The following is a 57,671-nucleotide window of genomic DNA, read 5'->3' on the forward strand; positions in this document are numbered from 1 at the left end:
CTAACCAACCTAAAACGTATCATTGAAAGCTCCTATCCTATTTCTGAGAAATCTTGGAAACTGATTGAAAATATAGCCGAATTTCAAACACTAAAAAAAGGAGAAACATTATTACAATACGGCGAAGTAGCTAAGAATCTTCATTTTATTGCAAAAGGAGTTCTTAGAACTTTTATTACAGATGAACAAGGGAATTTCTACAACAAAAATCTTTTCCTCGAAAATATATTGGCTGGTTCTAAAGTTTCATTGATGCTGCAGACACCTTCCAATTTTACTATTGAAGCTTTGGAAGACTCGATTATCATCAATTTGAATTATAAAAAATATATGGAGCTCGTTTACGAAAATGACGATCTCAAAAACTTTTATATCGCGCATTTAGAAAAGCATTGGATTATCGAAAAAGAGCAAAGAGAAGTCGCGCTCGTTATGCAGAATGCAACTGAGAGATATCTCAAACTCCTTGAAAAACATCCTGATATTGCAGAGCGCGTTCCGTTACTGCATATCGCTTCGCATTTGGGAATTACACCAACGCAGTTAAGCCGAATTAGAAAAAGTATCGAAAAAGATTTGTAAATCAACATATGTAAAGGTTTTTCAGGAAAGCTACTTTTATCTTTGTTTTAGATTTAATTTGATAATCAAAAATGAAAAATACAGCCCTTATAAAAGATAATATTGACAACCTTACCACACTTTGGAGAACGGTTGCCACTCCGCTCCTTTCTAACCATAAAATTGATTCTTTTGAATTTAGTCAGATAAAAAACTCAGGATGGCCAAATCGCTTATGGTTCCGAGAAGATATTACAGAAGAAAATCTACCGCAAATTCTTGAAATTATAGAAAAAAATCCAGGTTTGATCATTCCGTACTGGGATATTTTCGGGAGTAATTCGAATCAAATATTCGAGAAAAACGGATTTCAAATACGAATTCAGCTTGTCGCAATGGCTTTAAAATTGGGCGAAAAATTTCCAGTTGATAACAATCTTACATTCAAAAGAGTTTTAAATGAAGAAGATGCTAAAACTTGGTCCGATATTTATCCGCTGTCTTTTAGTTATATCATCAGTAAAGAAACGCTGGTTCATAATTATGAGAATGTAAAATTTTATTTGGTTCATTTTGACGAAAAACCAATCGGAACGCTTACTCTTTTTCAAACCGGAAAAACAATGGGAATTCACGGTGTCGGCGTTATTCCTGAAATGCGTAAAAGAGGTTTTGCCGAAGAAATCATGAAATTTGCTATCAACGAAGCGATAGACGCTGATTGTGAATATGCCCAATTGCAAGCTTCGGCTTTAGGAAAAGGCATTTATACGAGATTGGGTTTTGAGGATTTGTTTTTGATTACCAACTACTTTTTAAATTCCAATATTTAAAATTCCAAATTCCAATTAATAAAACTTTTAAATCTCTCGCAAAGTCGCAAAGTTTTTTAGCTCTCGCAGATTTGGCAGATTGAGCAGATTAGATTTTTAAGCACGAAATAAATAATCTGCTCAATCTGCCAAATCTGCGGGAAACAACTACTTTAATCTTTTTTTAATTTGTGGCTTAAAAATAAAACTTTGCGACTTCGCGTCTTTGCGAGAACTATTTTCAATCTAAAATCTACCCTCTAAAATCTAAAATCAAAATCTTGTCCCAAATGCCCCGAAAATAGTCGCAAATGTGTATTTCATTAAAAGGAAAACATTATTAGATTTGTAATACATTAACTAATAACCTTTTAAAAACAAATACCCAATGAAGACAACGAAAATCATTTTCTGGACAACTACAATCCTTATTTTTTTATTTGAAGGCCTAATGCCGGCTTTAACTTCTCAATCTGAAATGGCAAAAGAGGGAATTAGACATTTGGGCTATCCAGAGTATTTTGGAAACGCTTTAGTCGTGTTTAAAATCCTTGGCGTTTTAGCTTTGATAATTCCACAAGTGCCTGGACGTATCAAAGAATGGGCTTATGCCGGATTTGCTTTCGATTTTATTTTTGCATCCATTAGTCATTTTGCAGTTGACGGAATAGATTTTCAAGGTTTCTTCCCATTGATTGTTCTAGCAATTCTAATTGTTTCTTATGTAACATATCATAAAATACAGCGTTATAAAAACATAGCACTCTAAAAACCAAAACTTTATGATTGAAGTTTTTAAAACAAATGTTCAAGAAGAATCGCAGTGCAAAATAATCATTGCGAAACTTCTTGAGCATTTCCCAAATAGCTCGATCAACTTCGATTTAGAAGATTGCGATAAAATTCTGCGTATTCATTCCGTATCTATTTCAAACAAAAAAATAATTGAACTTCTAACTGCCCTTGGTTATTCTTGTGAAGTTTTAGATTAGGGATCCGTAACTTAAATATTTGATTTTTAAAGTTTTAAAAAATATCGTATATTTGAGTATCTATCTTTCTAAAAATCAAGACTATGAATTTACCAAGCGGACATCAAACCATCATGCCTTACTTGATTTTGCAAGGTGCAGCAAAGTTCATAGATTTTACTAAAAATGTTTTCGGCGCGTCTGAAACCAATACGAAATCGCTGCGAAAAGACGGCAGTATTATGCACGCTGAAATTACACTTAATGGAAGCACCATAATGGTAACCGATGAAATTACTGATTGGGCAAAACAGACTGCCAATTTATTTGTTTATGTTCCGAATGCTGATGAAACATATAAAAAAGCATTAGAAAATGGCGCTTCAAGTTTAATGGAATTAAGCAATCAGGATTATGGACGAACTTGCGGTATAACAGATCCTTTTGGAAATGTTTGGTGGATAACTTCTGTAATCACTTAATTCTTTGAAAATGAAAGACGCTGTTCAAAATATTATTTTAGAAACGTATACCAAATTGAGTGATATTCTTTCTTCAGCAACCGAGGAGGAAATTAATACGATTCCGTTTGCAGGAAGTTGGACTGCTGCACAAACTGCTCAGCATATCATATTAGCATGTTCTGGTTTACCGGCACTTTTTGCAGGAAAAACAACAAAAGCGACTCGTGAGCCTGATGAAAATTTTAAAAAACTTGATGAAATCTTTTTAAATTTTGAAACTAAATATCAATCTCCAGAAAATATAAAACCTGCTATAATTGATTATAGTAAAAACACTTTACTTGCTTCCGTAAAAAAAATACAAACCGATTTATTTCAAGATGCAGAAACTTACGATCTAACACTTATTTGCACAGATGCTCAAGTTCCTGGATTTGATAATTTTACCATTTACGAATGGATACATTTTGCTATCGTACACACACAAAGACATATACGCCAAATAGAAAATATCCTCGAAGCCGTTAGAAAACCCTAAATCAGAAATTAATTTTAAACTTAAAAACATATTTCTATGAGATCAAAAACTAGAACTGTTTTTTCATCTGGTTTAGTAGCAGGAACTTTAGATATTACTGCTGCCATTTTAGTTTATGCAGTAATACTCCATAAAACAACTGCCGAAAAAATTCTCCAGTCGATTGCAAGCGGTATTTTCAAAAAAGAAGCTTACACCGGCGGGTCAGAAATGGCTCTTATAGGCTTGGGACTGCATTTTTTAATTGCTTTTATTTTTGCTTGGTTTTACTTTAAGATTTTCCCCTATATTCCGTTTTTCAAAATAAACACTTTTTTATCTGGTGTCGCATACGGATTTTTTGTATGGGTTGTTATGAATCTTATTGTACTTCCAATTGTATTTCCTGTACTTCCAGAAAAAAAACTAGATTTCCCGCTTTTACTTTCTATTTTAATTATCATTTTCTGTATCGGAATGCCGATCGCTTTTATAACTAGAAAATACTATGCGAAATGGTATTGATTTTAAGGTGCAAAGAGGCTAAGGTTCAAAGAGGCAAAGTTTTTTCCTTGCAACTTATATTTATAAAATACGTAGAGAACACAACTAGAACTTTCATTTTAAATCTAAAAAAGGTCCAAAGATATAAACCTTTGAACCTCTAGTGTCTATGCCCCTTTGAGCCTTTAAAAAAAGGTTCAAAAATCAAACTGCTTACACAATCCAACCTTTGAACCTCTGCTCCTTTGAGCCTTTGAACCTTTAAAAAAATTATACTTTCGTTCTTCCTGTTATCAATGAAATAATGAATAACACTAGAAATATAAAGAATAGAACTTTTGCAATTCCTGCAGCTCCAGCGGCAATTCCACCGAAACCAAATATTCCGGCTACAATAGCTAGAATAATAAATATGACTGTCCAACGTAACATAATATTTAGATTTTAAGTTTGTAAAAATGATTTTCAAAGTCATGCTTTGTTTGTTATTCAAAATTATTTTATTCCTACAAATCTTGTTAACTCTAAAACGGCTTTTGATTAACTCAATAAACTAAAAATCAATTTCAAAGTGTTTTCTTTTACAATTTATTCCTACAGTTTATAGAATTACCATGTTTAAGCATTTGAGTTAATTTTTTGATCGATTGCGTTAATTGCCGCTTCATTCCCAAAGTAATTTAGATGAAAATTTAAAGCATGGAATTAGCGGCAACTAAAAACATAACTGCTACAAAACACGGTGTAATTCTAGAAAAAACAGAACGTGCTTTTGAAGAACTAGGTGTTTTAAATCCGGCAATTTATCAGGATGGGAATACAGTTCATATGTTTTACAGAGCGGCTAAAAAAGGTAATTTTTCGACAATTGGGTATTGCCGTTTTGAAGGTCCGATTACTTTAGTAGAAAGACTTGCTGAACCTTTTTTTGTTCCCGAATACATTTATGAAATTCATGGTGTAGAGGATCCGAGAGTTACCAAAATTGATGATGTTTTTTATATGACCTATGTCACTTACGATGGATTAAATGCCTGCGGAGCTGTGGCCACTTCGAAGAATTTAATGAGTTTTAAGAAAAAAGGAATTATAACGCCTAGATTCATTTTGCATGAGTTTAGCAATTTTATTAGAAAACATCTTCAAAATCCGAGTGTTGCTAAAATTTTAGCCTTTAATACGGCAAGAAACTATCCGCTGACGGAAACAATGAAAGAAAAATTGTTTGTCTGGGATAAAAATATAGTGTTGTTTCCGAAGAAAATCAACGGAAAATTTGTGGCTCTTCACAGATTATTTCCTTCAATTCAGATTTTTTCATTCGAAAAGAAAAAAGAATTAACGTCTGAATTCTGGAAAGAATACATGAAAAACCTTCCTGATCATATTGTGATGGAACCAAAATACGAGCACGAATCCAGTCATATTGGTCCAGGCGCACCGCCGATCGAAACAGCTGACGGATGGCTTTTAATTTACCATGCTGCAGAAAAAAGAGAAAAAGGTTTAGTTTATCATGCTTGTGCCGTTTTGCTTGATTTAGAAAATCCGGCAAAAGTAATTGCAAGACTGCCAAAACCAATTATCACGCCTGCAGAATATTACGAAAGACACGGTTATGTTAATTATGTGGTTTTCCCAACAGGGACTGCCTTATTTGACGGCCAATTATATATTTATTATGGTGCAGCTGATGATAAAATTGCTGTTGCATCGTTGAACCTTAACGAGTTATTAACCGAACTAAAACAGAATCCCAATGAAGACGATATCAAATAAATCAAAAATAGTATTTCTATCAACTTTTCCGCCGACTCAATGCGGCATTGCTACTTATACTCAAGACACAATCAAAGGAATTACAGATGTTTATGGTAAATCTATTTCGTGTGAAATCTGCGAATTGGTAAAAGAACCAAAAGCAGAACCAACACAAGCTTTTACACTAAACACAACAGTAAGAGAAGAATATGCAAAAGTTGCAGCAGAAATAAACGAAGATGAGAATGTAAAATTAGTACACATTCAGCATGAATTTGGTTTGTTTGCAGGAAACTATGGCGATCATCTTTTAGATTTTCTAAATGTGATCAAAAAGCCCGTAACGTTTACTTTTCACAGCGTGATTCAAAATCCGAACGATGAATTAAGAGAGTTTGTAAAACTACTTTTAAGTTACAGCAATTCGGCTTTTGTAATGACTAACCGATCAAAAGAAATTTTGGTTAATGATTATGGCATTGCAGAAGAAATTATTTCTTGTGTACCTCATGGCACTCACATCGTGATTTATGAAACACCAGAACAAGCTAAGAAAAAATTCAACTTTGAGGACCGAATCGTTTTATCTACTTTCGGACTTTTAGGAGAAGGAAAAAATATAGAAACAGGATTACAGGCACTTCCAAAAATTATAGAGAAAGCACCAAATGTATTGTATCTAGTTATTGGTTGTACGCATCCTAATCTTATAAAAGATGGCGTTGATGTTTATCGCGACAAATTGGAGGCGCTTGTAAAAGAGCTGAAAATTGAAAACAATGTTCGTTTTATCAATCAATATTTAGAAACAGAGGAGCTTTTAGATTATTTAAAAGCAACTGATATTTATATGTTTACTTCAAAAGATCCAAATCAGGCAGTAAGCGGCACTTTTGCGTATGCAATGAGCTGTGCTTGTCCGATTGTGGCATCAAAAATTCCGCATACAAAAGAAGTTTTAACTTCAGATTCAGGAATTTTAGTAGATATCGGAGACGTCGATCAATTTGCCGAAGCGGCAATTAAATTAATTGCAGATGAAAAACTAAGAAACGAAATGGGTATCAACGCTTTTACAAAAATGCGTGCTTCGTCTTGGGAAAATGCAGCAATTAATCATATGAGCACTTATAAAAGATTAATTGAAAACCCGACTGAAATTAAATTCAGCTATCCTTCGATTCAATTACATCATGTTAAAAAATTGACAACCGATCTTGGTATCATCCAATTCAGCAAAATTTCTATTCCGGATTTAGATTCAGGATATACTCTAGACGATAATGCGCGCGCTTTGATAGCATTTTGCATGCATTACAGATTAACACAGGACAAAGAGGATTTAGGTTATATTTTGATCTATTTGGACTTTATCCAGCGTTGTCAAAAACCAAAAGGAAGTTTTATCAATTATGTCGATCAAGAAAACAGAGAACATATTGAACAAAATGCCGAAGTAAACTTGGAGGATTCAAATGCAAGAGCGATTTGGGCTTTAGGAACGGTTGTTTCTTTGTCTGACATTTTGCCTGAAGCAATTATCAAAAAAGCATCAAAATGTTTGTTGAATTCTTTAAAATGGGCAGAAAACATTCAATCACCTCGTTCTATCGGTTTTGCAACAAAAGGATTGTATTTGTATCATTCAACAGTTCCAAACTTATATGTTGCGGCGATTATTAATAAATTGAACGCAAAACTGCTTGCTAATTATGAAGATCATGCTTCTGATGAATGGAAATGGTTCGAAAATTATTTAACTTACGGAAACGGAGTTTTACCAGAATCAATGCTTTATGCTTTTTTGGTTACCAATAAACCTGTTTACAAAAAAGTCGCAATGGATTCGCTGGATTTCTTATTATCAAAAATGTTTGTCAATAAAAAATTCAGAGTTATTTCTAACAACGGCTGGTTACATAAAGATTCAGAACCACATCCGTACGGAGAACAGCCAATTGATGTTTCGTATACTATACAAACATTAAATTCATTTTACAATGCTTTCGGTCTTCCAGAATACAAACATAAAATGAAAAAAGCATTTGATTGGTTTTTAGGTAAAAACCATTTAAACCAAATTATGTACAACCCTATAAGCGGTGGCGGTTATGACGGATTAGAAAAAGAAAATGTAAACTTGAACCAAGGTGCAGAATCAACAGTTTGTTATTTAACAGCAAGATTGATTATGGAAAATTTAAAAATGTCTGATACCAAAGTAATTCCGTTATTAAAAAGCAGAAGCGGCGTGGCCATCAACTCATAAACATATTATTCGAAAACTAGCCAAATACTTGTTTTTTAACCCGGAAAATCCCTTTCTTAATGAAAGGGATTTTTTGTTTAAAGTAAGCCCATAACGTGCTTTTGAAATTTTTATTGTGCTTGTGCAATGAAAATTATATAACGTTCCAAAAAAGTTGTGTAAGATTTTTAGTGTTTTATTTTGGTAACTTTCCTGTACAAAATCAGGATATGTGTTTAAATATTACGCCCTGATTTTCACCAAAATATCATTCACACTAAAACAAAAAACATTTTGATTCTCAGTATAAAAAATATATTCGCCGAAATTGGAGAAACTGCTTTGTTCGCCAAGAAGTTTTTTAAGGAGGTTTTCGTTCCGCCTTACGAGACCAAAGAGTTTTTAAAACAATGTTATATTATTGGCTACAAATCATTGCCTTTGGTCGCCATAACAGGATTTATTATGGGTTTGGTACTTACACTTCAGTCCCGCCCTACTTTGGTCAAATTTGGAGCGGAATCCTGGCTGCCTGGAATGGTGGCTTTATCATTAATCAGAGAAATTGCTCCTGTTATTACAGCATTAATCTGCGCAGGAAAAATTTCGTCAGGAATTGGAGCCGAATTAGGTTCTATGAAAGTAACCGAACAAATTGATGCTATGGAAGTTTCGGCTATCAATCCCTATAATTATTTGGTTGTTACACGCGTTTTGGCCTGTACTTTAATGGTTCCGGTTTTGGTCTTTTTTGCCGATGCGATCGGAATTATTGGAGGTTATGTTGGAATTAATATTCATGGCGATGTCAATTTTTACCGCTACTTAACTCAAATTATTCAATCGCTTGAATATCTGGATTTACTGCCTGCAACATTAAAAACTTTCTTCTTCGGATTTTTTATTGGGATGATTGGCTGTTTTAAAGGTTTTAATGCCTTAAACGGAACAGAAAGTGTAGGACGCGCAGCAAACTCAGCAGTAGTTACAGCTTCATTAAGCATCTTTATTATTGATATGGTCGCAGTACAAATAACCGATTTATTCTTTTAAAAATGATTAAAGAGAAAAAACATAGAGAGCCTAAAGTAAAAGAAATTGAACAGACTGCGATTATAGAAATCAAAGATCTGCACAAAACTTTTGGCAAAGACAATACCGTTTTAAAAGGTGTAAATCTAACATTGAACAAAGGAGAAGATCTTGTGGTTCTAGGGCGTTCTGGTTCTGGAAAATCGGTTACGATAAAATGTATCGTCGGACTGATTGAACCTGACAAAGGAGAAATAAAAGTTTTTGACGAAAATGTTCTTAATCTTCCAAAAAATGAGCTGAATGCCATAAGAGTCAAAATCGGCTTTTTGTTTCAAAGCGGTGCTTTGTATGATTCGATGTCGGTTCGCGAAAATCTGGCTTTTACTTTAACCAAACACAAACGTGATTTGAGTGCTGATGAAATTGAAAATGAAGTCATGGAAGCACTTGAAAATGTTGGTTTGGCTGATGCAATCGACAAAATGCCTTCTGAACTTTCGGGAGGGATGAAAAAGAGAATCGGTTTGGCACGAACATTAATCTTAAAACCTGAAATTATTCTCTATGATGAACCTACAACAGGTTTGGACACGATTACATCGAGAGAAATCAGCGAATTGATTTTGGATATTAAACATAAACAAAAAACTTCTTCGATCATTATTACACACGATATGGCTTGCGCGAAGTTAACCGCAGATCGAATTATTGTTTTAAAAGACGGTGTAATTCATGCCGAAGGAACTTACGAAGAATTAGAAGAAAACGAAGATGAATGGGTTCGCTCATTTTTTGAATAAGCAAAAGCAAAATAAATACTAGAAATCATGGAAAAGCAATCGGGATATACTTGGAAATTAGGAATGTTTGTAACAATTGGCTTACTGCTTTTTATAATGGCCGTATATTTTATAGGAAAACAAAAAAATCTATTTGGTTCTACCTTTCATATCACTTCGCAGTTTAAAACGGTAAGTGGTTTAGAAGTAGGAAATAATGTTCGTTTCTCGGGTATTAATGTTGGAACCGTAGAACAAATTAAACTAATCAACGATTCGTCTGTTGTAGTTGTTTTGGTAATGAAAGAAGAAGTTCGAGAATTTATAAAAACAGATGCCACTGCCAGTATTGGTTCTGACGGTTTAATGGGTGATAAAGTGCTTACAATTTCTCCTGGTGCAAAATCTCAAAAAGTGATAGAGGACAATGGTAAAATTGCTTCTATTGACGGAATCGAAATGAACGACCTTATGAAAAGCGTTAAGAAAAGCGTGGATAATGTTGGTATAATTTCAGACGAGCTTGCGATTTTCAGCCACAGTATGAACAACGGAAACGGTGCGCTTGCCCGATTAGTTAAAGACGATAAAATGGCCAACAGTGTTTCTAACACGCTTAATAATTTAGAATCTGGAACAAAAGGTTTCAGCGATAATATGGAAGCTGCAAAAAGTAATTTCCTTTTAAGAGGTTATTACAAGAAAAAAGCAAAAGAAAAAGCCAAAAAACAGGAAGAAATAAAAGAGAAAAAAGAAGAACAACAAGAGAAAGCTGCTAAAGAAAAAGAACAAAAAGAAAAGGAATTAAAAGAGCAGAAAGAGAAAGAAGAAAAACAGAAAGCAGAAGATGCAAAAAAAGCAGAAGCTGCTAAGAAAAATTAGGTTTTTTGAAATTCCAAATTCGAATTTATTGTTTTTGGAAAGAGTATAATAAAACATAACTCACGATTATAACTTACAACCAAAAAGATGCTGCAGTTACTTTTTTACTTCTAATCTTTAGCCTGTAGCTTTTCTTGTTTTAATAAAACAATAAAAACTTATATATATGCCTACTTCAATTAAACATACCGCCTTTAAAGTTTTAAAAATCACTGGAATATCAATTGCAGTGATTTTGTTTTTGTTATTTATTATTCCATTGCTTTTTCCTGGGAAAATTGCTTCGGAAGTAAAGAAGATTGCGAACGAACGTTTGGATACTAAACTCGATTTTACAAAATCAAAACTTTCTTTTTTTACCCATTTTCCGTCTCTAACTGTTTCGCTGGATAATTTGTCGCTTACAGGTTCTGCGCCTTTTAGCAACGATACTTTGTTAAGAGCTGATGAAGTGGCTTTCGGAATCAATTTAAAGCGATTGATTTTTGATAACGAAGTAAAAATCAACAAACTTTATGTTTCTGACGCATTAATAAATGTAATGGTTAATGAAAAAGGTCAAGCCAATTACAACATTTATATTGCTCCAGAAAATAGAAAAGACGAGAAAAAAGATGAAAACTCGCCAGAAGAAGGAACAGCAATTCGATTAGAACGAATTGATATCGAAAACTGTCATGTAAAATATAACGACCGTTCTGCCAAGATTTTGGTTGATGCCCAAGGATTTAATTATGTAGGAAAAGGAAATCTAAGCGAAGATATTTTTGACCTTGCGACAGATGCGAAAATTGATGTCCTGGATTTTTATTACGATCGTACAGGTTATTTAAGAAAGAAAAAAGTACAGGCCGATCTGATAACGCGTATCAATACAAATGCCCTTACATTTATTCTTCAAAAAAATGAATTACAGATTAACAAACTGCCTTTAAAATTTACGGGTATTTTTTCTATTTTAAAAGAAGGGTATAAAATCAATATCAAAGCAGCTTCAGAAAATACGACCGTAAAAGATTTACTTTCTGTAATGCCTCCCGAATATTTGACTTGGCTGGAAAGAACTGAAATTTCTGGAAGAAGCGATTTAACGCTTTCGTTTAAAGGCGATTATAATGTATCTAAAAAACTAAAACCAAATTTAGCATTCAATTTAAAAATAAAGGAAGGTGCTGTTAATTATCAAAACGCGCCGGTGCCGCTGACTGATTTCCAGATGGATTTAAATGCATTGCTTCCGTCTCTGGATACCGAAAAGTTATTGGTCAACCTCAGAACATTCAAATTTAAAGTTGGAGAAAAAGATTATTTTAATGCGTATCTGCACAGTAAAGGTTTAAGCGAAATGTCGATAAATGCAAGTGTAAAAGGTGCATTAGATCTTGCTGTTGTAGATGCTGCATTAGGTTTAAACAGTGTCGATGTAAAAGGAATTTTAAAAACCGATATTAAGGCGCGAGGTACATTTAGTACATCCAAAAAATTATTTCCAAAAACCATCGGCGGTATTTCACTGCGCGACGGCTGGCTTAAAACAAAATATTATCCAAACCCGATTACCAATATCACTTTTGTTGCCAATATGCTCAACAAAGCCGGAACCTATCAGGATTTGATTGTAGCAGTTTCTCCTGCTTCTTTCGTTTTTGAAGGAAATCCCGTTTACGTCAACGCAACTTTATCTGATTTTAGCGATTTGGCCTATAATGCCAAAGTAAAAGGCGAATTGAATGTTGGGCGAATTTATCAGGTTTTCTCTCAAAAAGGTCTCGATGTAACTGGTTACGCCAAAGCAGATCTTTCATTAAAAGGAAAACAAAGTTATGCGACAACAGGTCAATATAGCAAACTGGATAATCGAGGGACTTTATTATTAAAAAATATAAAAGCAACATCAGAATTATTTCCAAAATCTTTCTTTATTAAAGAGGGAAATTTCCGTTTTCAGAACGAAAAAATGTGGTTTGAAAAATTTAATGCTTCTTACGGAAAATCAGATTTTGATATTAATGGTTATCTTTTAAATACCATTAATTATTTCTTAGAATCGAATGGAACTTTGAGCGGCAATTTCAACTTAAAATCAAAACTGATTAATGTTGATGAATTTATGGCGCTCGAAAAAGGCGAAAATAAAGATAGAACCACAGCTGTAGAATATGCTAAAGAAGATCACCCAAAAATGAGCGGTGTGGTTATTATTCCTAAAAATTTAAATGTCAGTTTGAATGCTAATGCAGACAAAGTAGAATACAATGGATTGATAATCAATAAGCTTAACGGAAAAACTATTATAAAAAAAGAAGGATTTTACTTAGAAAACATTACCTTTAATATAATTGATTGTATTTTAGGAATTGATGCTTCATACAAAGACGAATCCCCTACGTCTGCACATTTTGATGCACACTTCCGTGCTAAAGATTTTGATGTACAACGCGCCTACAAAGAGATTCCGATGTTTCATGATATGGTTACGGCTGCCGAAAAAGCGCACGGAATCATTTCTGTAGATTACAAAATTAAAGGAGATTTAGACGGAAACATGAGTCCAATTTATGCATCTCTTGAAGGCGGCGGCACACTAAATCTGCGTGATGTAAAAATAAAAGGTTTAAAATTATTTGACGGAATCAGCTCTAAAACAGGACAAAGCGGTTTGGACAATCCGGATATGAAAGGAATTGAAATTAAATCAACAATTGATAATAATTTAATTCGAATAGAACCTTTTACGTTTACTGTTGCTGCTTTTAAACCTACTATAAAAGGCACAACGAGTTTTGATGGACTTCTGGATTTAAGAATGCGTCTTGGATTACCTCTATTTGGTATTATTGGTTTTCCGATCGTAGTTACTGGAACCCATGAAGCGCCAAAAATTAAAATTTTCAGTAAAACAGGTCAAGAAATTAATGAAGCTGTTTACGATGAAAAACATAATAAAGTGATCAAAAAAGAAAAAGTCAGCAAAAAAAGGAATAAAAACTAATGGGGGATAAAAAACAAAATAGCAGCGCCTTTGAAAAATTTGCTTCGAAAGTATCAAAAGCAGCCGGAAGCACTCCAGCTTTTATCGGCGCTTTTATAATCGTACTTGCGTGGGGAATTTCGGGGCCTATTTTTGATTATTCCGAAACTTGGCAATTAGTCATTAATACAGGAACTACCATTATTACTTTTTTAATGGTGTTCCTAATTCAGAAAGCGCAAAATAAAGATTCATTAGCGATTCAGTTAAAATTAAATGAATTGGTTGCTTCAAATGAATCTTCAAGCAATAGTTTGGTCGATATCGAAAGTATGACCGAAGAAGAAATGATTATCATTCAGAAATACTATCATCGATTAAGCGAACTGGCTAAAAAAGAACAAAGCATTAGAACTTCGCATTCTATCGCCGAAGCGCATGAATTACACGAAAGAAAACACAAAAACTTAAAACCTAAATCAAAAAAAACTACCACAAATACCACCAAAAACATCCCTAAAAACACAACCAAAAAATGAAATTACGTTCTATAGAAACTTTCTGGCCCATAAAAAATGCCATGAAACAAAGCTATCCTTCTCTTGAGTCTGATTTAAATACTTCGATTTTAATTATAGGAGGAGGAATTACAGGCGCATTGATAGCTTACAAATTAATTAATGAAGGAAAAAAAATTATCTTAGTTGATCGTCGTGATGTCGCCGGCGGCAGTACGGCAGGAAGCACCGCACTGCTTCAGTACGAGATCGATGTTCCTCTTCACGAACTTGTAAAACTACGCGGTACAAAATGTGCTGTTGATAGTTATAACAAAGGCAAAAAAGCCATTTTTGACTTGCGGGCTATAATTGATGACATTGAAAGTGACTGCGAATTTGAATTCAAAAAAAGCATTTATTTTACTTCTTATAAAAAAGATATACCGTTTCTAAAAAACGAATTTAAAGTTCGTAAACAGCATGGCTTTGATGTCAGCTGGCTTAATAAATACGATCTAGACAAATTAGGATTGAATGCTATGGCGGCACTTGAGTCTAAAACCGCAGCCGTTATGGATCCTTATAAACTCGCGCACGATCTTCTTGTTTATTGTCAAGAAAGAGGTATGCAGATTTTTGATCGCACAAACATTGCCTCTATTCAAAATCAAAAAGGTAAAAGCGTCGCTACGACCGATGAAAAGTGTAAGATCACAGCCGATCATATTATTCACTGCAGCGGTTACGAAAGCACCGAAACGCTTGATGAAAAAGTAGTTAATCTAAAAAGTACGTATGTGATTACTTCTGAAAGCGTACCCGATTTATCGCACTCATTCAAAAACGCCATTTTTTGGGATACTTCATCGCCGTACCACTATTACCGTGCAACGGCAGACAATCGCATCATTATGGGAGGCGGTGACGAAGATTTTAAAGATCCGAAAAAACGAGATAAATTATTACCCAAAAAAGAGCAGTATCTATTAAAACAGTTTGAAAAAAGATTTCCAGAGCTTGACTTTAAAATTGATTATTCCTGGGCCGGTACTTTTGGAGAAACCAAAGACGGACTTCCCTATTTCGGAAAACCAAATGCAAAGAAAAATGAACATTATGTACTAGGTTTCGGCGGTAACGGAATCACTTTCAGCGTGATCGGAATGAACTCTATTATGGATTCCATCAACAACAAAAAAAATATTGATTTAGATTATTATCGATTTGGAAGATAAGTTTGTCAAAGACGCAAAGGTGCATAGGTACAAAGCGACAAAGGTTTACTTTGAACCTATGCACCTTTGCCTCTTTGATCCTGCTAAAGAACCAACTCCATTTGAATATTACAACGTTTGTATGGAGTCGAAAGTCCAAAGACTTTTTCGAAACCTAATTTGTAATATAGATTTATTGCAGGCTTTAAGATCGTGTTGCTTTCCAGATAGATCTTTTTTGCTCCTGACTGTTTTGCAGCATTAACTATGGCATTTCCTAACAAATAACCAATATTTTTACCTTGTGCTTTTGGAGAAACTGCCATTTTAGCCATCTCAAAATCGTACTCAGAATCATTCATTTTAATGAGCGCACAAACACCAACAGGTTCATTATCATACAATGCCACAAGGATTTTTCCTCCTTTATTTAAAATATAATCTTCCGGATTATCCAGTGCTTTATAATCAGCTTCTTCCATTTCAAAGTATTTCGAAATCCATTCTACGTTCAAGGCTTTAAATGGTTCTTTGTATTGTGGTTTGTACTCTACAATTTCAACATTTTTACTTTCACGCTTTTTTTTCTGCTCACTTACCCTCTTCAACAATGATTTTTGGCTTAATAAGAACTCCCATTCTTCCAATGCTGCCCAAAGATTATGTTTAGACTGTAAAATCATTTCTTCAATAGCAAAATCAATATCCTGTAACTGATTTTTGAAGACCTGCGAAATAGCGGTTCCTTTTTGAGTTAAGATGATATTATTTTTACGTTTATCATCTGCTTTTTCAATTTCTTCTACTAATCCTGCTGCGATTAATTCCCGCATAATTTTACTTACTGAAGGTTGAGAATGACCAATCTCCGAAGCGATTTCAGTAATCGTGATTTCTCTTTCTTCTGCCAGCGTATAAAATACAGGAAACCATTTCGGGATAAACTCTACTCCATACAATTCGTATATTTTAGAAGCATCATCTGTAATCGCTGCAGTCATCAAACGAAGACGACTCCCTAGAGCAGCTTTTCCAACTTTATTAAAAAAATCCATAAAATAATTAATTATATAACCAGTTATGTAAATGTATGAAAAAAAAAATATTTTTGCAAAATTTTTTTTTTGATGCTAAGTTGCTAAGTTCAAAGATTCTGAGTTTTTCAGCTACTTTGCAGCTTAGTAGCTTAGAATCTTAAAAATAAAAGCTGCTAAGTTTTTCTTAGCAGCTTTCTATATATGTGGCTGTAATAGCTAACGTCTTTATTTTTTAATTGATTCCAGACAATGTTGAGAAACTTACCATCTCAAAATCTTAGAAGCTCAGTATCTTAGAAGCTTAGAAACTTAGCATCTCCCAAAAAAATCTACGCTGTCACTGCCATCGGAGTCAAATTAAATTTATACTCTTTTGGACTGCAGTTAAATTTTTGTTTGAAGATTTTAGAAAAATAGCTTCTGCTCGTAAAACCAATGCAATACACTATTTCTGAGATATTTAAATCAGAAGTTCTAATTAAAGTTTCGGCTTTTAATACACGCATGTGTGTAATATAATCGTTAACCGTTCTGTTATGAATCATTTTGAAACCTTCCTGAAGTTTATTTGGAGAAAGTCCCGATTTTTTGCTTAATGATTTGATCGTAAAAGCTTCTTCTGGATTCATTTTAATCAATTCAGAAAGCTCTTTAATTTCTTCCATTTCTCTCAGAGTCAATCCATTTGATTCATTAGCAAAAGCATGCAAATCGTCAGAATGCTGCTGAATTTCCATCGCCAAAATAATTCTTATAATACCTTCTTTTAAAAGATTTCGAACAATTCCACTTTGTGTAATCGAATTTAATTGCTCAATTTTTTCTGCAATCTGCAAATTATAAGAACCAACGTAAAAGAAATCCTGAACCATATTATTCTCAAAGAAAGTTTCTTTAACCTGCTGATTCAAAGAATGTCTTTGATTTACACTATCCAATTGAGTTCCCACAATAATCAGCGTTAATTTCGTGTTTTTTCCTTTTTCAAAAAACAAAACATTATCCTGGCTGTGTTTAGAAGTCACAATTGCAGTCTGAAAAGTTTTTAGGGTTCTTTCTTCAGTATTTCGTCCAAAACTATGTGTTAGATTTCCTTTTGAGCAATACGCAAAATAGATCGGAGATGATTTCAAATTTAAAATATCCAATCGCACATCTGTCGAAAAAACCATATCAAACTGTACGTATGATATATTATCATTAAAAGATGCACCAGAAATAGATCCTTCTGTAAAACTATTTTGTACCTCAAGAGTATATTCTTCTAAATCAAAAGTTACTTTTCCGCCAAAACTGGTTTGAAGTTCTTCAAATATATTTCGAGTTTTATCTGTGTTTATAGTAACTATTTTCATTGTGACTGGATTTTAAATTCTATAACTTGTGAAACAGATTTCAAGGAAGAATTACAAGAATGAATTTTCTAAAAATCTGAAAGTCAAAGTTCGTTTATACACCGTCCAAAAATGTTATATAATTTTCACGTTTTGTTTTATAATTACTTATAAATGATTATTTTAACATATACAAAATCATTCCTCTTAAAATGAAAAGTTTTTCCTTTGCCCCTATAACTTCTGATAAAGCTAAAATATTGATTTTAGGCACAATGCCTGGAACAAAATCGCTAGAACTCAACCAATATTACGGTCACAATCAAAACAATTTCTGGAAATTTATGTTTGCCATTTTGGGCGAAGAATTTTCTACCGATTATGATACAAGAAAAAAAATATTAATAAAGAACCATATTGCACTTTGGGATGTATTACAATATTGTGATCGTGTCGGAAGTTTAGACAGCGCTATTAAAAACGAAATCGCCAATGATTTCGAAAACTTTCTAAAACAGCATCCAAAAATCGAAACCATTTTTTTTAACGGACAAAAAGCTGCCGCGTTTTTTAAAAAGTACGTTCACTTACAAAAAGAATATAACCTCGTAACCCTGCCCTCTACGAGTCCAGCGAACGCTTCAAAGGCATTTCAATATAAATTGGACGAATGGAAAACGATAAAATCCTTTCTTTAAGACTTACATTTTATATATAAGAAAAAGACTAAATATTGGAATCATGTAACTTTTTCACTTTAAAGTATAACAAATCATAGCCGCTCTCAAAGTAATTTTACATCAAAGAAAAATAAGCCATAGTGAAAGATTGATTTAGCGAAATGGAAAGGCTTTATTCTTATAAACATTACTTAACAAACTGTAAAAAGTTTAGATTATAAAGAGAACATTGGTTATGTTAGTTTATTTTTGGGAAAAAGCTGCTCTATTAATTTAGGGCAGCTTTGTTTTTTTACAGTACATAAAAACAAAAAAACATGAAAATTCAGACCTATTATAATCACATTCGTTTTTACACACCACACCACTTTATATATTATCCAGTACTGATACTCTTTTTAGCCTTCAGTATTTATTTTGCCTTTACGACACCAGAAACATTAATCTGGGCATTTATAAGCGCTGCATTTGTATTTTTATTTGCCTTAGCATTTATGCTTCGCCAGCATTACGCACTCACTTTACAAAACCGAATCGTACGATTAGAAATGCGTTACCGCTACTTTACCCTAACCGGCAAAAGATTCGAAGAATTTGAATACAAACTTACAGACGATCAAATATTTGCTTTGCGTTTTGCACCAGACGACGAACTCATTCCGCTCCTAGAAGACGTTTTAAAAAACAACCTCAGCGGTAACGCCGTCAAAAAAGCAATAGTTCACTGGAAAGCCGATTATCAAAGGGTTTAATAATTTCAAAAATCAATATCAATGGCAATGGCAATAGCAATGAAAATTATTAATTTTTAAAATTGATATTTTTATTGATATTGAATTTTGAAATTGATATTGCCATTGTTCTGGGCGTGCCACCATTATAAAAAAGGGGCTAACAAGCAGAACCGCTTATTTGCCCCTTTTTTATAATGCTGTCGGGCTGTCCGAGCTGCTTCGGCAGCTTTCTCCCATCCCTCACGCAGTCACGTTTTCAATAAGAAATCAAGCAATAGAGTGACCTTTTAATTTTCAAAATATCCAATAAAGAAATTTCCGTAGAGACGCACCGCAAAAGCTTAGAATCTAAGAATCTTAGGATCTAAGTTTATTTAGTCAAATCAAATCCTTCTTTCACAATTTCGCTCTCAACCTTATCAATCAATTTATTTGTTTTTCCAGTTAATCTTTCCTTCTTCCAATCCCCTTTTACATACATAATTATAGTAATCAAAGCCGTAACAACCGAAGCGATCGGAAAAGCCCACCAAATCCCGACTTTTCCCAAAGAAGTATTATGAGACAAAATAAAAGCAAGCGGAAACTGAATCACCCATTGCGAAACCAAAGTCAAAATCATCGGTAATTTTGTATTTCCAACAGCGCGAAAAACGCCCGTAAGACAAAGTTGCAACCCAAGAAATCCCCAAGAAAGACAAGTAATTCGGAGTAATTCTGTTCCGCCTTCAATAACCGCCTGATCCCTTGGCACAAAAAATGCAATCAAATACGGAGCAAAAATAAAAGCGATAATTCCAAGTCCAGTCAATAATCCGAAACCTAGATACGCACCTAGTTTAGAAATCTCGGCAGCGCGATCTACATTTCCGGCACCAATATTTTGTCCGACCAAAGTCGCAATCGCCATCGATAAACCAAGAGCCGGAATCAAAATCAACTGAATCAAATTAGAACCTGCACCATAAGAAGCCACAGTAGTGGTTCCAAAACGCACAATCAAAAAAGTAATCGCCATCATTCCTAAAGCACGCATAGACTGCTCAATCGAAGACGGAAAACCAATTTGAAACGCTTTTTTAATATGTTTATAATCAGGTTTAAAATCTGAAACACGAAGATGAATTCCATGCTTTCCTCGAAACAAAATCACAAAACCAATTATAATCGCTAAAAGCTGTGTTGATAATGTCGCCAAAGCGGCGCCTTTTACTCCCATTGGCGGAATAAAATTCCATCCATAAATAAACAATGGATCTAAAGCAAAATTTAGAATAACAGTTCCTAAAACAATATAAACCGGAAGTGTCACACGTCCCACTCCACGCATAATCGATTGAAAAATCATAAATCCGAAACTAAAAACCAAGCCCACAAATGCGACCCGCATAAAACCCAAGGCATCGATATATACCTGCGGTTCTACCTTTAGCAGATATAAAAAATACGGACTTAAAATATAGCCAATAATCGACAGTACAACAGAAACTATAATTACCATTGATAAAGTCTGCGCTGCCACATGATTAACCATTATCTGGTTTCCAGCGCCAAAATACTGTGCAATTAAAATAGAACCTGCAATGGCAAGTCCAGTTCCTAAGGCAATAGTTAAAAATATTACAGGCGTACTTATCGAAACGGCTGCAACGGCATCTCCACCCAAACGTCCCACCCAAAAAGCATCAACCAATTGGTATGCAGCCTGAAGAAGATTAGCAATCATAATCGGAACCGCTAATTTTAATAGTGAAGAAAGGATCGGACCTTCTAATAATTCGTTTTTTTTCATTTACTTTTCAAATAAACATTACAAATAAGTTGATATATCAACTTTTAAAATTCAAAAAAAATTAAAGCGCTTCTAATTTATCTGCATAAGATCTCACAGCATGCAAAGCTTCTAATCTTTCATTTGGCGTAAAAACAGACATTACTTCATCTTCTGCTTTTTTCATCAAAGTTCTGATGTTTTTTGCCAGCGTAATTCCTTCATTAGTTAAGCTCACAATGTTTTTACGCTTATCCAATTTGTCTTTTACAACTTCAACCAGATTCTTTTTTTCAAGTGCTGTGATACTTCTCAAAATGGATGATTTATCACGCATGGTTTTGTCTGACAATTCACGCTGCGAAAGACTTTTGTGCTGCAAAATCATCAACAATGGCAATTGCTCGAGCTGTAATGTGATTCCAGCATCATTCATTAACGCATTTGTACGTCTGAAAATTGCTCGTTTAATACGATGAATCTGAAAGAAAAAACTATCTGCTATTTCTTCTTTCCAGAAATTCGAAAAATTTTCTTTATCGCTGTATTTTGTTTTCATAATGCAAAGCTACAAAAAAGAGTGACATGTCAACTAATTCAATTACAAAAATACATATTTTACTGATAATCAATATTTTCACACAAATAATTAAACTTAAAAAAGAAAAATGAACGATTATTTTTATTAACTTTAATTGCTAAAACACACCCATTCAACAATTTAAAAACAAATCTGATGAAAAAATTATTTATTTTTTTTGTTCTAACGCTTTTTTGGATTCCAGTAAAAGCGCAGACTGGCGCAGATATTATTTTGAGTGAAAGCTTATCAAATACGAAAACAAAAAGTGATGCTTTTCAGGATGGTTATGCTGATGATCTTCCTTGGCACGCCAGAAGATTTAAAGTTACTGCCGGCGCGTTTTTTCCGGTAAATAATACGGAAGTCCAAGTAGGCAGTAATAATGGTAATTTTGGAAATCTGATTGATTTTGAAAAAGATCTCGGATTTAACAAAAGTACCGTTTCTTTTTTCGGAACTTTTGAATGGAGAATTTCCCGAAGATCCAGACTTGGTGCCGAATATTACTATTTAAGCAGAAATTCTACCAAAACACTTCAAAAAGAAATCGAATTTCGCGATCATGTCTATCCTATAAATGCCACCGTTTCTGCATTTATGGATAACCATATCGGCAGGATTACTTACGGTTATGCTTTTATATCGAAACCCAAATATGAAATTGGAGCGCTCATAGGTGCGCATGTATTGTTTGGCGATGTCGGAATGCGATTAGAAGGCGCAACAATCGACGCCGAATACAGAGATAACTATGATTTTACAGCTCCCCTTCCTGACATTGGACTTTGGGGAGAAGTTGTATTAGGAAGAAAAGTCGGTTTGTATGCCAACGTTAATTATTTTGCAATTAAAGTCGATGATTTTGATGGACGACTTTTTAGTTACAACTTATCGATTCTATACAATGTCTACCAAAATTTCAGTTTACAAGCGGGATATACCGGATTAAATGTTAGAGTAGATATGGAAAGAGAAAGACTTAACGGTTTCTTTAAATGGGGTTACAACGGTCCAACCTTAACCGCAACTTACAGCTTCGGAAATCATGTGAAGCTTTATAAACATTGATCTAAGGTGCTAAGGTGCTGAGATGCTAAGGTTCTAAGGTTTCCAACTGGAACTTGTAATGGGTGATTTAACCGCAAGGCACGCAAAGATTTTCGCAAAGTTCGCAAAGTTTTTTTAAACAAAGCTTTGCGAACTTTGCGTTTTTTAATTCACAATCCATAAAAAAACCTTGCGAACTTTGCGTTTAAATTCCCCTCAAAGTCAAAACCTGAAACCTGAAACCTGAAACTTGAAACAATAAAAAAAACAAACCCAACAACTTCTCAGCTATCGGGTTCATTACCAAACTTAAACTTACTTAACTCAAAATAAAACTCAGCATCTAAGCAGCTTAGCATCTCAGAACCTCAGCAACTTAGAAGCTTAAAAAAAACTCATTTCTCGATTGGAGAAAATTTTATCGCTGTTCCTCCTCCAGCTGCTAATTTTAGATTTAATACGGTTTTGTTATTTACTTTTTGTTTAGAGATTGTAACTGGATACGGATTCGTTTTGTAATTTGCTCCAGCCCCATCGGCGTAAATTTCTGCATCGTACTCTTTGCCAGCATCTAAGAATGATAACGTCACTTTTAAATCTCTGGCATTTCTGTTAGTAATTGATCCTAAATACCAGTTTTTCTCGTCCCAGTCTTTACGCACAATTGTAGTATATTCTCCAATTTTTGAATCCAAAACTTTAGTGTCTGACCAAGTACATGGCACTTCTTTTACAAATTGAAATTCTGGCTTTCCTTCATAATTTTCAGGTAAATCAGATGCCATTTGCAACGGACTAAAAATTATGACATACAATGCCAATTGATTTGCCAAAGTCGTCTGTACTTTTGCTCCAGAAGGTGTTTTGTAATCAAAATTGAAGTTTCCAGGCGTATAATCAAATGGTCCAGAAAGCATTCTCGTAAATGGCAAAGTTGTCAAATGCTCTGGTGTGTTTCCTCCATCTGCAGACCATGCATTATACTCTTGCCCGCGTCCGCCTTCTTGCGACATGAAATTCGGATACGTACGCTGTAAACCTGTTCCTTTCATCGGCTCGTGGTTGTCTATCATGATGTGATATTTAGCTGCCGTTTCGATTACTTTTCTGTAATGACGTGCTCCGTATTGGCTGTCATGCCATTCTTTTTTGTCCAAAAATTTGTTTACATAACCCGTTTTTACCGAGTTAACTCCCATTTTTTGATACAATTTGAATGCGTCTTCCAATTGGCTTTCGTAATTTTTGGTTGCGCCAGCCGTTTCGTGATGCCCGATTAAACGAACATTTTTCATCGCTGCATATTTGGTAATTTCTTCCAAATTAAAATCTGGATAGGCTTTTGTAAAACTGAAAGCAGAACCATCAGCTGTCCAATCTCCATCCCAGCCTTCGTTCCAGCCTTCTACCAAAACTCCGTCAAAATTATTTTTAGCAGCAAAATCAATATATTCTTTAGTGTTTTTGGTTGTAGCGCCGTGTTTCGGGCCTTGTCCCCAAGTGAATTTTTCTAAATGCATTCCCCACCAGATTCCGATATATTTTGATGGCGTAATCCACGAAAGATCTTCAATTTTTGAAGGTTCATTAAGGTTCAGCATAATTGTTGAAGTCGCTACTTCGCCTGGAGTTGCACCGACAACAATAGTTCTCCAAGGCGTTACAAAAGGTGTTTCTGTATAAACTTTTACACCGTCTGCCCAAGGCACTAGATCGCTTTTGTATTGTTTATCTGTCGTTTTTAATAACGTCATTGAGGCAAAATCAGTTAAATTGGCTTCGTGAATCGCTACATACAATTTGTCTTTGGTTTCAAAAGTCGCAGGCGTGTTAATGGTATCGGTTTTACTCATCAATGTTTTACGATATTCACTTTCGTAATAGCTGTTTTCTCTGTGAACCGGAATCCACCAAACTTCATTATTATCCTTAAAAGTAAATTGTGTTACTTCATTTGAGATTTTAACTTTACCCAAATTAGCTTGTTTTGGGAAAGAATATCGAAACCCGACACCATCATCAAAAACCCTGAAAATAATATCCACCAGACGCTCCTCGCCTTTTGCTTCTTTTAAGTGAACAATCAATTCATTGTGGTGATCTCTCACTTTTTTAAATTCGCCCCAAGGCTGTTCCCAAGTTTCGTCTGCTGTCTTTTCTTCGGTAGAAACGACTTCAAAACCGTCGGTCATTTTTGCGATTCCCTGAAATTCAAATCCCATCAAAGAAGGCTCAATAACCGATTTTCCGCTTGACGAAAAACTATACTGCGGCTGCCCAGAAGGCGTTAATTCAAAAGTAAGTTCAGTGATTTTACCAGGCGAACTGATTTTATACGTTTTTTTAGTACTGCAGGCAAAAAACAGCATTGATGCCAGCGCTATCAGGCAGTATCTATATTTTATGTTTCTCATTATTTAATTGTATTAATTACGGCTCTCATTTTATTTCGCTTATCAACTGCTTTGCTTTTGCTGGCTGCATCGAAACACAATAATTAAAAGCTTGATCGAGTTTTTTCTGTGCATCGGCATTTCCTTTTTTCTGTACGCGTAAATCATACAATTTGCTGATATCTGGAAATATACTTTCGGTATTTTTTACTCCGGCAAAAGTTTTTATTTTTTCGATATAAGAATAACCAAATTCAACTGTTGGTTCGATCATAGTTCCTTCTCCGAAATCATTCCAAGTAATTAATTGGATGTAATTTACGTTGGCATTTTTTGCCAAAGAGAGTGTTTCGTCTAATGTTGCGCCGTTGTTATGTTCTATCGTCCAGCCAATTGCAGCTCCGCCTCCGCCTTCGGCATAAAAATCTTTAAAACCAGGATAAGCAGCTCCCATTGCAACATTTAATTTGGGTTTTGTATTGGTATAAAAATTAGTTAGATAAGTACTATTTTTATACACCCAGGCATATTCTCCAAACGCATTTTCGCCTGCCAATGAAGAATGATCCCAAAGTGTTAGGAAAGTTGGTTTTGTGGTTAAAGTATTAAAGACATTTGTCCATTCTGCTGGAGTCTTCAACACGATTGGCCCGAAATTCATTAACAGAGGTTTTCCATTAATTTTAATGTAATTAGCATCAGTAAAATAATTATTTTGTACATAAGCCAAATCTGTTTTTGCTGCACTGGTTACCGAGATTGCTTTTCCTGCATTGACCACATTGGTCAAAAATCGATCTTCGTAAACAATGGCATATTCTAAACCTACTTTTTCGAGCATCTCGATCAACTGGTCTGTATTTTCTTTGACCATTCTGTAATCATTAACATCATAAGTGCCGTACCAATCGATCAGAATTCCGTCTATTCCTGCATATTTCATCAATAATAAATGGTTCTCTATCACATTTTTATCTCCTGAGTGATAAGGTCCAATCAGCGGATAATAATACGATGCAATTTCTCTTCGGCCGTTTGCTCCAACGTTGTTCGGATTTTTGTTTGCCATTGTCCAGTGATATCCCCATTTTTTATCGGCGCTGCTTTCGTTGGTTTCAAACCACGGCATATAGTGCATATAAATTTTGGTGCTGTTGGTTTTCTCAATCGCAACAGGTGCTGTTTTTTCTGGTTCTGTTGGTTTGTCCGAACCTTTGTCGTCGCTGCTGCATCCGGCAACCATGACAATATTCATCAAACCAAAAACCAATGATGTGATATATCTTTTCATATTGAGATAATATTTATTTAGAACTCATGATTACTTTTTTTTCTGCCACAGATTAAAATGATTTTCACAGATTATTTTTTTGTAAAAAATCCTTTTTAATCCTTTTAATCTGTGGCAAAAAAACTTTAGTAAATTCGTAAAAACATATCAGCCTTCCACGACTAACCAACATGGAAGACTGACATTATATAACCTAATACCCAGGATTTTGTTTTAGGTTTTTATTTGTTGTTAAAACCGTACTCGGAATTGGAAATATTGCTCTATAAGCCGGTGTTGCTCCTTTTTCCCACCACTCTCCGAAGAATGTTCCGAATCGGATATTGTCTGTTCTTCTTCTTCCTTCGAAAGTAAATTCTTTAAGCAATTCCTGATCGATAAAAGCCAAGTCAATCGTTGTCGGCATTTCTTCTCCAGCACGTGATGTAACTTGTTGTAAAAATGGTCTTGCTAGTTCTGGCGAACCTATTCGTACGTAACATTCTGCCTGCATCATTAAGATTTCGGCGTAACGAATTAATACGAAATCGTGATCACGCTCCCATTGTTCTCCAGCTTTCATTTCGTATTTAGCCAAACGAACGCCTTCATTTTCTTTAGCATCAGTCAGACTCGTCAAATTCTCTGTATATGTAAGCGGTTCTCCGTTGTCCATCATAATTACAGAACCCGTTGCCAAATTGATCTGATCGCCTTGAAGCATGCATTTTTTTCTTTTGTCTGTATCTGCAAACGCTGAATAAACCCCTGGCTGTGCGCACATTCCGTTAGCGCTCCAAGGATAATTTCCTGTTGGAGAAATAGCTAATTTTTGATTGTAATGAGCAGACATAGAGTTCATATAATTCCCAACAGTTCCTGCTTTTGAATCGTAAGGAATTGCAAAAATGATTTCTGATGAAGTCTGATTTTCTGTCGCAAAATTGGTGAAGAAATCTGGTGTCAAAGTATATCCCGAAATTTTTTGACACATATCAATACAATCCTGCCAACGTGGTGTTCCTATAAATGCTTGTGAATTCAGATATAATCTTGCCAAAATAGAATAGGCAACATTTTTAGTCAATTTAGAATACACTACATTCGAACTAAGATACGGAATGGCGTCTGTCAATTCTTTTTCAACAAAATCATATACTTGTTTTCTAGTTGAATTTGACGGTAAGTCTGTATCTTCAAAATTGGTTACGATTGGCACATTTCCGAATAAATCTAGAAGATTATAATAGTAGTACGCTCTAAGCGCTTTTAATTCTGCAAAAATCGGCGCCTTAGCAGTGTCTGATAAAGACGATTTATTGATTTGATAAATGATCGCATTGATCTTTGCAATTCCGGTATAATTGTAACGCCAAGCCGAAAGAATCATTCTGTTATCGGCTTTCCAAGTATGTCTTTGCGCATCTTGATATTGTCCGCCGTCGTACCAGTTGGTTCCCCTTGTCGGAATCGTCGCTTCATCTGAAACAACTTCATTCAAAAAGAAAACATACTCGCAGGTTGGAAAATTATTTGATATTGCATCAGAGAATCCTCTTAACGAAGAGTAAGCACCTCCTACCAAAGCGTCAACTTCTTTTGGTGTGTTTCCAAAATTCCCGTCTTCTACCTGATCGTACAACTGTTCATCCAAATCAGTACATGATACCGTAAAAAGCATACTTAAAAGTATTGCTGCTGTTATTTTGATTTTCATTTTTAATATTTTATGGTTATCAATTCGCCTTAGTTATTCAGCGTAAAATTTAGTCCAACAGAAATTGTAGTTGGTCGAGGATAATTGTTGTATCTGTCAATTCCAGGAGCCGCTAAACCTGTTTGGTCCATAACTCCAGTTTGATTTATTCCGTCTTGAGCATTTAAACCAATCTCTGGATCTACACCCTTGTAATCAGTAATTACAAATAAGTTTTCTCCCATTACATAAAATCTAACTTTAGATTTTTTATATTTTAACGGTAAAGTATACCCTAGAGACAAAGTTTGAAGTCTAAAGAAAGAAGCATTTTCAATCCAGTAATCAGAATACTTTGGAGACGATGTTATACCGCTGCTCAAGAAATCGTCTGGCACATTAAAGGCTGTTAATCTGTTTGGATCGTTTAACATCATATTTGTAGCATTTAGAGCTTTTTGACCAAACATTCCGTATCCAGAAATTCCTAAATCAAAATTTCCGTATGTAAAATTCATTCCGATACCTAAAGTCAAATCAGGCTGGATGTTTCCTAAAGCTCTTTTGTCTGCATCTACCAAAGCACTTTCGGCAACAACTTCATTTGCTGCGTTGTAATATTGGATTTTTCCATCAGCATCTAAACCTGCATTTTTGAATCCCCAGAAAGTTCCAACTGGATAACCTTCTGCAATGATTTGAGAATATTGTCCAGACATACCTGCCAAACCATGAAGCGATCCGCTGTAGATAACATCTGTTTTATACGTTGGATTTGAAAGTTTTTCGATTTTTTGAACGTTATGTCCTAAAGTCAAATTAGCATTCCAGTTGAATTTATCACCTTTTACGATGTCAGCATTTAAAGTTAACTCCACACCTTTGTTCGACATTTCACCCACGTTTGCCAGCATTGTTCCTACTAAATATGGAGGCTGAGGCACTTCGTAAGTGTATAATAAATCTTTTGTTGTTTTAGAATAATATTCAAAAGAACCCGAAATTCTATTAAAAAGACCAAAATCAAAACCTACGTTAATCTGTTCTGTGGATTCCCATTTCAAATCAGGATTTGGATTTTGTTTTGGTGAATACGCCAAACTCCATGTTTTAGTAACCGGATCATAATAACTGTCGTTTCCAACTCCTAAAATAGAAAGTGATTTGTATTCTCCAATTCCGTCTTGGTTACCAGTAACACCGTAGCCTACTCTCAATTTTAAATTGTCTAACCAGCCTTTTGAAGATTCCATAAATCCTTCGTTAGAAATTCTCCATGCAGCAGAAGCAGAAGGGAAAGTTCCCCATTTATTGTTTTCTCCAAAACGGCTTGATCCGTCACGTCTTACAGTTGCTGTCAATAAATATCTACCATCGTAACCGTAATTGGCACGAGCATAAAAAGACACTAAATTTGATTTTCCTTTGTATGAATAAACATCACCTAAACGATAATTGTAACCTGCTCCTAAATTGTTATAACTAAAAGCATCTGTTACAAAACCACCTCTTTGCGCACCAAAACCTTCGTAAATATTTTCTAAATAAGAATATCCAGCTAAAGCACTAATGTTATGTTTGTCGATTACTTTACTATAATTTACATAAAGTTCTCCTTGTGCATTAGTAAATTCTGCATAACTTCTTTGTGCATAACCACCTTCTGTCTGCCCTTCCATAACTGCGTACGATGGCTTGTAACTTCCTCCTTTTACAGCATTATGTTCTAACGAAATGTTAGCTGTAGCTGTAAAATCTTTTAAGAATTTAACCTCCGTTTTAAAGTATCCTAAAAGTCTGTGTCTCTCATTATCAATAGTTCTGTTGGTTAAAATCTCAACTGGGTTTTGATAAATATTTCCTGTTACTGAAGAAAACGATCCGTCTGGATTGTAAACCGGAATAGTTGGATTTAAGTTGTAAGCTCTTTCAAAAATTCTATAATCAATTGGGTGCCATTTGTCGATATTGGCAAATAAACCCATATCAAATTTTACCTCTTTGTTGTCACCCAAATATTGGTAACCGCTTACGTTTCCGCTGATTCTTTCTAAACCCGATTTTTTAATAACCCCTTCATTATTTAAATAGGAAATAGAAGTTCTAAAACCGCTGTCGGCTTTACCTGAATTAATGCTTAAAGTATGGGACTGAGAAATTGCAGTCTGCTCAATTGCTTTCTGCCAATTCGTATTTCCACCGTAATCTACAGCATCCATATTATTAGTCTGGCGAACGTAACCACGCCATTGATTTGCCGAAAGAAGATCCAGGTTATCATTAACATAGCCAAAACTAGTCTGTCCATTGTAAACTACAGAAACGCCTTTTGTTCCCGATTTTGTGGTAATCATAATGACTCCGTTTGCTCCTCTAGATCCGTAGATTGCAGTTGCCGAAGCATCTTTAAGTACGTCAACCGATTTTATATCTGCCGGCTGTACCACATTAATATCTACTCCTGCAATTCCGTCAACCACAATAAGCGGACTGTTGCTTGCTGTTAAAGAAGTTCCTCCACGTAAACGAATAGTCGAACCAGCTGAAGGGTCTCCAGAAGGACGAATAATATTTAAACCCGCTACTTTTCCTTGTAAAACCTGCTCTGTAGAAGAAATGGTTCCTTTTACTAAATCATCTGCACCAACAGTCGAAATTGCTCCCGTTAAATCAGATTTTTTTACTTTTCCGTAACCCACAGAAACTACTTGAACTTCGGCCAATGCATAGCCATCATTTTGAAGACGAACTTCAATATTGCTGCTGTTTGTCGTTATCTGAACTTTCTGCGTCGTAGATCCTATAAATGACACCTCGATTGTACCTCCTACGGCTACCTGCAGACTAAATTTACCATCAAAATCTGTTGTTGTTCCGTTTTTTGTTCCCACTTCAATAATTGAAGCTCCCGGCAGAACACTGCCTGTATTATCATAAACGGTTCCTGATACCTGCTTTTTTCCCTGCGCGAATGATCCTGTAGAAAGAAAAAGCATAAAAATTATCAATACAACCGCTTTAGCAGTCCACATTAAATGCAGGACGCTTTTTGTATTTTTACTATTCATATGAAACTATTTATTGTTTTTTATCTGTCATATGTAATTCGCATATCAACTATTGGTTTTACGACCAACTTTTCATTTATGCTCATTTCATTAGAATTGGTGTTTTAATTTAATAGTGAATTATTTGTCTAAAGTCTTAAGCGGAATTGTAGTATCCGAGATAGTCTTGTCTTTGTTGTCTTTAACCAAAACATGAATCTCAGACAAATTTGGAACTCCGTTTAATTCTGAAACCAAATTGACAAATCCTTTAATTTCTGCAGTTCCTCCTGTAAATTCTCCAGAGATCACTTTAGCACCCGCTGTAATTGTATAAATTAATTTATTTACACCTGACTCATTATTTTTTCTGGACATTCCAAGAAAATCTTTCTGACTGATTTGCAGCGGGAAAAATGCAAACACGGGCGGTGGCGGCGGTACAAAAGCACCAGCATAAATAATCTGATCTCCAGAATTTGCTACCCAGTCTTTTGCCACCATTAAGAAAGTAATATTCTCCATTACAAAATCATCAGGAGCATTGTAGTATTGTTTTGGAATCAAATCCATTTTATAAAAACCATTTCCTAAATCTTTCAGTTTTGTTTTCTCAGAAACCTCTGGAAGCCAAGCTTGGTATTCTTGTAAAATTGCCCATTCATTTAAACCACTATGAAAATGTACACTCTCTACACCTGCAAAACCAGCTTTTAAATTAGAATTAAATAAAATACTCACCGGCTTATCAATAGTTGGTTTTGACGGATATGATCTAATCAACTCATTTGCTGTATAAAACGAAGAAAAATCGGTATACGCCATATTGGCTACGTCACTTTGTTTTGAACCGTTTTTATTTTTAAGTCGAAACCAGAATCCTGCACTTGCAGCAATTTCAGCTGGAGTTTTAGAAAAATAAACCGTTGGGGTCAAAGTAAAACTCCAGATTTTATTTCCTTCATATTTTAATTTGGCAAAATCAGATGAGTTTTCCCAGTTTCCAGCATCTGGCTCTGATGGAGACCAAATCCAGATGTACAAATCTTCTGTTTCGGCAAAAGTAGTTCCAGACATATCAAAGAACCAGGTTACTTTTTCATCATACTTATATACCGCAGGCGATGATGACATAGGCCCAACAGCTCCAGCATTTTCCTGAGCCGTAATAAAATTAGGCACCGTTAAAAAGGCTAGTAAAATTGTATATATAAACTTTTTCATATCACTCATTAGTTAATAGCAGTTAATTTGAATATGTAAGACACAAAAGGAGTTCCGCCAGAAGAACGCACCAATTGGAGCTGCATTTCTTCATTTTTACCAGGAACCGAAATCAATCTTAATTCGTCTGTTTTTTGTGTTTTTTGAGCATCGCTGTACAAATAGATTTTTGCAGCGGCACCGCTTGTCTGCTGGAAATCTGAGCTTAGTTCCCAATATCCTTTTGGAGCGAATAATGGCGGAACATTTCCAGTTACTTGATAACTTGTTGGTTTATTATTTTCGTCTACGCTTAAGTTGATTTTAAAATCTTCGTAGTTAAAATAAGTACTCAAGTTTTCTTCACTTGGTTCGATTTTATTTGCTTTCGCAACTTCATCAACCATTTTCAAATTTGTTAATCCCCAATTGCCATTTACTTTTTCATAAATAGTAATCGGATCTACGTAGCTTCCGTCTTCTGTGTTGTCGCAGCTAAGTGCAAAAAAACACATTAAAAAAGCTATCCAGTAAAAGCTTTTACATCTCATAAATTTTTGGTTTTTGTTAGTATGTTACCCTTTCAAAAGGATAGAGCGAAGCTAGAAGTTAAATAAATCTTAAAAAAAATATCTGAGAAAAATCAAGACGAAATACAAACATTTTTTAATTTAAATTATTGATTGTCAAATATTTAATTATATTTTTAAACTCAAAAAATCAAGATGGTGTTTAGATTAAAATCGACTGTTTTTTAATGGTAAAAATGACAATATGAAAAATAATCAATATATTTTTTCCACTATACGCATATATAACTTGTTTTTATTGTATAATTGCAAACAAATTACCTGCTTTTAACATTTTACGCTTGATTTTACACTAAAAATCGACTTTTAAAGCGATGTTTTTAAACTATTTAGAAGTTTCAAAAACAGAAATTTCAAAAAATCTCAAAACTTATTTTAATTTTAAAATGAATTAGACTAACTATATCAAAAAACCAATTTTATCTAAACCAAAAAAAATCATGCAAAGAATATTGATGCTTCTTTTCTTTCTAATTGGTTTGTCTTTAACTGCGAAAGAGACAAATCCGTATTTAGAAGAATTAGATCAGGTACTCTTAAAGAAAGACGTGTATCTGAAACAGAAATATCGCAAAATTGAAGCTTTAAAGAAAAATATATCCAAGTTTACACTTAATCAAAACAATGAAGAACTGTATAACTGTTACATGTCGCTGTTTGATGAATACAAATCTTTTAAATATGATTCGGCTTATTATTATTTGGAAGAAGCCAAAATCAAAGCTAAAGTTTTAAAAGACCCGAAATTTTTATCTAAAAGCCGTATCAAAGAAGGTTTTGTACTGCTTTCGTCAGGACTTTTTAAAGAAGCAATAGACACATTAGATGTTATTGATGATTCTAAACTAGATCTCAAAAACAAATTTGAATATTATAATATAAAAGCCCGTGCTTATTACGATTTAGCCGATTATAATCGAGATCAGCGTTTTAATATTCATTATGTACAACAAGGAAATCATTTCTTAAAAAAAGCCTTGGAGTTAATTGGAACCAATACCAACGAATATTGGGCAGCAGAAAGTTTAAAACGTTTAAAACAACAAGATTGGCGCGGTGCCGAATTTGCTTTCAGTTATTGGATTAACAACTATACTCTTCCACCCGATTATTACGGCATTGCAACGTCGAGTCTCGGTTATATTTATTCGGAAAGAGGTTATACAAAAAAAGCGATTCAATATCTGGCTCTCGCTGCAATTGCCGATGTTAAAAATGCAACGAAAGAAACCGTAGCGCTTCGAAATCTAGCCAACGAACTTTTTAAAATGGGTTATTTGGATAAAGCCAATGAATATATCAATATTGCGATGGACGACGCGACTTTTTACAACGCCAGACATCGTAAGATTGAGATTTCGTCTATTCTTCCTATTATAGAAAAAGCACAATTGAATAACGTAAAAGACAAAAATGATAAACTAGAAAAGATTATTATTCTATTGACTATTCTTACGGTAATCATTTTTGTTTTTCTCGGAATTATCTTCAAACAATTAAAAGAGAAAAATAAAGCTCGTAAAATAATGGCTTCGTCGTATCTCCAATTACAGGAAATGAATGTGAGTCTGAGTGAAGCCAATGCCATTAAAGAAGAATATATTACGTATTTTATAAAGGCGACTTCGGCTTTCATTAATAAAATAGATCATATCCAGAAAAGCACACTGCATAAAATCATTACCAAAAAAACCGATGAAGTTATTGCGAGTTTAAAACGCTATAATGTAAAGGAAGAACGTGAAAATTTGTTCCATCAATTTGATGAAATCTTCTTGAGATTGTTTCCAACTTTTGTAACGGAATTCAACAAACTTTTTCCGAATGATCATAAATGCATTGTAAAGAAAGGCGAACTTTTGAACACCGAATTACGCATTTTTGCTTTGTACCGATTAGGAATTCAAGACAGTAATCAAATGGCTGAGTTTCTGGAACTTTCTGTAGCTACCATTTATACATACAAAACCAGAATTAAAAGTAAATCTGATTTTAAAGATAGTTTTGAGCAGAAGATTATGGAGATTAAGACGATTTAAAAGTTGCTAAGGTTCTGAGATTCTAAGATGCTGAGTTTTTTTTAGTCGCTGGTATTTTTTGTGATGTAAAAAACAACAATCAAACAAAAGCTCCATAGGAGATTAATATTTATAGAAACAAACGACATATTAAGAAAAGAGCCCCAGCGGGGTGACATATCCTATTTACATGTCACCCCGCTGGGGCTCTTCTACGTCAAACAAATATCTTTTCTATAAATATTTCGTCCCTCTGGGACTATTTTTTAATCAGCATTTTCCAACTGCAGAATCGTATTCTGATAAATTTTACTCAGTGAAAACAACTGCTCCACAAAAATCATAATCGCAATTGGCACAAAGAAAAATATCATCAAATCTTCTTCATACAAAAAGTACGTTGTAATCATAAAAATTCGGGTATATTCCAAATAATAAATCCACTTTCGTTGTTCGAGAAGTGCCCCGCAATTGATCAAAGTGATGATTACTAAAGAAAGCACAAAAACTTTATCATACCATTCTAAATAATCAAAATAATAAGTAAAAACGGTTAAAATCAGTGTGCAGATTCCTAACTGAATATAAAGGTAATTTTTAAATCGAAGTCTTTGATTCGGACACGCTTTATCTTGTAGAAAACGTTTTTCTAGAATCGGACGAATATCCTGGTCCATATCGGCGGGGCTTCCAAATACAGCTTTCCATTTTGCTTTAAAACCTTTAGAGCGTTTCATTAATTCGTAGATTTCGAAATAATAATGAAAATGCTGCCATAAGAAGCTATAGCTTTTTAATGGATGCGTTAATCCATATTTTGGTTTTTCTTCTTCGGTTTGAAAAGTTCCAAACAATCGATCCCAAAACGTAAACATATCTCCGTAATTTTTGTCTAGGTATTTTTCATCAGAAGCGTGATGAACTCCGTGAACCGAAGGCGTTACAAAAACATACTCCAGCCATTTTATTTTACCAATAAGCTGTGTATGTGTAAAGAACGAATAAGCGCCGTGAACAATCAGCATTGTAATTACCATTGACGGATGAAAACCAATTAAGGGCAAAACGCACCAAAATCCCGTTCGAATAATTGCCTGAAAAGTGGTAATTCTAGCGGCAGCTGTAAAATTAAATTCTTCGCTATGATGATGTACAATATGGGCTGCCCAGAAAAAATTGACTTCATGTCCTAATCTATGGTACCAATACCACACAAAATCGGTTGCAAGAATTAAGGCAAACCAGATAAAAGCATTTTTAGGAATTTCGAATATTCTGTAATTATCATAAATCAAATAATATAACTGATAAAAACTGGCCGCGATAAATAAGTTAATCAAACGTTCTGCAATTCCGATACTAATATTCGAGACAGAACTTTCATAATTAAAAATTTCGGGCTTTTTTCTGCGTTGGGCAAGCTTATATTCTAAAAATAAAAAAAGAAAAAAGGCCGGCATGGCGAATGCTAGAAAATTAATATTCTTCATCTTTTCAATACTTTACGATTCTAAAATTTGTATTCATTTAATAAAACGAAAAGACATTTCCACCAATTACGTTTTTAAAGGGAGAAAAAAAACGTAATCAATGAAAATGATCTTAACTAACTAAACCTGATCTTAATTTTGTTTATATTGTGGTGCTTCTACTGCAAATTCTTTTACAGACTGCGTTTCGGCTACTTTTTTCAAAGCAATAATATAAGCCGCAATACGAGGCGTTACGTTGTGTTTTACTGCAACTCTAAAAACAGTATCAAAACCTTTTTCTAAAATATCCTCCAATCGTGTATTGATCTGATGGATTCTCCAAGACTCCAAAAGCGAATTCTGAAGCCATTCGAAATAAGAAACGGTAACACCGCCCGCATTGGCCAAAATATCAGGAACAACTAATATATTTTTATCATGCAGAATCTGATCTGCATCTGAAGAAACTGGACCATTCGCACCTTCAACAATAATCCTTGCTTGTATATCTCCAGCATTTTTCTGGGTAATAACATCTTCTTTTGCTGCCGGAATCAACAAATCGACTTCTAGAAGTAATAAATCTTCATGTTTAATCGCAACCGAATTCGGATATCCTTTTATTGTTCTGTTATTCAGATTGTAATACAAAATCAACTCCGGAATATTTAATCCGTCTGGATTGTAAAAAGCTTCAGAAACATCGCTTACGGCAACAATTTTCACTCCTTTTTCATAAAGAAATAAAGCCGAATGCAAACCAACATTTCCAAAACCTTGGATCGCCGCCGTAGCTCTCGCCGGTCTGATTTTTAGCTTTTGAAGCGCCAAAAGACTGATAATGCTTACGCCTCTTCCCGTTGCTTCTACTCTACCCAAAGACCCGCCAGAATGCAGATGTTTTCCAGTTACTACGGCGTGAATTGGTTTTCCATGCAATAATGAAAACTCATCCATCAGCCAGCCCATTTCGTCTGGACCAGTTCCCATATCCGGCGCAGGAACATCTTTTTCAGGTCCGAAAATATCTGATAACGCTTTGGTGTAAGCTCTTGTTATTTTTTCTAATTCGGTTTTAGAATGATTTCTAGGATCACAGATAATGCCGCCTTTTGCTCCTCCAAACGGAATTCCGGTTACAGCAGATTTCCAAGTCATCCAGGCGGCAAGTGCTTTAACTTCATCCAAGTTTACAGCAGTATCATAGCGAATTCCACCTTTTGATGGACCTAAAGCAGTATTGTGGATGACACGGTAACCTTCAAAGTTTTGAACGTTTCCGTTGTCCAAAACAATAGAAAAATTTACTGTGATTTGTTTCTCTGGGCGCTGTAGCTTTTGTTTAATAGATTCATCTAAATTTAAAATGTCTGCAGCGATATTAAAGCGATCAATCATCGATTGAAACGGATTCTGTTTTATAATTTCTGAACTCATAATATAGTTTTTAGGTTTGGGTTATCTTTTTATAGTTATTGAAAATTAACAGTTTTACAGGAATTCTTATTCTTGATTTATAAAACTGAAACAACACGGAATCTTTATTAAGCAGCGTCGCATCAAAATTTTCATGTTTCTATTGGTTCTCATATTTTCATTTTTTAATGATTCAAAAAAAAAGCCTTTCATGGTGCAATGAAAGGCTAAAAAAAAAAAATAACTAACAAGTACTTTCTCTATTAACGCCATTTCATAACGTGATTCATCATACAGCACATCGCAAGGCTGCAGGTCAAAAACGTCATCATATTTCGGCTATAGTTTTTCATTGTTGAAGCAAAGCTACAAATTATATTTATAAATTCTATAGAATTAGTAGAGTTAATTTTTATAAAAATAAAAACATCGTACTAAATCAACTGTAAATTAACCGATTATACTTTAAAAAAAATTATTGCAATTGCGAAAAAACAATGAAAACAATAGCAATTAAAGCCAAAAACAATCCCAAAATATTGGTTTTAGAAAGTTTTTCCTTGAAGAAAAAAGCGCCAACTAAGGTTCCTAAAATAATTACGCCCATATTCATTCCCGCAAAAACGGTTGAAGGATTTTCTGCAAAAGCTTTATGCGCTTTTAAATAAAATAGGATATTACTAAAGTTGAAGATTCCAACCAAAGCTCCGAAAAACAAATTTTTTACAGCAAGTTTCTCTTTTTCAACAACTACTTTATAAAGAACAATTAATACAGAAACCGCAAACGAAATAAAGAATACAAAAAATAATGATGTCGTGTAAGGAACAACAGTATATAAAGCGATTTTTTTGAAAAGAATGTCAATAATTCCGAAACCAAATAAAACCGCTGCAGGAAAAATCCATTTGTTTTCCTTGTTATCAGATTGTTTTCTTAAAATGAATAAAAGCGCAGTAAAACCAATTAAAATCCCGATGGTTTTATAGGTATTAAAATCTTCTCCAAACAATAACCACGCGGCTAAAATGGGAATAAAAAGCGATAATCGTTGTGCTGCATCGGTTTTGGCAATTCCCATGTATTTTATTGAGAAAGCCAAAAACAGGAAAACAATTGGAAGTAAAACTCCAACAGCTGCATAAATTCCCCAAGGAGCTTTGTCGTCTAATTCCTGAAGATTTGGACTAAAGGTAAAATAACAAAGTGCAATTGCAACAATATAATTAAAGGAAATAATCTGCGAAGGATTGGCATTATATTTTCTAGAAATTTTGAAAATCACACCGACAATAACACTGCAAAGAATACTTAATATAAGGAATAACATAATTTTATTTTTGGATTGTAAAAGTACAGTATTAGCAGAGAAAATGATTCAGCCGGTTTTAAAAAACTAAGTAGACCAGATTGAGTTTAATTTTTTAAACACATAGAATCATAGTTGATCGATCTCTGTAAAAGGCGTTTCACTTATTCAAACAAACATAGCAATCATTATTCTTCGGTTTTTCATCCTGACAAACAGCCATGCATCTATGTGTGAGAAACTAGTTTCTTTCAATTACCTTTTTATAAATCTAAAAAAAACTATGTTTCTATGTGTTAAAAAAAAATAAACCCAACAGACTTAAATATCTGTCGGGCTTAACTTTATGATGAAATATAGTTTTAAAACTTACTAATATAACTTCCGTAAATATCTCTAAACTGATTTCCTTTTGCGAATCGGTCTTTGCTTAATTTTCTATATTCTACCAATCCCCAAAGCACGAACTCTTTCATAAAATAGACATCTTCTTTTGCTAAATTCGGCTGGTATTTTTTCAATAACAAATCCAAAGGCGTTACTTCATCTAATATACTTTTGTATGCTGCATCCGAAGCGTCGTCTAGTAATTCGAAACCGCTTTCTGCGAAAAACCATTCTACAACATCAGAATAAGGCGTTTTCTCGTCTGGCTTTTCTAATTTTTCGATTTTAGGGAAATATTCTGGGAATAAAGTTTTGATTGCAGAACCAATTAAACTTTCGGCAACAACATCAGCTCCCTCCTGCTCTCCTTCGTAAACCAACTCTACTTTTCCTGTAATTGCGGGAATGATTCCGATAAAATCTGATAAACGTAAAGTCGTTTTATCTACGCCCGAAAGCAATGCACGACGTTCTGCAGTACTTATTAAGTTTTCAAAAGCTGTAATACTCATTCTGGCACTTACACCACTTTTGTTATCGATATATTCGCTTTCACGAGCTTCAAAACTAATTTGTTCTAAAATATCTCTCGCTAGACTTGGAACATAAACTAAATCGGCTTGATTTTGATCTAACCTAGATTCTTGTTCTGTAATGGTTCTCGCAATGGTAATACTTTCTGGATAATGTGTCAAAATCTGAGAGCCAATTCTATCTTTAAGAGGCGTAACAATACTTCCTCTATTAGTATAATCTTCTGGATTTGCAGTGAAAACAAACTGCATATCTAAAGGCATTCTCAATTTGAATCCACGAATTTGGATATCGCCTTCTTGTAAAATATTAAATAATGCAACCTGAATTCTTGCCTGCAAATCGGGTAATTCGTTGATTACAAAAATACAACGGTTCGCTCTCGGAATCATTCCGAAATGAATGACGCGATCGTCAGCATAAGACAATTTTAAATTTGCAGCTTTAATTGGGTCAACATCACCAATTAAATCGGCAACGGTTACATCTGGAGTTGCCAGTTTTTCAAAGAAACGTTCACTTCTGTGCAGCCAAGAAATCGGCGTTTGATAACCTCTTTCTGCAATTAAATCTTTCGCATAACGCGAAATAGGATTAAAAGGATCATCATTAATCTCAGAACCTTCCACAAACGGAATATATTCGTCTAATAATTCGATCATTTTTCGCGCTAAGCGTGTTTTTGCCTGTCCGCGAAGACCAAGTAAGTTTATATTATGACGAGAAAGAATCGCACGTTCTAATTCAGGAATTACGGTATTTTCGAATCCATGAACACCTTCAAAAACCGGTTTTCCAGATTTGATTTTTTCACGCAGATTCTCCCTTAATTCGTCTTTGATAGATTTGGTTTTATATCCAGCGTCTTGTAATTCGCCTAATGTTTTTATGTCAAGTATATTCATCGTATATTCAGATATCGGGTTATATTTTTTTTTTTAAGATGCTAAGGTTCTAAGTTGCAAAGGGACTAAGATTTTTATTTATCATCAAAGAAACCTTTGTTCCTTTGCACCTCAGGACCTTAGAACCTCAAAAACTTACTTAATTCTTTTTTTTCTATTTGTTTCATAATCTTCAAAAATCATTTCTCCAAGACCTTTTAGTCCTGTGTAAAATGCCTTTCCTTGGTTGGCTTCAGTAAACTGATTTACAAATCGCTGTAAATAGGGATCTTTGGCAATCATGAAAGTTGTAATCGGGATATGAAGTTTTCTTGCCTGTTGTGCCTGTGTGTAGCATTTATCGACAATATACTCATCAAGTCCGTTACTGTTCATATAATAGGAACCGTCGCGCTCGCGAACACAGCTCGGCTTTCCATCGGTAATCATAAAAATCTGTTTGTTGGTATTTCGTTTTCTGCGCAAAATATCCATTGCCAATTGCAAACCAGCAACTGTATTCGTATGATAAGGTCCAACTTGCAAATACGGCAAATCTTTGATTGGAATTGTCCAAGCATCATTTCCGAAAACCAAAATATCTAGTGTATCTTTTGGATAACGCGTCGTGATTAATTCGGCCAAAGCCATTGCTACTTTTTTCGCAGGCGTGATTCGATCTTCACCATATAAAATCATACTGTGGCTGATATCGATCATCAAAACCGTACTCATTTGGGCTTTATATTGCGTTTCTTCAACAACCAAATCATTTTCGGTCAATTTAAAACCTTCTACTCCATTATTGATCTGTGCGTTTCGAAGACTTTCTGTTAAAGAAATTCTTTCCAAGCTGTCTCCAAAATTAAACTCGCGGAATTCGCCTGTGTGCTCATCACCGTTTCCGGCATGTTTGGTTTTGTGACTTCCGTTTCCAGAACGTTTGAGATTTCCGAAAATCTGATCTAAAGCTTGTTGTCTAATTGCTCTTTCGGTTTTAGCTGTGATTCCTAAACCAGAACTTCCATCGCCTTTAACTTCATCTCTGATATATCCTTTTTTCTTAAGGTCTTCGATAAAATCATCAATAGTATAGTTTTCGTCGGTAAGTTTATATTCATTGTCCAGTTCCCGAAGCCAGTTTATTGCTTCATCAAAATCACCCGAAGTATGAGTGATCAACTCTTTAAATATGGTAAAAAGTTTGTCAAACGGAGACTGAAAAGGAGCTTCGTAGGTCTTAAAGTAAAAGCCTTTTTTAAATTCGTTTTTCATAATTCTAAAATTACACCTTTTTAGAATTATGAAAAAAGAATCGTTTATTAATTTTTAGTTAAAATATTCAACCAAAATCAATAGCTAACAGTGTTAGATATAATAATTATTCAAACTTTCCATCAACATAAAACCAAGCTCCATTTTCACATTTAAAAGTCGAAAATTCGTAGTGCACTTGCGGTTTATTGGCTGCGTCTAAAAAGTAAGCTTTGAATTCGACTGTATTATCAGTGAAACTCAAAATCTCTAATTGCTGCCATTTATTAGAAACTGCCCATCTTAAAATTTCAGCTTTAGAATAATATTTTCTTTCTGAAATATATGTGGTTTCGAAAAGATAATCTGCGTTATGCATAGCATATGCCGAATATCTGGAGCGCATTAAAGCTAATGCTGAAGGCGCTTTTTGTTTTCCGCTTAGATATAAATTACAGCAATTTTCAAAATCTAATCCTGTATCACAGCAGCATTTTTTATTCTCCATCAACTGGCTCTTCTCCGTTAATTTTTACATGAAGCTGATTCAGCAAAACTTGGTAACGAGTGATTTCTCTCACTTCTTCGTCTTCTTCAGCAAAATCAATCATTTCATCTAATTTTTCGCTTACTTCTAGTAATTTATTGTTGGCTTCTCTATCATTTTTAGCAGCGATTAGATCAATTATTTGCTGTACGTCTGCTTTTAGGGTTTCAAATTTCGTATTCATATGATTATTTTTTTAGCCACTAATTACACAAATTTTCACTAATTTTTTGTCTGCTATTAAACATATATTTTAAAATTGAATTTGTGCTAATTCTTGAAATTCGTGGCAACTATATTTACTCTTTGCTTTCGTTGAATTTTTTGATTATTTCTTTCAACTTTTCTTTTCTTGCAATTTCGGCTTGTTTGGCTTTTGCCTGGGCTTTGTGCAGCTTATCGTTGTGCTTTTTGATATTCTTTTCGTTATTGCGTCCCATTTATATTTCTCTTTTAATTTGTTCTAATGTTTCCTCCGTAAAAATCAATTCGCTGATGATTTCTTTTCGAAGTTCATCAATATCTTCATAATCAAAATGCTTAGCCCAATTGGTCAGCTGTTGTAGATTTCGAATTTGTTTTAATCTTTTGGTCGTTTCCAAACTTGTTCTTAAAACTGCTTTTCCATCATATTCTGGATTGTTTCTATGCTCGTAATTGGCCAAATTATTTTCGAAATCGGCTTTTATATAGTATAATTTTTCTTCAGCATTGTCAGGATAAAACTCTTCCCATTTTGCAAAACCTATTTTAGTTTTAGATTCTGTTTCGGGTTCACGAGCAACTAAACGCCATTTACTATTGGCCAATCTTCCCCAATGATTCGAAACGCGATACATTCCTTCTTCAGTATAATAATAGGTACTTCCGGCTTTACTTTCAAATTGTTTCTTCAAACCGATAATAGTATCTGGAAGTACTTCATTAAAAGCACAAAATGTATTTTTAAATGAATTTGGGTGTGGCTTGAAATTTTTCTGCATGTGCAAATATACTCAGATTGTATGGAACTCCCTAAAACAAACATTAAATGCTTACCTTTGCTTTTTAATTTTAAAACTAAAAATCATGTCTAAAGATACAGATCAAAAAATGCCGCAAAAAGGAGTTTTTACCGGCATTATAGAAAAAGATGAAAATAATAATTACTTCTGCGGTGAATATCTTTTAGACTATAAAATGGTTCAGGCAAAATTTAAAGAAGGTGATTGGATTACGATTAAATCAATAATCGAAAACCCAAGTGATATGAGCTATAAACAGTATCCAAAAAAATCAAGAAACTTCGACAAAGCGAACCACAAACCGGAATAACTTTTTGTTTCAGCTTTCAGGTTTTTGTTGGAATGCTTAATTTAACGCAAAGAACGCTAAGGTTCTCTTTATAGGACTGTATGCTAGACCTAAATATTAAGTTCGCAAAGCTTTGTCTACACATAGCTTTGCGAACTTTTTCATTTTAATTATTCTTAAATATAAAAAATTTGTGCCCTTTGCGTAATTCTTTGTGCTCTTTGTGGTTAAAAAGATGATTGGATTACGATTAAATCATAATCAAAAAACCAAGTGATATGAGCTATAAACAATATCCAAAAAAATCAAGAAACTTCGACAAAGCGAACCATAAACCGGAATAATTTTTTGTTTCAGGTTTATGGTTTCTGTTTTTTGTTGGAAAGCATAATTTAACGCAAAGAACGCTAAGGTTCTCTTTATAGGACTGTATGCTAGACCTAAATATTAAGTTCGCAAAGCTTTGTCTACACATAGCTTTGCGAACTTTTTTGATTTTAATTATTCTTAAATATAAAAACTTTGTGCGCTTTGCGTAAACCTTTGCGTGCTTTGCGGTTAAAAAACTCTCCTTAACGTTTTAATAAAACAACTTTCCTGAATATTTTTTCGATGAAAACTGAAAAGTTAAAAAAAAGTGTACCTTTGCAAAAAATTTGTCGATTTGAACTAATTAATATCGATTTCAAACTAATAGACAAGTAGTTACCTTTTATTTATGAAAAAAATAGTTGAATACCGCAAGTTACTGAACGTAGAAAAAACTGCAGAGTTAAAAGATTTAAAGACAATTTATCGTAATGCGATGAAAGAATCTCATCCAGATAAATTTGTAGGAGATGACGCTGGTTTAAAAGAAGCAGAAGAAAAAAGTAAAACAATTATCGAAGCTTACCACTTTTTAGTAAGTATTCACCCTGATACTATCAAACTTAATTTACCTGAGTACACAGAAACAATTTCAACTTGTTCTATTACAGATTACAAATTTGTTGAAGGTCGTTTAATTATCGATTTTTCTAACGGAAGCGTTTACGAATACATCAGTGTTCCTAAAGCAACTTACGTGAAAATGGTAAATGCAGATTCTCCAGCAAGATTTGCAAAAAGACATATCTTAAACTCTTTTACTTGGAGAAAGAAAACAAATCAAGAATAGTTTTACACCACTATATTTTCAAAAAAGCACTCTATTAAACGAGTGCTTTTTTTATGCGCAAAATTTAAAAAATTGAATAGAGAACCTGTAAATAAGTTTCTTGTTAAGAGTTTTAAGTCAAATAAAACCAACAAACATGCTGATTTCAGGCGTTTTATATCAAAAAAAACTATAACAAAATTTTAGGTTACAAAATTCTGTAAGTTTTATATTTTTAGATACTTTTGTTGCACAAATCAATTAACTAATTAATTTTTTATAATGAAAAAAATACTTTTTGTACTTACCGCATCTGCAGCGATCATTTCTTGCAGCAAAGTTAAAGACGGAGAATACCTTATTACAGGTACTGCAACTGGGGTTGAAAATGGAAAAACGATCATCTTACAAGGACAAGATCCTACTACAAGAATGACAGTTTCTCTTGATACAGTAAAAGTTGAAAACGGAAAATTCGAAATAAAAGGAAAAGTAACTGAACCAGCTTTTCATACCCTAATTCTTCAAGGTGCTAATGCTCCTTTCCCATTTATCTTAGAAACTGGAGAAATTAATGTTGCAATTGATAAAGACAGTATTCACAAATCTAAAGCTACTGGAACTTACAACAACGAAGAATATGTAAAATTCAACGAAGATCTAACTAAAACTCAAAAGAGTTTAATTGATTTTCAGAAAAACAATAACCAAAAGATGCAGCAAGCTCAAGAAGCTAAAGATACAGCAACTATCAATGGTTTGATGAAACAATACATGACAATTCAGACTGAAGTTCAAGAAAACAGTAAAAAGAAATATTTAGCTTACGCTGAAGGACATCCAAAATCTTATATTACAGTTTTAATCGTTCAAAGTATGTTGAATGATCCAAGTACTGATATTAAAAAAGCTGAAGCTCTTTACAATTCTTTAGATGAGTCTGTAAAAAATACTACTCCTGGAAAAGAAATTAAAACAAGATTAGGTCAAGCAAAAATGCCTGCAGTTGGTGCATCAGCAGCTCCTGTTGGCAGCGCTAAATGAAGAGCAGATTTTTCAGCTCCTAATCCAGAAGGAAAAGTAGTTTCGCTTAAAGAAAGTTTAGGCAAAGTTACTATCGTTGATTTCTGGGCTTCGTGGTGCGGACCATGCAGACAAGAAAATCCAAATGTTGTAGCGATTTATAAAGAACTACATTCAAAAGGATTAAATATCATTGGTGTATCTTTAGATAAAGATGCGGCAAAATGGAAAGAAGCAATTGCGAAAGATGGTTTAACTTGGACGCACGTTTCTAACCTAAAATTCTGGGATGAGCCAATCGCAAAACAATACAATGTTGAGTCTATTCCTGCGACTTTCATTCTTGATGCATCAGGAAAGGTAGTAGCTCAAGATTTAAGAGGTGCTGAACTAAAAGCTAAGATTCAAGAATTATTAGCAAAATAATCCTCTTATAAAAAACAATCAAAAATCTCCCTCGTGGAGATTTTTTTGTTTTATATCCTTTCAACTATAAAATGAAAATTCATCCAAAAGAAATAAAAACTCTTCATAAAAAGATTATTTAATTATTAATTAAACTTTTGCATCGATTTAAAAAAATTAGAAAAGCTAATTTCAAACAACATTAAAGTGTGTTTTTTTTTTAGTCAATTTTTGTTCAACATACCAACAAAAGCAATTACTGACGACTTTATTAAAGATTAAATCCTAAGCGAAATCAGTAAATTAACCGTAAAAATAACCTTACTTTTTAAAATAAATAAAAAAAAAGGTTTTTTTATTTTATTCAATTCCAACGAATTAAAAAATAACTTTAAAATAACTTAAAATTAAGTCATTTTTTTGTTTGGAAATCTAGAAAACGTTGCTATCTTTGCCACCGCTAAGAACAACTAAGCACAACAAGCTAGAGATCGGGGAGATACTCAAGCGGCCAACGAGGGCAGACTGTAAATCTGCTGTGTGAACTTCGCAGGTTCGAATCCTGCTCTCCCCACGGAAAGGCCGAAAAGGCGGAAAACATTAAGTTTTCAATCTTTTCAAAAAGCCGAAAAAAATGTCTGAAGACCTGCAAATTCAACGATTTGCGGGTCTTTTTCGTTTTAGGTCTGTTTTCAATATTTATAAAAGCTCACAAAATTAAAGGTGCAGAATCGGTGCACTTTCAGGCGTGCAGAAAAGTGCACCAGAAACAGCAAAAATCCCTTATATCACAGGGGTTAACGAGGTTAACGACTTGATTTTGCAGTAATATTATTCTACATTTATTAATTTAAAAAGTAGGATTATGTTGGAAAGCAGTTTTGGTTTGGGATTCTTTTTAAAAAGACCCAAAATAGAAAGTAAAGAATGGATCGTGTATTTCAGAATAACTGTTGACGGCATCCGCAAGGAAAGCTCAACAAAAAGAAAATGGGATTACACACGATGGGACCAAAGGTTTGAAAGAGCTGTCGGCTCAAAGGAAGATGCAAAGTCGATAAACTTCTTTTTGGATTCTCTGACTTTAAAAATCAATGAAATCAAAACCGAAATGATGTACAGCGGCAAACTCATAACCGCTGAGAAAATTATGGACGAAGTTCTGGGAAGGACTGCGCCGAAAATTAAGGTGCTTGAAGAATTTCAAAAGCATAATGATGAAATGCAGGCGCTTCTTGGAAAAGGCTATGCAAAAGGCACCCTTGACCGGTTTACAATCACTAAAAACCACTTGACAGCATTTATCAGATTCAAACTTAAAAAAGATGATCTTGATTTTGCTGATTTGAATCTTGAGTTTGTAAAAGACTTTGAGTTCTACCTCAGAACAGTTCGCGACTGCAGCAACAACACCACCCTTAAATACATTGCAAATTTCAAAAAGATTGTAATACGCGCAATTGATAAGGAATTGATCACAAAGGATCCATTTAAGAACTTTAAGGGCCGAAAAACAAAACTGGTAAAAAAACCTCTTACAGTTCAGGAATTGCACGAACTGGAAAGCCACTATTTCACAACTGACAGGCTGAATGTCGTAAGGGATGTGTTCGTCTTCCAATGCTACACCGGACTGGCGTACATAGACGCTTATCAATTAAAAAAAACTGATATAAAAAAGGGCATTGACGGCAATTTATGGATTATGTCTGAAAGGCAGAAAACAAACTCATCATTTAATGTCCCTCTTCTTCCCCAGGCACTGAAGATAGTTGAAAAATATAAAGAGCACCCGCTGTGTATGCAGCGCGGAACCGTGCTTCCTGTTTCATCCAACCAGAAAATGAACGAGTACCTGAAAGAAATTGCTGTATTGTGTGGTTTTCCTTTTACGCTAAACACGCATATGGCACGCCGGACTTTCGGTAGCACGGTTACACTCAATAACAATGTTCCTATAAATGTAGTTAAAGAACTGCTTGGCCATGCATCAGTAAAACAGACTGAAGCTTATGCCATAACAGAGCAGGCAACAATTGGCCGTGAAATGTCCATTTTGAATAAAAAATTGAATAAGACCGCTTCAAAGATTTCAAAACCCGATTTAGAGGTTCTTGGAAGACTTGAAAAAGAAATACAGGCAATAAAAAAGAAATACAATATAATTTCATGATACTTAAATTCATATTTTAATTAAAATCAAAGAGGCTATCTCAAAATTGTTGAGATAGCCTCTTTTTATAGAGTTTAACTTCACTTTTATACCCCGGATGATAAGATGGGGTATACTTGATATATCCTAAATCCTGAAGCTGTTTAAAATACTTATGATAAGTAGGCAGCGTATTTACGTGCGACATCTCCATAATTTTGCTGCGGCTGACCTTTATCCTTCTCCTCTGCCCCTGCTTGTATCCTAACCCTAGTATAGCTGTCAAAATTGACAGATGCCATACATTTAGTTTGGGATCATTAGCATACATGGACAAAAAACTCATTATATAGCTTTCTTTCAATTTATTAATCTTTGTCATCACAAAAAAAGTTTATGAATATCTTCTCTATTATAGTAATAAGATCCAAGCACCTTTTTAAAACGTACTTTTTGTGACGTTCTAAGATTCTGGACTGAACCTGCGGAAATATCAAGCAGCCTTCGGACATCTTTACTCTTCATCCACTCCGATTCCTTGTCAGTATTTTTTAGCTCTAATGCTTCAGCAACAGCAGTGCGCACTGTATTGGCCATCAAAAGCCCGAATTGTCTTAAATCATCTTTAGTTATAAATTCCTCCATAAAATTCTGGTTTAATGCCATATAATATTCTATCATCTGCTTTTAAGCAAAACTCTGTCTAATTTCTGGATTTACAGCACGGCTTATTCCAAGTGAAAATAAATACTGCTCCTTCTGTTCTTATTCTTTGTAGGCACATAAATCAGATAGCCGTAGTCATCCAATTCACGCATACATTTTTGATAGGTTTTATGAGACATGACCTTCGCAATACTCTGGATTTCTATGCTGTAAGCCTGAATAGGATTGATAAAATCTTTACTTGCACGAAACTGAAGCAGTGCTGCGAAAATTGCTATATGAGTTGTACCGACCCTAAAGTCATTTTCAATTGCCTGAAAAAATCCTGATAAAAGTTTAAGATTTTCCATAATTATACAAGATTAGTAAACATCACATATGATGCGACTTTTTTGCGTTGTGCGTCTCAATATTCTGCTGCGTTTTTAGAACAGGACTAATTTTACAGCCATTTTTAATTTCCGTAAAACTAAGCTTCTGCATCCTGTCATTATAGAAAGTCAATGTCTTAAAGCGCGGATTTGCTTCCAAAAAAACCTTCATTTCCCTTCCCTCAATCAGTAGTACTGCTTCTTCCCTTCTGCCCTTTTTCAAAGAATCAGCCAGCGATTCGAATGTTTCGTAATCATCATTTTTAAGGGGAACTGTTCTTAAAGCATTGCTTACATTGTAGCCATATGCATCCGGAAATTCATGCATCCGGAAATTTTCATTAAGGTCTTTATCATTGAGGTTAAATTGTTTCCGTGCCTACCTTCAGAATGTCATGGAACAGCTGGAAGGGCAGATAGCATCCGCTAAGATATCAATGGCAAGGCTTTCCAGTGCGCAGCTTTACTATGTGCTCTCTGGAAATGACTTCACTCTTGACATAAATAATCCTGAAGACCCAAAGATAGTCTGCATGGGAAATAACCCGCTTAAAATCCAGACCTATGGCGCAGTTCTCTCGCTTTATGTAAGCAGGCTCATCAAGCAGGTGAACCAGAAAGACAGGATCAAAAGCAGTCTAATATTTGATGAATTTCCGACCATCTATCTCAATAATATGGACAGCCTTATAGCGACGGCCAGAAGCAATAAGGTAAGCACCTGTCTGGGGATTCAGGACTTCAGCCAGCTGCGCAAGGATTACGGCCGCGAGCAGGCTGATGTCATACTCAATATCACGGGAAATATCATCAGCGGACAGGTAAACGGCGATACGGCAAAACAGCTCTCTGAACGGTTTGGAAAAATAATGCAGGACCGCGAGAGCATTTCCATAAACAGCTCGGATACCTCAATCAGCAGATCAAAACAGCTGGAAGCTGCAGTGCCTGCTTCGAAGATTTCATGTTTGAGCTCTGGTGAGTTTGTCGGCATTACAGCCGATAATCCCGACTGTAAAATTGAGCTGAAAACATTCCATTCGGAGATAATCAATAATCGCGAACAGCTTAAAAAAGAAGAAAACTCATATCAGGGAATAAGCCCGGTGCGCATTATAAACAATACCATGATTGAACGAAATTATCTCCAGATAAAAGATGATATATCCGAAATAGTCAATTCAGAAATGGAGCGTCTTATTCATGACCCTGCCCTTTCACATTTAGTTATCAAAAAGAAAAAGTAATCATTAAATACATTTAAACTTTCATGAGGCAGAGAGAAGAAAAACTTTTTTAGCCGGTGGAGCCTTTTAAAAGCTGCAGGGTCTTTTCGTCCTTCTCTCCTCCATAATATTTTTCAAGCACCTTCGCAAAATATTCTGGCGCTTCCGGCAGCAGACTGAACAGGGTCATGCAGGATTTCAGTTTTCTCTCATCTGGCCTGCCAAGGATTTCCAACGCCGTCTTATTTTTGATTTGAAGCATGGCCTCGGTAATTTCCACAAGTCGTTTTCCTAATATCGGATGGCTCAGGTACTGCTCGGCTTCCTTCAGGTCTTCAATGCCGTAATAGATATTGTAATCCGTAAAACCTAGTCCTCTGAGCTGAGGAAAAATAAACCACATCCAATGGCTTTGCTTCTTTCCTTTTTTTATTTCATCCAAAGCCTGCTCATAGACATTTTCCTGTGCAGATAAATAGCGCTCAATACTATCATCTAGATTCATAATTAGCTGCTTTTTCAAAATACTTGCTGATACATCATCTCAATTGTTATCTCTTTTTTGGCTGGCCCCTCCTCTGTGAAGATTGTCGTCCATCTGGGCTCGAAATTTTTAATCAGATAATGGAATGCACCTAATATTTCTTCTGCAGAACTTTGCAGATTGATCCCCAGATTATTCTGATAGCCGATAATTCGGTAGAATACTCCATCCTCCAAAAGTTCATCGTTTCCATCGGCTGTATTGTCGGGCGCTGGACCAAAGGAGTAAATTTCAGTTCCGGGGTCGCAAAGCAGTCCGAGAACATCAGTGCGGACAGTCAAAAACAGGCATTCGTCCTTCAGATGATAAGGAACCTGCAGATTCTTTGCCCTGACAGTTAATGCGAGATCTTCAAAATGTCCTTCCATAAATGGCAAACTTAATTTCCATACCTATTGTGGCAATGTCCCTAGTTTTTCACATAACTTTTCAGAGTCAGTCAAGAATGCCTTTCCCGAATATTTTTTCAATTTGAAAAATATAGCTTTTCAACATTGGAGTCGCCAGATAAAACCGGCTGACCGCTGCGGCTTTCGCATCGAGTTTCTGGCCGTCGAAGCAGCGCTCCAGCAATACCGTATAATCCTTAAGCTGGCTGTCATCGAGTATTTTGCGCAGATCCCTTTCGGTGTTTACAATTGATTTGAGCATTGGAAAATCATTATTGTTATGGATCTCATACCTTTCGAGCCCCGACTTTATTTCAAGAAACTGCTTTCTGAAAAGGTTCATCACTTCAGGCATATTATGTCCATAAAAAATATCGGGAATCAGTCCTGTTTTATAGTGCGCATAATGTTCCTGTGAAGCATTCGGATCGGCCAGATACTTTTCAAAGGTCTGGATCCGGTATATATAATCCACTTCAAAAACATTAACATCCTGATAGTCAACATTCATACACTGCTTTATTTAAGTTATATATAAAATTAGCGAAATTTTTGATTGCAGCCAACCTTAAAAGAAACCTGTTCAACTGTTTTGCATGGCATCGTAAATCTTATACATAGCACATAAACTGTGAGAAAGGAATGTTTTGGTTTTAAACTCTTGAAATTTATTGCTTAAATTTGTGGAAGCGGAGTCTTTTCCTTAGATGCTTCCTGCCAAATATTTTGAATATGACCGATCCAATATTAGAAAATTTAAACCCAAAACAGCTTCAGGCAGTAAAAACCACTGAAGGCTATGTAAGAGTTATTGCAGGAGCCGGATCTGGAAAAACCAAGGCGCTGACCTCACGTTTTGCTTATATAGTGGACCGGCTGGGAATCAACTCATCCAATATTCTCTGCGTGACTTTTACCAACAAGGCGGCGCAAGAAATGAAAAAAAGGGTTAAAGCGCTGATCGGCGATCTTTATGATGTCAGCTTCATCACAACCTACCACGGTTTCTGTGTGAGGTTTCTGCGTGAGGAAATCAATAAAATACACTATCCGAAGAATTTTATCATACTGGATGCAGAAGACCAGAAAACCATCCTTCGCGATGTGTTCACCGAATTGGACATCAATTCCAAAAACCTGACTTTCAAGCAGGTCTTAAGATTTATCTCCAAACAGAAAAGCACCTCGGATTACTTGGGCTATATGATTGAAAATAAAAGCTTCACTCCCGACGAAAAAGATTCGCTTTCCAGCCAGGTCTACCAAAAATACCTTGATAAGCAGAAGCGGAACTACGCACTGGATTTTGATGACCTGATCCATTTTACGGCATTTATACTGGATAGCAATCCCGACGTGCTTGCCAAATGGCAGGAAATGATGCATTATATACAGGTGGATGAGGCCCAGGACAGCTCCGACAGCCAGTTCCATCTGGTGGAAATGCTCTCGCGTGTGCACCAGAACTTGTTTCTTGTAGGAGATCCCGACCAGACCATCTATGAATGGAGAGGTGCCAAACCGGAATACCTTGTGGAATTTGACAGGATGTTTCCTGATACGAAGACCATAATAATGAACCAGAATTACCGCTCAACGCCAAACATACTAAAAGTCGGCAACCATATCATTAAAAACAATAAGGTAAGAGTTGATAAGGATATGGTCACTGAGAATCCAGAAGGGGTTGAAGTGGTTCATTTTCATGGCAAAAATGACTTTGAGGAAACGATTTGGGTGGCTTCGGAAATCAAAGAAATCCTTAAAACAGAAAATGCGTCCTATTCCGATATAACCATTTTATACCGTTCCAATCATCTTTCCAGAAATATTGAGCAGGCGCTCATTAAGGAAAACATTCCTTATGCCATATTTGGCGGCGTGCGTTTTTTCGAACGAAAGGAAATCAAGGATGTGCTTTCCTTCTTAAGGCTTATTGTACAGGGGGACAATTTTTCCTTTCTGCGCATGTTCAACCATCCGTCCCGCGGACTGGGCAAAAAGTTTCTGGAAAGGCTGAGCTTTCTGGCAGCCGAGCAGAACCTTTCCCTGCTTGATGCGCTGCAGCGCAATATTGAAGACAAAGAACTGAATAAGAAAGGGGCTTCAGATTTTCTATTTTTGGTTTCAGAACTTAAAAAAGAGGCAGCTCAGAATTCCATCTCGGATCTGGTCAAGATCATACTCGACAAAAGCGGGCTCTCCGAACTCTACCGCAAAGACGGCGATGAAGACAGGCTTGAAAATATAAAAGAGCTTGTAAGCTCCATGATGCTGCTGGAGAAAGAAAATAACGCGCCTGTCAATATTGTGGAATACCTGCAGGAAATAGCACTCTATACCGATCTTGATAAAGATACGGAAAATCAGGACAAGGTTCGCCTGATGACCATCCACATCTCTAAAGGTCTTGAATTTCCTTATGTATTCCTGTGCGGTTTTACCGAAGGGGTGCTGCCAAGCGCGCTTTCGATTAAAGAAAGAAGAAAAAGGGCAATTGAGGAGGAAAGAAGATTAATGTACGTGGCGGTTACAAGAGCCGAAAAGAGGTTCTATATGACCGACTCGGAAGGGTTTAATTTTACCACGGGACTCAACAAGTACCCTTCAAGATTCCTGTTTGAAATAAAAGAGGAATTTTATGTGCGCAAGGGAAAGCTTTCCCCTGAAATTCTTCAGGCGGCGCAATCATCTGCTGCAGCTTCAAAAAACAGCGAAGATACGGCATTCAAACAGGGAGATTTTGTAATGCATCCCGTATGGAATAAAGGAAGGATAGAATCAGTTGATCTGGAGAAGAACCAGTACATCGTGCACTTTTTTGAAATGGATAAGGAAAAGCCTATTGATTTTGCTTTCCGTTTTCTTACGGCCGTATCCGATGCGCAAGAAGACCCTGCATCACCTGCCGATCTGCTGGAACTGCATGACAGCTTAAAGAACACGCCGGATCCCTTTGAAGATAATGATTCTCCGCAGGACATTTTGGATAAAGAAGGCAATTCTTCACGCATATTTGGCCAAAGCGCTGACAGTGAAAAAAAATGGCCGGAGTAGATGATCCCGTAATCGCTTTGGCAATATCATACTGGCTTGTGAAGCAGAACTGTTATTCCTTCTGCTGATTTTCCATGCCGTCTATAATCTTTCCCACTTCTGCCTCAGTGGCTTTAAGCCTGCCCTGGCAGAAGGCGATTAATTCTGAGGCCCTCTTGACTTTCGATGCAAGCTCATCCACTGAGATAGTCTCATTTTCTATTTCTTTTGAAATGGCGGTCAGCTCGCTCCAAGCCGCCTCATAGGTCAGTTTCTCTTCCATCATATTGTATTTTTTCCCTAACGGTGCTTTTTAGTATGGTATCATAAAGGATCACTTCTATATTGTCCCCTTCTTTTATATTTTCAGTGTTGCTGGCAATCCCGCCGCCTGCCTTTACAATGGCATAGCCCTTCTTAAGTATGTTCTGCGGAGACATCATCCTGATGCTTTTCTGCATATGTTCAAGATGCATGCTTCTGGTTTTAAGATATCCTGCCGCAGATCGTTTCAAGTTTCCGGCAAGATGATCAATATCGCTTCTTTTGCGGGCAAGCAGGCTGCGTGAAATCTGCGCCGCACTCTGTGCCATAAGCGATAACTCACGGATGTGCTGATAAAGTATGCCTCTGCTGTCCGCTGCAAGCTTCTGATTGACGCTTGCCAGCTTTTCCTTGTGAAGGCCAACAAGCCCTGTTGCGTTTCTGGAAATATTTCTTTTAAGCTCTTCAAGCATTCTGAAATGGCCGATAAAAAGCTGCTGCGATCTGATGACGATATTCTGCTGCAGTGAAAGCAGCCCCATCTCGAAACTTCGGTTGTGGGCGATGATAAACTCTGCAGCTTTAGTAGGTGTTTTGGTGCTGGTATGCGCCATAAGATCCACTATGGAGACATTTTTCTGATGCCCGATTCCCGTTATGACAGGAATCGGAAATTTAGCCACGGCACGTCCTATCTGGTAATTGTCAAAAATCAGAAAATCCGACTGCGCGCCTCCTCCCCTTATAATGATTATGGCATCGTACGCTATGCCTGTATTGTATACTTCTATGAGCTTATTTAAAAACAGTTTGGCGTTGTTGTCTCCCTGCACTACGGTGTAATAATCATCGATCTGAAAAGAATAGCCAAAATCATTATGCTTCAGGGTATGCCTGAAATCTTCATTCCCCGCCGAATTGCTGGCCGATATCACAGCAAGCCTCTGCATGGCAAGGGGCAGTATAAGACGGCTGTTCAGTGTGGAGTAGCCATCAGGCGTTTTGGTGATAAAATCATTTTCTGCTTCCAATCTTTTTAAGGTTGCATTGCGCTGCTGCTCCAAAACACCCAGGGTAAAATTGACATCTATGTCCAAAACATTAACAGACAGTCCGTACAGCGCATGGTAATCCACGCTTACCTGTACCAGCACATGAAGATTATTGGTAAATACCTGTCCTGTCTTTTCTTGGAAATCAGACAGCCTTACAGCACCTTCCCCCCACGCTTTTCCCATGATCTTGGCTGTGATCGCGCTGTTTTTCTCCCCTTTCTCAACAAGCTCAAAGTAATGGATCTTTTTATCTGCCTTATAGGTATGGCTTGTCACATCCGCCACTACCCAGTAGGTGCGTCCCTTGAAACGCTCGCTGATGGCCTGATGGATCTGATAGTTTAGCTGAGAGAGTGTGATAAAGTTTTCCGGTCCCATAGAGTAAAGGTGAAACTGCGGCTCTTGGCTTTGATTATTCCGCACAGCTAAGGTAAGGATAATCCATCAGATACTAAAACACTGAAAAACTGCTGCAAAAATCATATAGGGAAATTCACAATAAAAACGGATTAAAAGTGCCGCGAAAATAGCACCCGCAGGCTCCTGCATGCGCATAACGGCCTTGCCGCCCTTCGGGACTTATAGCACTCCGGATCCTTTATCGGATGCTTGATTTTGTGCTTTCTTTTTTCCCGTTTTTCTTTTGGAAAATTTCATGCGGGGCTTGAGAAAAAACAGAAAAGTATTCACTTAAAATTATTGAATCATGGAAATCTCAGGACGAATTACAAAAGATGCCGTAACGGCAAAAGTTTCAAACGACAGGGAGGTGGTAAATTTTTCCATCGCCGTAAACGACAGCTACAGACCAAAAGGGTCGACTGAACTTAAAAAGATAGTGACCTACATCGACTGCTCGTATTGGATGAGCGCTAAAATGGCGCAGTGGCTTAAAAAAGGCACTATGGTCGAACTCTTCGGGCGCATCGGTCTGAACGTCTACACCAATGCCGAGGGCAAGGCGCTCGGCTCTTTGACCTTTCACACCAGTAACATCAAGATACTGGTTTTCCCAAAAACAGAAAATACTGTCGATGTTCCCGCAGTCCAAAGCAAAAGAACGGCTAAAGACGAGCCTGACGACCTGCCTTTCTGATTGGAATCAATACCGTTACACATAAAATTTATACGCCATGAAAGCATCAGAAAAATTCAAGACCGCCATAGAAACCTACCTAAACGTGAAAGCGCTGACCGATGCGCTATTTGCTGACAGCTTAAAGAAAGAAACCAAAAACTTGGAGAGCTGTTTCCATTACATTTTCGGCGAGGTTAAAAAAACAGGCGAATGCGCCTTTGACAATCAGGAAATCTTTGACATGGCTGAGAAATACTACACAGACGACAGCATCGGCACGCCTGCCCCAATCCAATGCAGGGTCGCAGTTAGCCCGCCTGCAAAACCTGATTTGTTCTCAACTGCTTCCGCAGTTCCTGAAAATGAAGTTCAGAAAACTGAAACAGTACCGCCACCCGTGAAGCCCGTACAGCAAACCCTAACACTTTTTGACCTATGATACCTAAAACAGCCATAGAAAAAGAAATCAGCGCCTTAAGCGCTGACCTTGTACCGATAACGGCACAGATGCACCAGTGGGCAGAAAAAAATATTTTCCTGAAATGGGCGGTGCTCTCAAGGGGAAAATTTCATTGCCTCGAATGCACCCACTCGTGGAAACCCGAC

Annotated in this window: 56 protein-coding genes, 1 tRNA gene and 1 pseudogene (1 of these 58 cut by a window edge); 30 read left to right on the plus strand and 28 right to left on the minus strand. The window is 35.4% G+C overall.

Annotated elements, in window-relative coordinates; translation table 11 throughout:
• The 7 genes from ACFSC2_RS18370 to ACFSC2_RS18400 form a co-directional block, all read left to right on the plus strand.
• Nucleotides 1-582, plus strand: a 582-nt coding sequence (locus ACFSC2_RS18370; RefSeq protein ID WP_379818685.1) for a Crp/Fnr family transcriptional regulator, incomplete at its 5' end; no start/stop codon positions are given.
• A gap of 71 nt (nucleotides 583-653) precedes the next feature.
• Complete coding sequence (locus tag ACFSC2_RS18375) at nucleotides 654-1,394, plus strand: GNAT family N-acetyltransferase (RefSeq protein ID WP_379815802.1); 741 nt, start codon at nucleotides 654-656, stop codon at nucleotides 1,392-1,394.
• 367 nt (nucleotides 1,395-1,761) lie between these two features.
• Nucleotides 1,762-2,142 (plus strand): DoxX family protein, encoded by a 381-nt coding sequence (locus tag ACFSC2_RS18380; protein WP_379815803.1) that lies wholly within the window; start codon nucleotides 1,762-1,764, stop codon nucleotides 2,140-2,142.
• Nucleotides 2,143-2,155: 13 nt separating this feature from the next.
• The gene (locus tag ACFSC2_RS18385) at nucleotides 2,156-2,365 is read left to right on the plus strand and encodes a hypothetical protein (RefSeq protein WP_379815804.1); all 210 of its coding nucleotides are present in this window, start codon (nucleotides 2,156-2,158) and stop codon (nucleotides 2,363-2,365) included.
• A gap of 83 nt (nucleotides 2,366-2,448) precedes the next feature.
• A complete protein-coding gene (locus ACFSC2_RS18390) occupies nucleotides 2,449-2,826 on the plus strand; it encodes a VOC family protein (RefSeq protein WP_379815805.1) in 378 nt (125 codons plus the stop codon).
• 10 nt (nucleotides 2,827-2,836) lie between these two features.
• Nucleotides 2,837-3,346 (plus strand): DinB family protein, encoded by a 510-nt coding sequence (locus ACFSC2_RS18395; protein ID WP_379815806.1) that lies wholly within the window; start codon nucleotides 2,837-2,839, stop codon nucleotides 3,344-3,346.
• Nucleotides 3,347-3,382: 36 nt separating this feature from the next.
• Nucleotides 3,383-3,850, plus strand: a complete 468-nt coding sequence (locus ACFSC2_RS18400) for a DUF1440 domain-containing protein (protein WP_379815807.1) — start codon at nucleotides 3,383-3,385, stop codon at nucleotides 3,848-3,850.
• Nucleotides 3,851-4,099: 249 nt separating this feature from the next.
• On the opposite strand, the gene ACFSC2_RS18405 is transcribed toward ACFSC2_RS18400, so the two are convergent.
• The gene (locus ACFSC2_RS18405) at nucleotides 4,100-4,261 is read right to left on the minus strand and encodes a DUF1328 domain-containing protein (RefSeq protein ID WP_379815808.1); all 162 of its coding nucleotides are present in this window, start codon (nucleotides 4,259-4,261) and stop codon (nucleotides 4,100-4,102) included.
• 267 nt (nucleotides 4,262-4,528) lie between these two features.
• On the opposite strand from ACFSC2_RS18405, the gene ACFSC2_RS18410 reads away from it, so the two are divergent.
• The 8 genes from ACFSC2_RS18410 (at nucleotide 4,529) to ACFSC2_RS18445 (ending at nucleotide 15,240) form a co-directional block, all read left to right on the plus strand.
• The gene (locus ACFSC2_RS18410; protein ID WP_379815809.1) at nucleotides 4,529-5,608 is read left to right on the plus strand and encodes a glycoside hydrolase family 130 protein; all 1,080 of its coding nucleotides are present in this window, start codon (nucleotides 4,529-4,531) and stop codon (nucleotides 5,606-5,608) included.
• Nucleotides 5,589-7,859: a glycosyltransferase gene (locus tag ACFSC2_RS18415; RefSeq protein WP_379815810.1), complete on the plus strand. Its 2,271-nt coding sequence runs from the start codon at nucleotides 5,589-5,591 to the stop codon at nucleotides 7,857-7,859. Before ACFSC2_RS18410 ends, ACFSC2_RS18415 begins: the two co-directional genes overlap by 20 nt.
• A 273-nt stretch (nucleotides 7,860-8,132) precedes the next feature.
• Complete coding sequence (locus tag ACFSC2_RS18420; protein ID WP_379815811.1) at nucleotides 8,133-8,891, plus strand: MlaE family ABC transporter permease; 759 nt, start codon at nucleotides 8,133-8,135, stop codon at nucleotides 8,889-8,891.
• Between the two features lie 2 nt (nucleotides 8,892-8,893).
• On the plus strand, nucleotides 8,894-9,673 hold the full coding sequence (locus ACFSC2_RS18425) for an ABC transporter ATP-binding protein (protein WP_379815812.1): 780 nt from the start codon (nucleotides 8,894-8,896) through the stop codon (nucleotides 9,671-9,673).
• Nucleotides 9,674-9,700: 27 nt separating this feature from the next.
• Entirely contained in the window at nucleotides 9,701-10,534 is an 834-nt protein-coding gene (locus tag ACFSC2_RS18430; protein WP_379815813.1) for an MlaD family protein, read from the plus strand.
• 166 nt (nucleotides 10,535-10,700) lie between these two features.
• Complete coding sequence (locus tag ACFSC2_RS18435; RefSeq protein WP_379815814.1) at nucleotides 10,701-13,526, plus strand: AsmA family protein; 2,826 nt, start codon at nucleotides 10,701-10,703, stop codon at nucleotides 13,524-13,526.
• Entirely contained in the window at nucleotides 13,526-14,044 is a 519-nt protein-coding gene (locus ACFSC2_RS18440) for a low affinity iron permease family protein (RefSeq protein ID WP_379815815.1), read from the plus strand. The genes ACFSC2_RS18435 and ACFSC2_RS18440 overlap by 1 nt, the downstream gene beginning before the upstream one ends.
• Nucleotides 14,041-15,240 carry an NAD(P)/FAD-dependent oxidoreductase gene (locus ACFSC2_RS18445; protein WP_379815816.1) on the plus strand — a complete coding sequence of 400 codons (1,200 nt, stop codon included), beginning with the start codon at nucleotides 14,041-14,043 and terminating at the stop codon, nucleotides 15,238-15,240. Before ACFSC2_RS18440 ends, ACFSC2_RS18445 begins: the two co-directional genes overlap by 4 nt.
• An 83-nt stretch (nucleotides 15,241-15,323) precedes the next feature.
• On the opposite strand, the gene ACFSC2_RS18450 is transcribed toward ACFSC2_RS18445, so the two are convergent.
• Both ACFSC2_RS18450 and ACFSC2_RS18455 read right to left on the minus strand, forming a co-directional pair.
• Entirely contained in the window at nucleotides 15,324-16,274 is a 951-nt protein-coding gene (locus ACFSC2_RS18450; RefSeq protein ID WP_379815817.1) for a bifunctional helix-turn-helix transcriptional regulator/GNAT family N-acetyltransferase, read from the minus strand.
• A gap of 311 nt (nucleotides 16,275-16,585) precedes the next feature.
• On the minus strand, nucleotides 16,586-17,611 hold the full coding sequence (locus ACFSC2_RS18455; protein ID WP_379815818.1) for a helix-turn-helix domain-containing protein: 1,026 nt from the start codon (nucleotides 17,609-17,611) through the stop codon (nucleotides 16,586-16,588).
• A 191-nt stretch (nucleotides 17,612-17,802) separates the two neighbouring features.
• Here ACFSC2_RS18455 and ACFSC2_RS18460 point away from each other — a divergent pair, with 191 nt between their 5' ends.
• Nucleotides 17,803-18,288, plus strand: a complete 486-nt coding sequence (locus ACFSC2_RS18460) for a DNA-deoxyinosine glycosylase (RefSeq protein WP_379815819.1) — start codon at nucleotides 17,803-17,805, stop codon at nucleotides 18,286-18,288.
• A 299-nt stretch (nucleotides 18,289-18,587) separates the two neighbouring features.
• The gene (locus ACFSC2_RS18465) at nucleotides 18,588-19,022 is read left to right on the plus strand and encodes a DUF6526 family protein (protein WP_379815820.1); all 435 of its coding nucleotides are present in this window, start codon (nucleotides 18,588-18,590) and stop codon (nucleotides 19,020-19,022) included.
• Nucleotides 19,023-19,374: 352 nt separating this feature from the next.
• Here ACFSC2_RS18465 and ACFSC2_RS18470 read toward each other — a convergent pair whose 3' ends face one another.
• Nucleotides 19,375-20,796 (minus strand): MATE family efflux transporter, encoded by a 1,422-nt coding sequence (locus tag ACFSC2_RS18470; protein WP_379815821.1) that lies wholly within the window; start codon nucleotides 20,794-20,796, stop codon nucleotides 19,375-19,377.
• Between the two features lie 61 nt (nucleotides 20,797-20,857).
• Complete coding sequence (locus ACFSC2_RS18475) at nucleotides 20,858-21,334, minus strand: MarR family winged helix-turn-helix transcriptional regulator (protein WP_379815822.1); 477 nt, start codon at nucleotides 21,332-21,334, stop codon at nucleotides 20,858-20,860.
• A gap of 177 nt (nucleotides 21,335-21,511) precedes the next feature.
• On the opposite strand from ACFSC2_RS18475, the gene ACFSC2_RS18480 reads away from it, so the two are divergent.
• Nucleotides 21,512-22,426: a hypothetical protein gene (locus tag ACFSC2_RS18480; protein WP_379815823.1), complete on the plus strand. Its 915-nt coding sequence runs from the start codon at nucleotides 21,512-21,514 to the stop codon at nucleotides 22,424-22,426.
• Nucleotides 22,427-22,800: 374 nt separating this feature from the next.
• On the opposite strand, the gene ACFSC2_RS18485 is transcribed toward ACFSC2_RS18480, so the two are convergent.
• From ACFSC2_RS18485 to ACFSC2_RS18510, 6 genes are all read right to left on the minus strand, one after another.
• Entirely contained in the window at nucleotides 22,801-24,819 is a 2,019-nt protein-coding gene (locus ACFSC2_RS18485; protein ID WP_379815824.1) for a glycoside hydrolase family 97 protein, read from the minus strand.
• A 25-nt stretch (nucleotides 24,820-24,844) separates the two neighbouring features.
• Nucleotides 24,845-26,089: a glycoside hydrolase family 99 protein gene (locus tag ACFSC2_RS18490; protein ID WP_379815825.1), complete on the minus strand. Its 1,245-nt coding sequence runs from the start codon at nucleotides 26,087-26,089 to the stop codon at nucleotides 24,845-24,847.
• 193 nt (nucleotides 26,090-26,282) lie between these two features.
• Nucleotides 26,283-27,785 (minus strand): RagB/SusD family nutrient uptake outer membrane protein, encoded by a 1,503-nt coding sequence (locus ACFSC2_RS18495; protein ID WP_379815826.1) that lies wholly within the window; start codon nucleotides 27,783-27,785, stop codon nucleotides 26,283-26,285.
• 29 nt (nucleotides 27,786-27,814) lie between these two features.
• Nucleotides 27,815-30,832 carry a SusC/RagA family TonB-linked outer membrane protein gene (locus ACFSC2_RS18500; protein ID WP_379815827.1) on the minus strand — a complete coding sequence of 1,006 codons (3,018 nt, stop codon included), beginning with the start codon at nucleotides 30,830-30,832 and terminating at the stop codon, nucleotides 27,815-27,817.
• Between the two features lie 120 nt (nucleotides 30,833-30,952).
• Nucleotides 30,953-32,035, minus strand: coding sequence for a hypothetical protein (locus ACFSC2_RS18505; protein WP_379815828.1), 1,083 nt, complete (start codon nucleotides 32,033-32,035; stop codon nucleotides 30,953-30,955).
• 8 nt (nucleotides 32,036-32,043) lie between these two features.
• On the minus strand, nucleotides 32,044-32,565 hold the full coding sequence (locus ACFSC2_RS18510; RefSeq protein WP_379815829.1) for a DUF5004 domain-containing protein: 522 nt from the start codon (nucleotides 32,563-32,565) through the stop codon (nucleotides 32,044-32,046).
• Nucleotides 32,566-33,044: 479 nt separating this feature from the next.
• Between ACFSC2_RS18510 and ACFSC2_RS18515 the strand changes: the two genes are divergently transcribed.
• Nucleotides 33,045-34,643 (plus strand): DUF6377 domain-containing protein, encoded by a 1,599-nt coding sequence (locus ACFSC2_RS18515; RefSeq protein ID WP_379815830.1) that lies wholly within the window; start codon nucleotides 33,045-33,047, stop codon nucleotides 34,641-34,643.
• A gap of 245 nt (nucleotides 34,644-34,888) precedes the next feature.
• Here ACFSC2_RS18515 and ACFSC2_RS18520 read toward each other — a convergent pair whose 3' ends face one another.
• The 9 genes from ACFSC2_RS18520 to ACFSC2_RS18560 all read right to left on the minus strand — a co-directional run bounded on the left by ACFSC2_RS18520 (nucleotide 34,889) and on the right by ACFSC2_RS18560 (nucleotide 43,408).
• Nucleotides 34,889-36,112, minus strand: a complete 1,224-nt coding sequence (locus ACFSC2_RS18520; RefSeq protein WP_379815831.1) for a sterol desaturase family protein — start codon at nucleotides 36,110-36,112, stop codon at nucleotides 34,889-34,891.
• Nucleotides 36,113-36,244: 132 nt separating this feature from the next.
• Nucleotides 36,245-37,531: a Glu/Leu/Phe/Val family dehydrogenase gene (locus ACFSC2_RS18525; protein ID WP_379815832.1), complete on the minus strand. Its 1,287-nt coding sequence runs from the start codon at nucleotides 37,529-37,531 to the stop codon at nucleotides 36,245-36,247.
• A gap of 454 nt (nucleotides 37,532-37,985) precedes the next feature.
• Nucleotides 37,986-38,840, minus strand: a complete 855-nt coding sequence (locus ACFSC2_RS18530) for an EamA family transporter (protein ID WP_379815833.1) — start codon at nucleotides 38,838-38,840, stop codon at nucleotides 37,986-37,988.
• Nucleotides 38,841-39,181: 341 nt separating this feature from the next.
• Nucleotides 39,182-40,645, minus strand: coding sequence for a MoxR family ATPase (locus ACFSC2_RS18535; protein ID WP_379815834.1), 1,464 nt, complete (start codon nucleotides 40,643-40,645; stop codon nucleotides 39,182-39,184).
• A 135-nt stretch (nucleotides 40,646-40,780) separates the two neighbouring features.
• Nucleotides 40,781-41,899, minus strand: a complete 1,119-nt coding sequence (locus tag ACFSC2_RS18540; RefSeq protein WP_379815836.1) for a vWA domain-containing protein — start codon at nucleotides 41,897-41,899, stop codon at nucleotides 40,781-40,783.
• A 106-nt stretch (nucleotides 41,900-42,005) separates the two neighbouring features.
• Nucleotides 42,006-42,386: a YchJ family protein gene (locus ACFSC2_RS18545; protein WP_379815837.1), complete on the minus strand. Its 381-nt coding sequence runs from the start codon at nucleotides 42,384-42,386 to the stop codon at nucleotides 42,006-42,008.
• The gene (locus ACFSC2_RS18550) at nucleotides 42,376-42,609 is read right to left on the minus strand and encodes a hypothetical protein (protein WP_379815838.1); all 234 of its coding nucleotides are present in this window, start codon (nucleotides 42,607-42,609) and stop codon (nucleotides 42,376-42,378) included. The genes ACFSC2_RS18545 and ACFSC2_RS18550 overlap by 11 nt, the downstream gene beginning before the upstream one ends.
• Before the next feature lie 115 nt (nucleotides 42,610-42,724).
• Nucleotides 42,725-42,865: a hypothetical protein gene (locus tag ACFSC2_RS18555; protein ID WP_379815839.1), complete on the minus strand. Its 141-nt coding sequence runs from the start codon at nucleotides 42,863-42,865 to the stop codon at nucleotides 42,725-42,727.
• Complete coding sequence (locus tag ACFSC2_RS18560) at nucleotides 42,866-43,408, minus strand: hypothetical protein (RefSeq protein WP_379815840.1); 543 nt, start codon at nucleotides 43,406-43,408, stop codon at nucleotides 42,866-42,868. It lies immediately after the preceding gene.
• 85 nt (nucleotides 43,409-43,493) lie between these two features.
• Here ACFSC2_RS18560 and ACFSC2_RS18565 point away from each other — a divergent pair, with 85 nt between their 5' ends.
• The 6 genes and pseudogenes from ACFSC2_RS18565 to ACFSC2_RS18590 all read left to right on the plus strand — a co-directional run bounded on the left by ACFSC2_RS18565 (nucleotide 43,494) and on the right by ACFSC2_RS18590 (nucleotide 48,457).
• A complete protein-coding gene (locus ACFSC2_RS18565) occupies nucleotides 43,494-43,739 on the plus strand; it encodes a hypothetical protein (protein WP_379815841.1) in 246 nt (81 codons plus the stop codon).
• A gap of 697 nt (nucleotides 43,740-44,436) precedes the next feature.
• Nucleotides 44,437-44,877: a KTSC domain-containing protein gene (locus ACFSC2_RS18570; RefSeq protein ID WP_379815842.1), complete on the plus strand. Its 441-nt coding sequence runs from the start codon at nucleotides 44,437-44,439 to the stop codon at nucleotides 44,875-44,877.
• 261 nt (nucleotides 44,878-45,138) lie between these two features.
• Nucleotides 45,139-45,900 (plus strand): DUF4369 domain-containing protein, encoded by a 762-nt coding sequence (locus ACFSC2_RS18575; protein ID WP_379815843.1) that lies wholly within the window; start codon nucleotides 45,139-45,141, stop codon nucleotides 45,898-45,900.
• Between the two features lie 18 nt (nucleotides 45,901-45,918).
• Nucleotides 45,919-46,305 (plus strand): annotated as a pseudogene (locus tag ACFSC2_RS18580) (peroxiredoxin family protein); the annotation flags it as partial.
• A gap of 472 nt (nucleotides 46,306-46,777) precedes the next feature.
• Nucleotides 46,778-46,858 (plus strand) — tRNA-Tyr (locus tag ACFSC2_RS18585).
• Between the two features lie 291 nt (nucleotides 46,859-47,149).
• Complete coding sequence (locus tag ACFSC2_RS18590) at nucleotides 47,150-48,457, plus strand: site-specific integrase (RefSeq protein WP_379815844.1); 1,308 nt, start codon at nucleotides 47,150-47,152, stop codon at nucleotides 48,455-48,457.
• A 360-nt stretch (nucleotides 48,458-48,817) separates the two neighbouring features.
• On the opposite strand, the gene ACFSC2_RS18595 is transcribed toward ACFSC2_RS18590, so the two are convergent.
• From ACFSC2_RS18595 to ACFSC2_RS18605, 3 genes are all read right to left on the minus strand, one after another.
• Nucleotides 48,818-49,081 (minus strand): DNA-binding protein, encoded by a 264-nt coding sequence (locus tag ACFSC2_RS18595; RefSeq protein WP_379815845.1) that lies wholly within the window; start codon nucleotides 49,079-49,081, stop codon nucleotides 48,818-48,820.
• A gap of 83 nt (nucleotides 49,082-49,164) precedes the next feature.
• The gene (locus ACFSC2_RS18600; protein WP_379815846.1) at nucleotides 49,165-49,452 is read right to left on the minus strand and encodes a hypothetical protein; all 288 of its coding nucleotides are present in this window, start codon (nucleotides 49,450-49,452) and stop codon (nucleotides 49,165-49,167) included.
• Nucleotides 49,453-49,474: 22 nt separating this feature from the next.
• Nucleotides 49,475-49,801 carry a hypothetical protein gene (locus ACFSC2_RS18605; RefSeq protein WP_379815847.1) on the minus strand — a complete coding sequence of 109 codons (327 nt, stop codon included), beginning with the start codon at nucleotides 49,799-49,801 and terminating at the stop codon, nucleotides 49,475-49,477.
• Nucleotides 49,802-49,829: 28 nt separating this feature from the next.
• Between ACFSC2_RS18605 and ACFSC2_RS18610 the strand changes: the two genes are divergently transcribed.
• A complete protein-coding gene (locus tag ACFSC2_RS18610; protein WP_379815848.1) occupies nucleotides 49,830-50,720 on the plus strand; it encodes a type IV secretory system conjugative DNA transfer family protein in 891 nt (296 codons plus the stop codon).
• A 49-nt stretch (nucleotides 50,721-50,769) separates the two neighbouring features.
• Here ACFSC2_RS18610 and ACFSC2_RS18615 read toward each other — a convergent pair whose 3' ends face one another.
• From ACFSC2_RS18615 to ACFSC2_RS18625, 3 genes are all read right to left on the minus strand, one after another.
• Nucleotides 50,770-51,204, minus strand: coding sequence for a DUF1810 domain-containing protein (locus ACFSC2_RS18615; RefSeq protein WP_379815851.1), 435 nt, complete (start codon nucleotides 51,202-51,204; stop codon nucleotides 50,770-50,772).
• Between the two features lie 14 nt (nucleotides 51,205-51,218).
• Entirely contained in the window at nucleotides 51,219-51,611 is a 393-nt protein-coding gene (locus tag ACFSC2_RS18620; protein ID WP_379815852.1) for a hypothetical protein, read from the minus strand.
• 67 nt (nucleotides 51,612-51,678) lie between these two features.
• Nucleotides 51,679-52,143, minus strand: a complete 465-nt coding sequence (locus ACFSC2_RS18625) for a hypothetical protein (protein WP_379815853.1) — start codon at nucleotides 52,141-52,143, stop codon at nucleotides 51,679-51,681.
• 221 nt (nucleotides 52,144-52,364) lie between these two features.
• Here ACFSC2_RS18625 and ACFSC2_RS18630 point away from each other — a divergent pair, with 221 nt between their 5' ends.
• Nucleotides 52,365-54,689 (plus strand): ATP-dependent helicase, encoded by a 2,325-nt coding sequence (locus tag ACFSC2_RS18630; RefSeq protein ID WP_379815854.1) that lies wholly within the window; start codon nucleotides 52,365-52,367, stop codon nucleotides 54,687-54,689.
• 52 nt (nucleotides 54,690-54,741) lie between these two features.
• On the opposite strand, the gene xseB is transcribed toward ACFSC2_RS18630, so the two are convergent.
• Nucleotides 54,742-54,954, minus strand: a complete 213-nt coding sequence (xseB, locus tag ACFSC2_RS18635; protein WP_317047944.1) for an exodeoxyribonuclease VII small subunit — start codon at nucleotides 54,952-54,954, stop codon at nucleotides 54,742-54,744.
• Nucleotides 54,929-56,365 carry an exodeoxyribonuclease VII large subunit gene (gene xseA / locus ACFSC2_RS18640; protein WP_379815855.1) on the minus strand — a complete coding sequence of 479 codons (1,437 nt, stop codon included), beginning with the start codon at nucleotides 56,363-56,365 and terminating at the stop codon, nucleotides 54,929-54,931. Before xseA ends, xseB begins: the two co-directional genes overlap by 26 nt.
• A 328-nt stretch (nucleotides 56,366-56,693) precedes the next feature.
• Between xseA and ACFSC2_RS18645 the strand changes: the two genes are divergently transcribed.
• The 3 genes in view from ACFSC2_RS18645 to ACFSC2_RS18655 are tightly spaced (at most 37 nt apart) and all read left to right on the plus strand, a layout consistent with a single transcriptional unit that may run on beyond the window.
• Nucleotides 56,694-57,083 (plus strand): single-stranded DNA-binding protein, encoded by a 390-nt coding sequence (locus ACFSC2_RS18645; RefSeq protein WP_379815856.1) that lies wholly within the window; start codon nucleotides 56,694-56,696, stop codon nucleotides 57,081-57,083.
• A 37-nt stretch (nucleotides 57,084-57,120) separates the two neighbouring features.
• On the plus strand, nucleotides 57,121-57,504 hold the full coding sequence (locus tag ACFSC2_RS18650; RefSeq protein WP_379815857.1) for a Cas9 inhibitor AcrIIA9 family protein: 384 nt from the start codon (nucleotides 57,121-57,123) through the stop codon (nucleotides 57,502-57,504).
• Nucleotides 57,501-57,671 carry the beginning of a PcfJ domain-containing protein gene (locus ACFSC2_RS18655; protein WP_379815858.1) on the plus strand. It continues 1,146 nt past the right edge of the window, so 171 of the gene's 1,317 nt are visible here — the first part of the coding sequence; it begins with the start codon at nucleotides 57,501-57,503; its stop codon lies beyond the right edge, outside the window. Before ACFSC2_RS18650 ends, ACFSC2_RS18655 begins: the two co-directional genes overlap by 4 nt.

Origin of the sequence: Flavobacterium artemisiae, assembly GCF_042678225.1 — a bacterium.
Taxonomy (GTDB): domain Bacteria; phylum Bacteroidota; class Bacteroidia; order Flavobacteriales; family Flavobacteriaceae; genus Flavobacterium; species Flavobacterium artemisiae.

Coding starts and splice junctions, on each gene's coding strand:
- ACFSC2_RS18510 (WP_379815829.1), bottom strand. CDS start 32,565: ATGAGATGTAAAAGCTTTTACTGGATAGCTTTTTTAATGTGTTTTTTT.
- ACFSC2_RS18500 (WP_379815827.1), bottom strand. CDS start 30,832: ATGAATAGTAAAAATACAAAAAGCGTCCTGCATTTAATGTGGACTGCT.
- xseA (WP_379815855.1), bottom strand. CDS start 56,365: ATGGGACCGGAAAACTTTATCACACTCTCTCAGCTAAACTATCAGATC.
- ACFSC2_RS18570 (WP_379815842.1), top strand. CDS start 44,437: ATGAAAAAAATAGTTGAATACCGCAAGTTACTGAACGTAGAAAAAACT.
- ACFSC2_RS18480 (WP_379815823.1), top strand. CDS start 21,512: ATGAAAAAATTATTTATTTTTTTTGTTCTAACGCTTTTTTGGATTCCA.
- ACFSC2_RS18490 (WP_379815825.1), bottom strand. CDS start 26,089: ATGAAAAGATATATCACATCATTGGTTTTTGGTTTGATGAATATTGTC.
- ACFSC2_RS18430 (WP_379815813.1), top strand. CDS start 9,701: ATGGAAAAGCAATCGGGATATACTTGGAAATTAGGAATGTTTGTAACA.
- ACFSC2_RS18405 (WP_379815808.1), bottom strand. CDS start 4,261: ATGTTACGTTGGACAGTCATATTTATTATTCTAGCTATTGTAGCCGGA.
- ACFSC2_RS18530 (WP_379815833.1), bottom strand. CDS start 38,840: ATGTTATTCCTTATATTAAGTATTCTTTGCAGTGTTATTGTCGGTGTG.
- ACFSC2_RS18650 (WP_379815857.1), top strand. CDS start 57,121: ATGAAAGCATCAGAAAAATTCAAGACCGCCATAGAAACCTACCTAAAC.
- ACFSC2_RS18595 (WP_379815845.1), bottom strand. CDS start 49,081: ATGGAGGAATTTATAACTAAAGATGATTTAAGACAATTCGGGCTTTTG.
- ACFSC2_RS18415 (WP_379815810.1), top strand. CDS start 5,589: ATGAAGACGATATCAAATAAATCAAAAATAGTATTTCTATCAACTTTT.
- ACFSC2_RS18495 (WP_379815826.1), bottom strand. CDS start 27,785: ATGAAAATCAAAATAACAGCAGCAATACTTTTAAGTATGCTTTTTACG.
- ACFSC2_RS18505 (WP_379815828.1), bottom strand. CDS start 32,035: ATGAAAAAGTTTATATATACAATTTTACTAGCCTTTTTAACGGTGCCT.
- ACFSC2_RS18395 (WP_379815806.1), top strand. CDS start 2,837: ATGAAAGACGCTGTTCAAAATATTATTTTAGAAACGTATACCAAATTG.
- ACFSC2_RS18625 (WP_379815853.1), bottom strand. CDS start 52,143: ATGAATGTTGACTATCAGGATGTTAATGTTTTTGAAGTGGATTATATA.
- ACFSC2_RS18425 (WP_379815812.1), top strand. CDS start 8,894: ATGATTAAAGAGAAAAAACATAGAGAGCCTAAAGTAAAAGAAATTGAA.
- ACFSC2_RS18455 (WP_379815818.1), bottom strand. CDS start 17,611: ATGAAAATAGTTACTATAAACACAGATAAAACTCGAAATATATTTGAA.
- ACFSC2_RS18375 (WP_379815802.1), top strand. CDS start 654: ATGAAAAATACAGCCCTTATAAAAGATAATATTGACAACCTTACCACA.
- ACFSC2_RS18390 (WP_379815805.1), top strand. CDS start 2,449: ATGAATTTACCAAGCGGACATCAAACCATCATGCCTTACTTGATTTTG.
- ACFSC2_RS18550 (WP_379815838.1), bottom strand. CDS start 42,609: ATGAATACGAAATTTGAAACCCTAAAAGCAGACGTACAGCAAATAATT.
- ACFSC2_RS18590 (WP_379815844.1), top strand. CDS start 47,150: ATGTTGGAAAGCAGTTTTGGTTTGGGATTCTTTTTAAAAAGACCCAAA.
- ACFSC2_RS18520 (WP_379815831.1), bottom strand. CDS start 36,112: ATGAAGAATATTAATTTTCTAGCATTCGCCATGCCGGCCTTTTTTCTT.
- ACFSC2_RS18515 (WP_379815830.1), top strand. CDS start 33,045: ATGCAAAGAATATTGATGCTTCTTTTCTTTCTAATTGGTTTGTCTTTA.
- ACFSC2_RS18485 (WP_379815824.1), bottom strand. CDS start 24,819: ATGAGAAACATAAAATATAGATACTGCCTGATAGCGCTGGCATCAATG.
- ACFSC2_RS18630 (WP_379815854.1), top strand. CDS start 52,365: ATGACCGATCCAATATTAGAAAATTTAAACCCAAAACAGCTTCAGGCA.
- ACFSC2_RS18565 (WP_379815841.1), top strand. CDS start 43,494: ATGTCTAAAGATACAGATCAAAAAATGCCGCAAAAAGGAGTTTTTACC.
- ACFSC2_RS18535 (WP_379815834.1), bottom strand. CDS start 40,645: ATGAATATACTTGACATAAAAACATTAGGCGAATTACAAGACGCTGGA.
- ACFSC2_RS18400 (WP_379815807.1), top strand. CDS start 3,383: ATGAGATCAAAAACTAGAACTGTTTTTTCATCTGGTTTAGTAGCAGGA.
- ACFSC2_RS18555 (WP_379815839.1), bottom strand. CDS start 42,865: ATGGGACGCAATAACGAAAAGAATATCAAAAAGCACAACGATAAGCTG.
- ACFSC2_RS18410 (WP_379815809.1), top strand. CDS start 4,529: ATGGAATTAGCGGCAACTAAAAACATAACTGCTACAAAACACGGTGTA.
- ACFSC2_RS18435 (WP_379815814.1), top strand. CDS start 10,701: ATGCCTACTTCAATTAAACATACCGCCTTTAAAGTTTTAAAAATCACT.
- ACFSC2_RS18620 (WP_379815852.1), bottom strand. CDS start 51,611: ATGGAAGGACATTTTGAAGATCTCGCATTAACTGTCAGGGCAAAGAAT.
- ACFSC2_RS18560 (WP_379815840.1), bottom strand. CDS start 43,408: ATGCAGAAAAATTTCAAGCCACACCCAAATTCATTTAAAAATACATTT.
- ACFSC2_RS18445 (WP_379815816.1), top strand. CDS start 14,041: ATGAAATTACGTTCTATAGAAACTTTCTGGCCCATAAAAAATGCCATG.
- xseB (WP_317047944.1), bottom strand. CDS start 54,954: ATGATGGAAGAGAAACTGACCTATGAGGCGGCTTGGAGCGAGCTGACC.
- ACFSC2_RS18645 (WP_379815856.1), top strand. CDS start 56,694: ATGGAAATCTCAGGACGAATTACAAAAGATGCCGTAACGGCAAAAGTT.
- ACFSC2_RS18600 (WP_379815846.1), bottom strand. CDS start 49,452: ATGGAAAATCTTAAACTTTTATCAGGATTTTTTCAGGCAATTGAAAAT.
- ACFSC2_RS18465 (WP_379815820.1), top strand. CDS start 18,588: ATGAAAATTCAGACCTATTATAATCACATTCGTTTTTACACACCACAC.
- ACFSC2_RS18385 (WP_379815804.1), top strand. CDS start 2,156: ATGATTGAAGTTTTTAAAACAAATGTTCAAGAAGAATCGCAGTGCAAA.
- ACFSC2_RS18615 (WP_379815851.1), bottom strand. CDS start 51,204: ATGAATCTAGATGATAGTATTGAGCGCTATTTATCTGCACAGGAAAAT.
- ACFSC2_RS18525 (WP_379815832.1), bottom strand. CDS start 37,531: ATGAGTTCAGAAATTATAAAACAGAATCCGTTTCAATCGATGATTGAT.
- ACFSC2_RS18545 (WP_379815837.1), bottom strand. CDS start 42,386: ATGGAGAATAAAAAATGCTGCTGTGATACAGGATTAGATTTTGAAAAT.
- ACFSC2_RS18440 (WP_379815815.1), top strand. CDS start 13,526: ATGGGGGATAAAAAACAAAATAGCAGCGCCTTTGAAAAATTTGCTTCG.
- ACFSC2_RS18450 (WP_379815817.1), bottom strand. CDS start 16,274: ATGGATTTTTTTAATAAAGTTGGAAAAGCTGCTCTAGGGAGTCGTCTT.
- ACFSC2_RS18470 (WP_379815821.1), bottom strand. CDS start 20,796: ATGAAAAAAAACGAATTATTAGAAGGTCCGATCCTTTCTTCACTATTA.
- ACFSC2_RS18605 (WP_379815847.1), bottom strand. CDS start 49,801: ATGCATGAATTTCCGGATGCATATGGCTACAATGTAAGCAATGCTTTA.
- ACFSC2_RS18575 (WP_379815843.1), top strand. CDS start 45,139: ATGAAAAAAATACTTTTTGTACTTACCGCATCTGCAGCGATCATTTCT.
- ACFSC2_RS18380 (WP_379815803.1), top strand. CDS start 1,762: ATGAAGACAACGAAAATCATTTTCTGGACAACTACAATCCTTATTTTT.
- ACFSC2_RS18540 (WP_379815836.1), bottom strand. CDS start 41,899: ATGAAAAACGAATTTAAAAAAGGCTTTTACTTTAAGACCTACGAAGCT.
- ACFSC2_RS18460 (WP_379815819.1), top strand. CDS start 17,803: ATGAAAAGTTTTTCCTTTGCCCCTATAACTTCTGATAAAGCTAAAATA.
- ACFSC2_RS18475 (WP_379815822.1), bottom strand. CDS start 21,334: ATGAAAACAAAATACAGCGATAAAGAAAATTTTTCGAATTTCTGGAAA.